The following is a 43,148-nucleotide window of genomic DNA, read 5'->3' as shown; positions in this document are numbered from 1 at the left end:
GAGATTAAGGAAGGGTCGTGCAAGTCGAAGGCGGTCGCCGTCTCCTGAAGAGAAGCACCTGTCTGGTTCCTAAAGTGTAATACATGCAGTTTGAATTGGACAGAATAAACTGGTTTGGAACGTGGTTTCTGTACTCCTTTTACTCCGTAATGTTGATAGGCACGAACCCACCGTTTGATGGGAGTGACACTAGGGATCAAGTATTTCTTCGCCAATAACCGGTATCCCAGCTCTCCTTGCATATACTCCTTCACAATCATTAATTTAAATTCCTCACTATACATTGTCATACAAAAACACCCCAGAAGTTAGATTTTTAACTCTAACTTCTGGGGTGCACTACCTTGCCGTGGGGCTGGCCTTCAGCTATTTCTCCTGCCCGCAGGGGCAGAAGAAAGGAGGCAGGTTAGCTGAGAGAGTCCCCTCCGGAAAGCGACCCTTCGGAGACAAAAGCATAATATCGTATACTTATACAAAAAAAGTACTTTCTCAACAGCCTGAAGCAATTGATTCATGCAGTTTACAGTGTAAATTTTTTTAGCCGCTTCCTTTACATGTTGTTTAAAGCTGAGGATTGTACAAACAGCGGACTAAATTATAAGAGTGAAGAGCCTCCGTCAATAAACAGTTCTGTGCCTGTAATATGTTTTGAGGCGTCTGATGCCAGAAAAGATACAAGGTCTGCTACTTCTTCAGGATCTCCTCCCTCTCCTTTCAGCGGCTGATCTCCTTCCGGGTGTTCAACTGGAATCTCTATTTTTTCGAGTTTCTCATCTTTAGGGAAAGTATTTTCTCCAATATCTGTTTCAATAAAGCCTGGGCAGATCACGTTAACTCGGATTTTATAGTTAGAGAGCTCCAGTGCCGCCATTTTACCGAAAGCAAGCTGTCCTGCTTTTGAACTGCTGTAGGCAGACATACCGAAGTTTGAAAATACCCTTGTCCCATTTACAGAACTGGTAAGTATAATACTGCCGCCATTATCTTTCATATGTGGTATAGCAAATTTCACAGAATGGAAAGTCCCTTTTAAGTTCGTCTGAATCGTTTGATCCCATTCTTCTGAATCTAAATCTTCTATCGGTGCCACCGTGCCGTTAATACCTGCATTGGCAAATACAATATCCAGCTTTCCAAATTCATCGACAGTCTTTTGAAATGCTTCTTTCATCTGGTCTGCGTCTGCTGTATCTGCAGCAGCTACGATGGCTGTTCCGCCATTATTTTCAATTTCGTCTTTAGTATCCTTACACTCTTCTTCATCTATATCAACAAGACATACTTTTACTCCCTGTGCGGCCAGCTGCAGCGCTGCAGCTTTCCCCATACCGGATCCTCCTCCGGTAACAAATGCTGTTTTTCCTTCTAATGAAGAATATTTATCCATAAAATCCACCCTTTTCGTCAGTATATTTCTTCCATTACAGTTCCCAATCTTTTTTCTTTGTAAACCTTGCCGGGTCAATATTCATTCATTTACGATATGCTTGATTTTATGGATGTGCAGTTAATTAAAGGCTGCTTTGAAAATAAAAGCTCCGTTTAAAAATTAGCTCTGTTAATGTTCAGTGTTGATAATAATACAAGACTTCGCTGCAACTCGGCAGGCTTGCCGTGGAGGAGATCTCCGGGTAGACTAACGTCTTCCGGGATCTTCCGACCTCCTTCTTCCACAGGCGGTATGAACGTTCACCGCCGGAAGCATTTGCTGATTTACTCTCACTGAGGACACTTTACTCTCGCAGCAAGGTGAGTTACTCATTTTGAACAGACTTCACTCCCGTGTGACCTCTTTACTCCCGCACTGGCATGCTTTTCTCATTTTTAAAGTGCCGAATTACCATTAATTCATTTTTTCAGCACTGGTATTCATTTTTATCGGACGCATTTGCCTCCATTTCCCTTCTATCTCTCTGCTGGAAATTAATGTAGTTAATATTTTCCTGCATAAAAAAGAACCATACAAAAGCTTCAATCAGCTTCTATATGGTTCTATCATCATTTACTTGCATAATTCTTCATCATTCTCTTCCGATATTCCGCGGCGGCAGTGGTATCTTTCTTCCAGTTCTGCTATACCCCATGCTTCATTTTCCTTTTTCATATGGAAAAGATAATCATTTCCAGCTGTCGCATCATCCCGCAGTCCCCACTCTAAAACGAGAATCTCTGCTTCACTGTCAGAAATAAATTTTGTCCGGATAGCCAGTTCATCAAATGAATCTTTGCGTTCCAGCAGTCCTTCCGCACTCAGCCAATCGAATATAAGCCGTTCGGGTGCAGAATATTGGCTTGTTCCAGCAGTGAATGAGTTTTCTATTTCCCAATTCGAGGGCTGCCATTCGGTAGTACCCGGTTCCCATCCTTCCATTTCCTCCGGAGGATGGTTATTCATCCAGACCTGTGTATAAAATCCATCTCCACGTAAAGAGTAGTTTCTGTCAGAAAGACTTTCAAGCTCTCTCAGTTCCTCTGCAGCAGCAGAAGCAGTTTCTCTGGATTCCTCCAGCTGATCTTTTAAAGTGTCACTTCTTTCCTGAGAAACTTCCAGCTGGTTCTCCAGCGTATTCACTTTCTCTTCCTGCCTTTCCAGAAGAGTTTCCAGTTCTGACATCTCAGCTTCCAGTTCTTCTATTTCCTCTTCCAATGCAGCTTCTTCTTCGCTTGCTTGTGTCTCTTCTTCGGCAGCTTCAATGTCAGTATTTTGATTTGTTTCTCCTTCATCAGACGCTGCATTTCCGTTGCAGGCTGTAAGAAGAGAAAGCAGCAGAATGAATAAAACGGAAGAAGTTATCTTTTGTTCCATCTACTTTCCCTCCCGGAGTTAATAATAGTGTTTCTGTAAATAATTTATACTGACCTCAGCGCTTTTCATTGCTCCTATTTTTGAAACATCCTGTTCTACTACGAGCCATTCTACCCCAATCGTTTCACATATCTGTATTACTTCTTTTACGTCAATTCCTCCCGTGCCAAGCTCAGCAAAAAACTGTTCTCCATCTGTCGTCATATCTTTCAGATGCACAAGATTTGTTTTATTTTTATACTTCTTCAACCACTCCGTTGGCTGCTCTCCTGCTTTTTTCAGCCAGTAAACATCAAGCTCTGCATTTACGTTTTCTACATCCAATAAGAGTTCTAAAGGCTTAATTCCTTCCTTTTCCTCTAATTCAAAATCGTGATTATGATAACTGAATGTAAGTCCAGCCTCGGAAACACGTGCGGCAATATGTTTTAACTTCTCTGCTATCTCTTCGTACTTTGCTTTGCTGACGCGGTCTTCCTCCTGCAGAAATGGACAGATAATATGCTGGTTGCCAATTTCTTTTTGATACGCAATTACAGTATCAAGGTCCGTTTCCAGCACTTCCAGCGGTACATGTGCCCCTGCCGGTTTTAAGCCGGTCTCTTCAAGGAGCTTTTTTAATTCCGATGCCTGGAGCCCCCCGTAGCCTGCAAATTCCACGCCCTGGTACCCCAGTGCAGCAACTTTTTTTAAGGTTCCTGCAAAATCTTTTTCTGTTTCCTCCCGTAAGCTGTAAAGCTGAATTGCTGCTGGAATCTTTGTCATATATATCTCTCCTCATATGTAATGAAATCAGTTACATTTACTCTAGCATGAAAGTTCAAATACATAAACTTCCTTTTCAAAACAATTCAAAAACTTTTTTGAACTTTTCCTTATCATCCTGAAATTATTAATGTCTAAAATTCCTCCCAGCAGCAATCTATTCCTCATAAAACAATTTTTGTTAAAACACCGACTGCGTGGTTGTCATAAACCTTTCGCAAATGCGACGGAAAGAGAGATTCTTTTTATTGAGGATCTGACATATGATGAAATTTGTTACTGCTTGTTGAAAATACCTGCAGCCCCAGGAGGTTTAAGAGTAGTGTTTAATAATGACTTAGGACGTTTCCGTATTATGGGTCTTTTAGAAGGCGCTTCTTTAATCATTCTTCTGTTTGTAGCTATGCCGTTTAAATACATGCTGGGAATTTCAGAAGCAGTTTCTATCGCCGGTGCCCTGCACGGCTTCTTATTTATCATTTATATGATGCTTACTGTTTATACTACGTATAAAATACGCTGGTCCCTCAAGTGGTTTTTTGGCGCTGTAGCAGCTGCATTTGTTCCCTTTGGAAATTTTCTGCTGGATCGCCGCATTCACACATCTTTTAAGTGAGTGTTTCCTGATTCCACACATAAAAAACTAAAAGACCTTCTCCGCATTGGGAGAAGGTCTTTTAGTTAATATTCAAAAGTTCTTTTGCCCGGTTCACTTCTTCCTCAGAAGGGGTGTTCACACCTTCGAGTGGATAGTCGAGGCCCAGTTCCTCCCACTTATACACACCCATTTTATGATAAGGAAGAATCTCTACTTTTTCTACATTCGTGAGTGTTTCAATAAATGCTGCAAGATCTGTTAAATCTTTTTCTTCATAGCGTCCCGGCACCAGTACATGACGGATCCACACTGGCACATTTTCCTCAGAGAGCTGTTTTGCAAACTGAAAAATGTGCTTATTCGAAACGCCTGTAAGGACCCGGTGTTTCGCATCGTCCATCTGTTTCAAATCAACGAGCACTAAATCCGTGTATTTCAGCAGTTCTTTAAAAGTCTTTTGAAACCCTGTTCCCTGGGAGTAACAGCCGCCGGAACTGTCTATCGTTGTATGAATACCAAGCTTCTTACACTCTTTAAACAGTTCCAGAAGAAATTCTGTCTGCAGCAGCGGCTCTCCGCCGCTTACGGTAACTCCGCCCCCGGAACGTTTCATATAAGGAATATATTTTTTAATATCCTCTATTAATGAAGCAACACTTCTCATTTCCCCCGTTTTTCTGTCCCACGTATCCGGATTATGACAGAATTGGCAGCGGAGCAGACAGCCCTGTGTGAAAATCACATAGCGAATGCCTGGTCCGTCCACCATCCCTGCTGTTTCTATTGAATGAATTCTTCCGTCCATACCTTTTCCCTCCTATACCTCCTGTAAGGGAGGTGCAGAAGGGAAATCCCCTCTTGCACCCGCCTTACTTACATTGATTCATGGAACGTGCGGTTAATTACATCAATCTGCTGGTCGCGGGTGAGCTTAATGAAGTTCACCGCGTAACCGGAAACACGGATGGTGAGCTGTGGATATTCCTCCGGCTTCTCCATCGCATCAAGAAGCGTTGCCCGGTCCAGTACGTTAATGTTCAAGTGGTGGCCCTGCTGGTCTGCATATCCATCGAGTATGGCAGCCAGATTTGCTTTTTGGCTTTCTTCTTCTTTACCAAGTGCTTTTGCTACGATCGTAAATGTGTTGGAAATTCCGTCCAGTGCATATTCATAAGGCATTTTTGCAACAGAGTTTAAGGATGCGAGGGCTCCCTTTTTATCCCTGCCGTGCAGCGGATTTGCTCCTGGAGCAAATGGCTCGCCGTCTTTTCTGCCATCTGGAGTATTTCCTGTTTTCTTGCCGTAGACTACGTTTGAAGTAATTGTCAGAATAGACATGGTCGTTACAGAATTTCTGTAAGTTTCATGCTGCTTAAGCATTTTAGAAAACTTTATCACAAGATCCTTAGCAATTTGATCAACACGGTCATCATCGTTGCCGTACTGCGGATATTCTCCTTCTACTTCGTAATCAACAGCCAGACCGTTTTCGTCTCTGATCACTCTTACTTTCGCATGCTTGATCGCGCTGAGAGAATCAGCTGCAACAGAAAGTCCTGCAATACCTGTTGCCATCGTGCGAAGAATGTCTTTGTCGTGCAGTGCCATTTCAATTCTTTCGTAGGAGTACTTATCGTGCATATAGTGGATAATGTTCAGCGTATTAATATAAAGCTCTGCCAGCCATTCCATTACCGCGTCATAATTCTTCATTACTTCGTTATAATCAAGATACTCAGAAGTGATCGGTTCAATCCCCGGCGTTACTTTAATATTTGTTTTTTCATCTACACCGCCGTTAATTGCGTACAGCAGTGCTTTCGCCAGATTGGCTCTCGCACCGAAGAACTGCATCTGTTTCCCGATGGACATCGCGGATACGCAGCAGGCAATACCGTAATCATCGCCGTATTCAGGACGCATCAGCTCGTCGTTTTCGTATTGAATAGAACTTGATTCGATAGATGTTTTCGCACAGTAATTTTTAAATGCCTGCGGCAGTTCCGGTGACCAGAGCACCGTTAAGTTCGGTTCCGGTGCCGGTCCGAGATTGGTGAGAGTGTGAAGGAACCGGAAAGAATTTTTTGTTACCAGCGGCCGGCCGTCAAGTCCCATACCGCCGATTGATTCTGTCACCCATGTTGGGTCACCGCTGAAAAGATCGTTGTATTCCGGCGTACGCGCAAATTTTACGAGACGCAGCTTCATCACGAAGTGGTCGACGAGTTCCTGTGCCTCTTCCTCAGTAAGTGTACCTTTTTCAAGATCTCGCTCAATGTAAATATCAAGGAAAGTAGAAACGCGCCCCAGACTCATCGCCGCCCCGTTCTGCTCTTTTACTGCCGCAAGGTAACCTAGATACAGCCATTGTATTGCTTCCACTGCATTTTCCGCCGGTGCTGAAATATCAAAACCGTATATGTTTCCAAGCTCTTTCAGTTCCTGCAAGGCGCGGATCTGCTCTGTAGTTTCTTCCCGCAGCCGGATTTTATCTTCTGTCATTGCACCAGACATTCCAGCCATCTCTTCCTGTTTACTTTTAATCAGGAAATCAACGCCGTAAAGTGCTACTCTGCGGTAGTCCCCAATAATTCTTCCTCTGCCGTATGCATCAGGGAGACCTGTAATGATCCCCACTTTTCGAGCCAGCCGCATTTCAGGGGTATAGGCATCGAATACTCCCTGATTGTGTGTTTTCCGGTAGTCGGTAAATATCTGCTCTATTTCGTTGTCGAGCTCGTACCCATATGATTCGAGCGCTGCTTTAGACATTTTAATTCCGCCGAGCGGCTGCATGGAACGTTTTAACGGCACCTCTGTCTGCACGCCGACAATTTTTTCCTTTTCCTGATTCAGATAACCTGCATCATGAGAAGTAATTGTAGAAACTACTTTCGTATCGAGATCATATACTCCTCCGCGCTCCCGCTCTTCTTTCGTAAGCTTCATTACCTGATCCCATAACTCCAGTGTTGCTTCCGTGGCACCAGCTAAAAAACTTTCGTCCCCTTCGTATAAATGATAATTATTTTGGATGAAATCCCGGACATCTACTTTTTGCTGCCAGTTCCCTTGCTTAAACCCTTCCCATCCTTGCTTTTGATACTCCTGGTACATCATAGCCATAAAGCATCACTCCTCCAATCGTAATATAGGTTAAGCGCTTCCCCAAATATGTGACAACGTTGATCTAAGTTTATTATAACCGGGTATAACTAAGAATAATACCATTTGTGAATTATTTCACAAATTAGACAACAGTTAAGCTGTTTTTTTGGAAATTGTGATTTTTGTCACTGTAAATGAGGTAATCTCATGTTTAAAAGAGAGTAGGATGCCAGCTCTCTGCCGTTTACTTTAAAATTGCGAAACAGCCTGCTTTATGTAAGCTTTTACAGCTGGAAGTGTTTGTACAGGCATTTCCCAAAACAGGAATGCTGCATCGAAGCTTTTATAATTGCAGTTTTCTGCAACTTAAATAGACACAGGGACATGATAGTCTCTGTGCCTTTTTATTATATATTCAGCCTCTCTTATCCTGCTCCAGAGAAAGCCGGAAAGCTTTAACTGTAACACCGTCTCCCGCCGGTTCAAAATCGTGTTCCGGCTGCCGTTCAAAACCGTGCTTTTGATATAGAGCAATTGCTTCGTGCATAAACTCTCCTGTGTGAAGACCAATATAATTGTATCCTTTTTCTTTCGCCCGCTGAATACAAGCAGCTATGAGTGCGGAGGCAGCTCCCTTTCCTCTCGCTTCCGGTGCAACCGCTAGTACACGAATTTCAGGATAATCCAGTTCTGCCGTCATTCCTTCATATGCATCTGTTAAGGCTGGGAATAAAGCAATGCTGCCAATAATTTTATCATTTTTTTCAGCAACGAAAAGCTCTACTCCCGGCTGGCTGTCCGCTTCAGAAGTAATTGCTTTTTTTAAAGCCTGCCAGTGTTCTTCCGGAACTGCATTCCGGTGATCTTCATAAGCCTGAAGACGTTGCTCCCTTATAAATGAAACTTCTTCTGCGGCTGCTTCTCTAATTAATACACTCATTGAAAACTATCCTCTTTTCTCCTGCAGGAACTTTGCATCCTGCCTGCTGAGTTTTTCTCTGTGATGTGGAGTTTCCCAGACAGAGAGATCCGGTCCTTTCGGCAGAATTTTTGCTGCGGTACTGTCCGGATGAATCGTAATGGACAGATGATAATGCCTTTTAATTGCTTCAAAGTCTGTGGTGTCACCAAATCCGGGTGTTTGATATAAATCTCTTGCATACCCCCATAAGTTTGGCATTTCCCTAAGTAAATTGCGATTCGTATTAAATCCATTATAATAGGCTGCATCAAAACGGGCCAGCGTCGTATAAAGCCTTACATCTGAATCCGTTATAAAGTCTCCATGCAGAAAACGCTGCGCAGAGAGTTTTACTTCCAGTTCATCAAGTTTTTCAAAGAGCTCTTTATACGCTTTTTCATATGCTTCCTGTGAATTTGCAAACCCGCATTTATAAACACCATTATTAACATGATGAAATATATCCTCGTTTAACTCGTCGATCTTCCTGCGCAGAGACTCCGGATACAGATCAGGAGCTCCTTCTTTATGGAAGGGGGCCCAGGCTGTTTCCAGATAATTTGTCAGATGGAAATAATCATTATTCACAGCTTTTTTCTGTGGGATATCCACCATCACCGGCACTGTAGGACGACCTGAATAAGCAGCGTCAGCATTCTGGTAAACCTCGCTGATATACTGCACTCCAAGAACAGGATCACGATCATTTTTATCGAGAGAAAATTCCCAGTCCACCCTTCCTGCCTGCGGGCGCATTGGACTTGCTGTGCCAAGGCTAATTGCATTTTCAAGACCTAGAACCTTTCTTACAATTACTGCGCGGTGTGCCCAGGGACAGGCGGCTGACCAAAGCAGGCGGTATCGTCCTGGTTCGACAGGAAGATTTTTGGAGCCATCTCCAAACGGTGTAACGAACCTGTTCAGCTGGCGTTTAAATGACCCATCTTTGCTGATTTCTGCGGAAACTTTCGTTTGCTGCTGATCACTGATGATAATCCCTCTTTTCTCCCAAAATTTTTCTCGTAATTTTGTTATCGCACGAAATAGAAAAGGGGTCAAGAAATTAAACTTACAAAAAGTAATTAATTTACTTTCATATAAAAAAAGCCCGCTCTATAAAGAGAACGGGCTTCATTTTATCATGAATTTTCAATTAATCAATAATGGACCAGAAAGCTGGTTTCACTCTGTAATTTTCGTCGAAAACAAATGGTGCATCCACCCCGGAACCGCTGTACTGCACGGCACGGTCATCAAGCCACGTATGATTGTCTGCAATACCCCAGAACGTTACGCTGCTCAAATCGTCTCCAAGCTCTTCATACAATTCGAAAATATCGTTGTAACGGTCTGCCTGATTCAGCAGGTCCTGCGTAGGAATATCAGCATACGTTTCATATGCATTATCCGGCGGCCAGCCGTAAAGGCTTACATCCAGCTCCGTCACCTGATTGTCTAATCCTAATTCTGTAAACATATCAAAAGAATTTCTCATTTGATCCAATGATGGCCAGCCAATCTGGATATGTGCCTGATGCCCTACTCCGTCAATCGGCACTCCGTCATTTACAAGCTCTTCTACCAGATTATATAAATTATCTCGTTTGTTTTCCACTTCTGTATTGTAATCATTAATGTAAAGCTTTGCGTTTTCCCCGCCATATTCTCGAGCAGTTTCAAATGCTGTGCGGATATATTCATCTCCCGTAATCTGGTACCAAGGTGTTTCACGAAGCCCTCTTTCATTCGGACTGCCGTCATCAATTGCTTCATTGACTACATCCCACGATGTTACATCACCCTTGTACCGTTCTACTACTGTTTTTACATGCGTTTCAAGACGCTCGAGCAGCAGTGCTTTATTCTCTTCCCGCTTCACTGGATCCTGTTCGTCAACCATCTGGTTTCCTTCTTCATCAATAAAGAACCAGTCAGGCACCTGGTTGTGCCATACAAGCGTGTGGAAGCGGAGTTCCATATCGTGCTTCCTTGCGAATTCTACAATCTGGTCCGCACCTTCCCAGTTCCACTCGCCCTCCTGCGGCTGCAGTGAAATCGGCTTCATCGCGTTTTCAGCAACGAGGCTGTTGTAGTGATGCTTAAGTATTTTTGCCTGCTTTCCTTTCAGCTGATACGGTTCCACAGCTGCACCTATATCGAAGGAGTCATCATATCGTTCTGCAAGAGAAGCTACCTGCCAGGCATGAGGAGTGGAATTCCCATTTCCCTTTTCTCCTTCACCAAAAATTCCACCCTTTGGAGGACCGCCATTGCCATTCCCCTGTGCTGCCACGGTGCCAGCTCCAGCAGAAATTAATAATGAAACTGTTAAACCTGCCACAATCGGTTTTCTTAATACTCTCAGCATACAAACTCTCCTTTTATGTTGGAATTAAATTTTTAAAAACCTGCATTAATGATCATCAGCTAAAGTCATTACAGCCAGCTGGACGAAAAGAGCACTGGAAAATTTCCGTCATGCTGTAAATTTTTCTTTCAGCAGCAACCATGTAAGGGTTTTCATAAATTTATTATATAACCATTTTTGGTATTAGTACACTGAATAAACGAAGTTTTCTGAAAACAGGAAATACGGCTTGCATTAATTGTTAAATTAGAATTTTAAACCCATTCCAAAGCCCTTAAAACCTAAATATAGTGGAAGCCATAAGAACTACAGAGTGTAATTCCCAAATTAATGGATTTTAATTTTGTTTATTCAATAAATAATGTTAGATGAAAAACTCCTTAATCAGCATATTTTTTTATTGGATGTTAAAAAACAGCCCCAGTAATTAACTCAAGCTGTTTCGACAGTGTTAAAGAAATAAGACGAGCACCTGGGACACAAGCGCTACGGATATTAATGCAAACGGGTATGCTGCTGCATAGGCGATAGAAGGATCCTCAGAATCCACGATTTGATTGAGTGCTCCTAAGCCCGGTGTACTTGTCATTCCGCCACAGAGAGCGCCCAGCGAGTGAAGCATACTTAAATGAAATAATTTTACGGCCACTAAAAATCCGAGCAGTAAAGGTACAATCGTAATTACTGCCCCGGCTGCAAGCAGTTTTAAGCCTTCTTCTGCTATTACGTCAGCAAGTCCCGCTCCAGCAGTTGTTCCAGCGCCAGCTAAAAACAGCACCAGGCCAATATCCCGTATGATTTGATTGGAAGGCTGAAAAAAGCGGGCGCGGATCGGGCCGAGCCGGCCGAAATGTCCGATAATTAAAGCTGCAAACAGTGGGCCTCCTGCAACACCCAAAGTTATAGTACCGAGTCCAGGAATACTGATCGGTATCATTCCCAGAAGAATTCCCAGCAGAAGAATCAAACTGAGTGAGAAAATATGGACATTGGTTGTTTCCAGTTTTCTTTTGCTGAACAGCTTTTCTACTTCATCTATCCGTTCCTCACTGCTTACTACAGTCAGAATGTCCCCCTGCTCCAGTCTCCATCCGGGATGCTGATTGAATTCAAAGCCGCCGCGTTCAATTCTCGTCACTGTCACCCCGTAAGTTCTTCGCAGAGCGAGCTCCCTTAAACTTTTACCCACCATATCAGTAGCGGCTACAGTAACTTTTCGGAGTTTTACATGATCATGATTTTCAAATGCAAGATTTACTTCTCTGCCAAGCTGCTCTCTGATACTTTTCAAGTCTGCAGGAAGACCTACTGTTACCAATTTATCTCCTTTTAAAATAACTGTATCGCTTAAGCTGATTATATTTCGGTCCCCTCTTATTACACGGCTGATAACTGCAGAAGTTCCTTTCCCCACTTCCAGTTCCTTCAGCGTACGTTTATGTGCTTTATCACTGGTAACCTCGATCGTCATTACTTCCGGAGATTTCTGATGTCTGAGAGGACCTGTTTTCCGCTGCAGATCTCTCATTAAATCCACTTTTAATACTTTCGGCAGCAGCTGTACAAACAATACTACTGCCAGGACGCCGAATGGATAGGCAATTCCATAGCCGACAGATGCCAGTGGATCTCCGGTCGCTTCCAGTGCTGCTGCAAGCCCGGGGGTGCTGGTCAGCGCACCACTCATGATGCCAATGCTTAATGCTGGTGAAAGATCAAACAGTCGGGCCATGACAAGCGTGGTAGCTGCCGCAGTAAGGATAGTCAGCAAGCCGATAATCCCGTAAATTACACCTGAAGTACGCATCATCCGAAAAAATCGTGGGCCTGCCTGCAGACCTACAGCTACGATAAATAAGCTAAGTCCAAGGTTCTGCACGACACCGGAAACCTCGTAGCCAAAATGGCCGAATATCATGGCTGTAAAAAGGACGGCACTCATTCCCAGACTGATTCCTTTTATTTTTGCCTCTCCTGCAAGAGAGCCTATAAATAAAATAATAAAAAGTAACACTAAAGGTTCCTGAAGTATTGCCTGTATGTTCATTACGGTTCCCTTCCTCTACAGCTATCTTTCTATATTAATACTGCTAAAATATAATCATTATTATTGTGAAATATTTCACAATAATTATATCATGAATATCTTCTTTATCCATACAAATATAAAAGACCTCTTTAAAAAATAAGAGGCCTTTAATTATATATACAAGCAATTCAACCGGTGGAAGCCATGAAGCTCATACTAAAAGGAGCCCGTCCAAATCAATCACTTCTATTTTTTTCTGCTTTTTCTGTTTGATATATCCCTGCTTTTCTAATTCTGCCAGTTTTCGGCTGATCGTTTCGGGAGTCGTACCTAAATAGGAAGCTGTGTCTTTTTTACTCATCGGCAGAATGAATTCCTGAGTCCCTGCTTTATCCATTGTTTCCGCCAGAAACATCGCAAGCCTCGTTTCTACATTTTCCATAGCTGTGCGGCTCGCCTGCTTTTCGGTAGTGTCCAGCCTTGAAGAAAACTCCTGCAGTATTTTCAAAGAAATAGAAGGGAATTTCAGCAGAAACTGCTGGAGTTCTGTTCTGGTAATCATGCAGATACTTGCTTTTTCCATTGCTTCTGCATACACTTCATGCGTTCCTTCATGAAAAAGTGCCAGTTCACCCGTAAAATCCCCGGGCAGAAGCAGCCGTATCAGCTGCTCTTTTCCACCCGCAGACAGTCTGTATATTTTCACCTTTCCCTGATTCACTATATAAAGTGAATCTGATACTTCGCCTGCCCGGTAGAGAAGTTCTCCTTTTTTAAATGAAACAGGCCGGACTGTCTGCATAATTTCATCCATCTGTTCATTTTCCAGGTGATTAAAAATAGGCACCTTCGATATACAGGCGCTGTGGGATTTACTTTGGTGGTTACATTCAGAAGAAACCGTCAAATTTTTCTCTGCCATTTTTATTACCCCCTGCCGCTTTCCATAAAAATTTAAATTCATTTCAAACACTGTCCAGCTCTGTTGTGAAGCCGAAAAAGCGAGGAACGTCTTCAGCCGTTTTCTACTTCTATTATTACACTGTCTTTACTAAAAAACTATAGTCGAAGAGGCACTATTTCCCAGAATTTTCCGGAAAACAGTACCTCCTGAGCTTCCTGGGCTAAGCTGGTTCAGGTAATAACTGCGGATGCTTTTTTTGTTTCTTTTCTGCAAATTTAATCAGCCGCATCGCGTTTAAAATTACCAGCAGTACGCTTGCTTCATGAATAAACATCCCGGAAGCAAGGTGAATTCCTCCCATTAAAACACCTGTCAGCAGAATAACCACGGTGCCTACCGCAAAATACGTATTCTGCTTCATATTTCTGCTGGTCGCTTTTGCAAGAGAGTAAGCGTGGGAAAGCTGCATCAGCTTATCTGCCATTAATACGACATCCGCCGTTTCCATAGAAATTTCTGTTCCACCTTCTCCCATAGCAAGGCCGATATCCGCCGCTGCAATGGCCGGGGCGTCATTAATACCGTCTCCTGCCATGGCAACCTTATGTCCCTGGGCCTGCAGTTCATGAATAAACTTTACCTTGTCCTGTGGAAGCAGTTCCGCATGTACCTCTTCTATCTTCAGCTGTTCCGCGACCAGTACCGCACTGTGCCGATTGTCTCCCGTCAGCATAATAATTCTTCTTATCCCATTTTCTCTTAAGGCAGCCAGCGCTTCCGGTGCTTCCTTCCGGATTTGATCAGCAATGGAGATGATTCCCGCAATTTCACTGTTGATCACTGCAAAAATCGCTGTATTCCCTGCTCTTTCCTGTTTCTCTGCATGTGCTTCTGCAGCATCGGTAACAGGAATTCCGGCTGTTTGAAGCAAGCTTCTGTTGCCGAGAATTATTTCTTTTCCATTGACCTGTGCTTTAATTCCCTTTCCTTTGATTATTTCACCCTGCACTTTTTCTGCCCGGGGAAGCCCTGTATTCTCTGCTTCCCTAACGATGGCTTTTCCCAGGTGATGTTCAGAAATTGTTTCAGCCTGCGCTGAAAGAGTAAGCAGCTCTTCTCCGCTGTACTGCAGAAATGTCTTGATTTCTGTCACTTCCGGCTTTCCTTTCGTTAAGGTACCGGTTTTATCGAAAACGAGCGTATCGATCCCTGCTAAGGATTCCACAGCCTCTCCACCTTTTATCAATACACCTTTGCGTGCCCCGTTCCCTATTCCGGCAACGTTGGAAACAGGCGCTCCGATGACTAAAGCACCCGGACAGGCTACCACAAGAAAGGTAATCGCCAGATGAAGATTTACGGTGATCACATATACCAGCAAAGCTAATACTACTACGCCGGGTGTATAGAACTGGGCAAAGCGGTCCAGGAATTTCTCGGTTTTTGATTTGCTTTCCTGCGCTTCTTCCACTAATTCTATAATCTTCGCAAACGTTGTATCGTCTCCCACTTTTTCCGCAATTACTTCCACATAACCGCTGTCGAGTATGGTACCGCTGAACACGGAAGATTGCTCCCCTTTAAAAGAAGGTTTGCTTTCTCCGGTAATTGCCGCTTCTATAAATGAAGCTTCTCCAGCTGCTATTTTCCCATCTACAGGAACTTTACCACCGGAACGAATAATCACTCTGTCCCCTGCCTCTACTTCTTCCACCGGCACTGCAGCTTGTCTGCCGTCCCTAATAACAGTAGCTTCCTGTGGAGCAAGTTCCATTAATTTCTTTAAGGAGGAACGGGTTTTTGCAAGCGTCCGCGCTTCCAGGTAGCCGCCGAACAAAAAGAGAAAGGTTACTACCGCTGATTCTACGTATTCACCTATGATCAGCGCACCAATAACAGCAATGGTTACGAGTAATTCAATACTGAAGCTTTTCATTCTTAAAGCCTGAAACGCTTTAATAAAAATTGGTATGCCGGCAATTACTGTCGCAGCAATAAGAAATGCATCTTTCCAAACAGCCTGGCCCAGGAAAAAGGATAGTACAATCAGTGCTCCTGTGACCACGGTGAGATAATTCTTATATTGATTTATTTTATTCAGCATTTGTTTTCTCTCCTCCCTGGGCAGTTTTTAAGAAACTTTCGTGGAAAGTACAGGATATCCAAGTCTGCTGATGTTACTTTCTATTTCCTCCGCTTCAATTGCTTCTTCTTCAAACTGGACGCGAACCTTGCTCGAATGAAACAGTACTTTCACTGTATCCACTCCTTTGGTTTTACGGAGTGACTTTTCGATTTTTTGAATACATGAGGGACAGGTAAGTGCTTCTAATTGATATACTGCTTTTTTCATATGTTTCTCCTCCCTTATCTGTTGTTACCTTTATTTTAAGTCCGGACTGATATTAATAAATTGACCTCCATCAAGAAGTATTTATTCTAAGTATTATTAAATGATTTATTTCTTAATGAAGAGCTGCCAGTTTGAGTCAGCTGTTTTTCTTCCTCCCTGCCTGGGAATAGGATGGCAGAGTCATTTATTTATGAAAGGAGAAAATTCAATGCGCTGGTTCGCTTTTTTTCTTGGGGTATTTTATGTTGATTTTCTATTCCACAGTTCAGGAGCCAAAGCTTTCGGATTTGAAGCAGAAACATTGCCGGAAAGGTTATGGGCCCTGTTTTTCGTGCTGGTGATGACGCTGGCATTTTATTATATAACGCTCCGGTTTTTCCCTCCTTCTTTCTTTCATGGGGTGATTTTCGCTTCCGGCTTTTTCGCAAGTTTTGATGTTGTTGTCATTCACTGGGTATTCCAGCTACACCGTCTAACCGATGGGCCTGAAGCGAATATTATTGAGCCTGTTCTTGTAGTAATCGGAATCATTATGATGTTTTATGCATTAAAGAAAGAAAATAAGCTGAATGCAGATAAATAAAGACAATTATTGTTTTTTTCTTTACACTTAACGGGAATAGATGCAGGAGGTGATGTGCAAATGAAAAAAGCAGAACTTGTATATGATGCAAAAGCCCGGTTAGCAGAAGGTCCGTTTTGGGATAAGGAACAGCAGCAGCTGATCTGGGTGGACATTGAAGGAAAAACCGTAAACTTCCTTGACCCCCTTGGAGAAAACGAAGCGCATCCTGTGGAACAGCGTGTCGGCGTTGCTGTACTCAGTGAAAAAGGTTATTTGTATCTCGGAATGGATCACGGGTTCTACCGCTATGACCGGGAATCAAGAAAGCTCACACAGATCAGTGACCCCGAGGAGGAGCTGCCGGGAAATCGTTTTAATGACGGAAAATGTGACCCTCTCGGCAATTTCTGGGCGGGTACAATGGTGCTCGAAGGAGAAGAAGGAAACGCAAGTTTGTATAAAATGGATACACAAGAAACTGTCACCACTGAAATTACAGACTTAACGATTTCCAACGGACTTGTGTGGGATGAGAAAAAAGAATTGATGTACTTTATTGATACTCCCACCCATCAAATCCGTGCCTATCCATTTGATTTTAACCGCGGTGTTATTAATGGGGAAGCTAAAATTGTCTTCGAGGTACCTGATGATTTCGGGCACCCTGACGGAATGACGATGGATCGTGAAGGAATGCTCTGGGTTGCTTTCTTTGACGGAGGCTGTGTCCGCAGAATCGATCCTGAGGAAGGGAAAGTGCTGGAGAAAATAGATGTTCCTGCCTCCAACGTAACTTCCTGCTGCTTCGGCGGGAGCGAGATGGATGAGTTGTTTATTACTACTGCACGGGAAGGCAAATCGGAAGAGGAGCTCGCAGAAGAACCTCATGCAGGGGGCATATTCAGGGTGAAACCTGGTGTGAAAGGCGTGAATTCCTACCGTTTTCAGGACTATACGTAATATACTCAATTTCTTCTTAACAGCCTCTTTCCATAAGAGAGGCTGTTTCTTTTTCTTGAGTCACTGAATTCATCGTTGTCATATTTAATAAAGAAAGGAAGATCTAAAGATGAAAATACTGTTTGAAGAAATTGAAGGCAGGCTCGACCCCAAATGGCTGCTCGCAGAAGTCAGATCAGAAGAAACCGTATCCTATTATTCGGTGGAAGGCCCATTTGAGAGGCTGCTGCCGGAGGATTTACATGATGCAAAGATGATGACAGTCTCCATGGGAGATCTGCTTGTCCCTCCTGAAACGAAAAATATTTTTGGCATCCCAGCTGCCAGGATTGCAGCGGATTCCCCGGAAATGGACCTCCATGAACTGGATTATTTTATTCTGCTTGTAGATGATATCCAGGAGCTGCTTCATCTTCAGCCAAACTACTTTCGTACTTCTTAAAATCTCTGGGCATACGTCCCCGGCATTAATGCTATAATTTGGGAAGTAATTAATTGGAGTGATCCGAATGATCAAATACTCTCAGCTCAAACACGCTGGTCGTTTCCAGCAGATTATCCGTGCCCTGATTCGAAATGGATTTGGCTTTTTCGTGCAGAAAATCGGTTTATTCAATGAAATTCCCGGCTTGCAGCGCATGCGGGTGAAAGAAAAGCAGCCGCACAAATCTACAGAGGAGCGTATCCGGATATTACTGGAAGAACTCGGCCCCTCTTTTGTAAAACTAGGACAGATTGCAAGTACGCGAAATGATATTTTCCCACCGGCATTGATTCAAGAATTGGAAAAACTTCAGGATCACGTAACAGAATTTCCGCTCGACGAAGCACAGAAAGTTTTTGAAACAGAGATGGGCGAGCCTTTATCTACATATTTTGCTTCCTTTAGGGAGCAGCCCCTTGCTTCTGCTTCCATCGGCCAGGTATATAGAGCAGAAACGCACGATGGGAATGCCGTAGCAGTGAAAATCCAGCGTCCCGGCATCCAGCGGAAAATTGAAATTGATCTGGACATTCTTCATGAGCTTGCCGGCCTGGCAGAAAGACATATTCACGGGCTGCAGAGATATCATCTTCCGACACTTGTGAAAGAATTTTCGAAAATGATACGCCGGGAACTGGATTATACAATCGAAGGTCGAAATACTGAAAAAATTTATCAGCAGACTGCCGAGGATCCGAATGTCTACATACCTGCGATCGATTGGCGCAGCACGACACAGCGGGTATTGACAATGGAGCTGATTGCCGGAAAGAACATCAACCAGCTGGATCTTTCTTCAATAAGCAGTGAAAGACGGCGGCATATTTCTGAAATTATTGCCAACACTCTCTGCCGCCAGATTTTTATCGATGGCTTTTACCATGCCGATCCTCATCCCGGGAATATTTTTATAATGAAAGACGATGCAGTAGCGTTTCTTGATTTTGGCATGGTCGGAAGACTGAATTCAGATCTTCGTGCGAGCCTTGCAAAACTGGTGATGGGCATACTCCGCAAAAATACTGATGAGATCATGTACGCTGTAGGGAAAATCGGCAACATGCCCCCAGGAATTAATCGTCCTGCGCTAAAAAAAGAAATCGAAGAATTCCAGGACTTATATTTCAGCACAGCACTGCAGGAAATTCAATTTGGCAAGGTAATTAATGACCTGCTCAGCTTAATCGGGGACTTTGATATTGAGATACCGCATGATATCACGCTGGTTGCGAAATCTCTCGTAACAGCAGAGTCGCTGATCAGTACACTTGATCCTGATATCAGCATTATTGAAGTGGTGGAACCCCTCGGGCCTGAGATCCTGCGTCAGCATTACAGTGTAAAAAGAATGAAAAGAAATTTGCATTCCTATGCGCTGGAATATATGGATATCATCGGCGACCTGCCCGATACGATCAAGAAAATGACTGCCACGATGGAAAAAGGAAAGCTTCATCACGATGTAGAGATACCTGAAATGCAGCTCCTCGGCATAAGGGTAAGCCAGGCTGCCAACCAGCTGTCTCTCAGCATCCTGCTGCTGGCTGTCAGCTTCATTCTTGGCGCATTGATATTAGGGATTACGCTTGGAGCTCCGGACCCGTCCGGCCTGCTGCAGCTGCCTGTACTTGAAATTGGATTTATTCTGTTTTTCCTGCTTTTTGCCTGGGCGATGATTTCCATCCTCTGGAAGCGGAAAAAACAGTAGCAAAGCAAAAGGCCGCTTTCCTGAGGAAGCGGCCTTTTCATTTTATCCTTTTTCGGTTTATTCATTTACAAGCACGATGCGCCCGTTGATTTTTCCTGCTTCCAGATCGGCAAATACCCGGTTAATTTCGCTTAACTTCGCTGTTTCAATGTGAGTCTGCACTTTTCCTTCAGCTGCAAACTGCAGTGCTTCCTGCAGGTCTTTACGCGTGCCGACGATAGATCCTGCCACACTGACTGCATTTAATACGGTATCAAAGATAGGGATTTCCATCATTTCCGGCGGGAGTCCCACTGCGACACAAGTGCCTCCACGCTTTACAGCACGGTAGGCTTCCCCAAAGGCTGGCTTGGTTACAGCTGTACAGATGGAAGCCTGTACGCCGCCAACTTCTCTTTGAATAAATTCGCCGGAATCTTCCTTTTTCGGATTGATTACTTTGTCAGCTCCCAAGCTTTCTGCAAGCTCCAGCTTCTCATCGAATGTATCGACAGCCACCACGTTATATCCCATCGCTTTAGCATATTGAACTGCCACGTGGCCAAGACCTCCGATACCGTAAATTGCTACCCAGTCCCCGGGCTTTGCTCCACCTACTTTTAACGCTTTATAAGTAGTAACACCAGCGCAGAAAATAGGTGCTGCATCGACATAGCTGAGGCTGTCCGGAATTTTCACTACATAATCTGCTTCTGCCAGGCAGTAATCTGCATAGCTCCCATCCACAGAATACCCAGCGTTCTGCTGATCTTTGCAGAGCGTCTCTTTTCCATCCAGACAGTATTCACAGTACCCACATGCAGAATACAGCCAGGGAATGCCCACACGGTCGCCAACCTGCAGATGTGTTACGTTCGTACCTGTTGCAGTGACTTCTCCCACGCCTTCATGTCCCGGAATCAGGGGAAGTTTCGGCTTGACAGGCCAGTCTCCATGCGCCGCATGTAAATCCGTGTGACACACACCGCAGGCCTTAATCTTAACCAATACCTGGCCTGCCCCCACTTGTGGTACAGGAACTTCTTCAATGCGCAAATCCTCATGAAACTGATTTACTACTGCTGCCTTCATTGTTTCCTGCACTCCACTTACTTTTTCTTCTTCTGACGGATTATTCATTACTTGACCTGTCATGCTAACATCCCCTTTATCCTATGGATTTTAAAATGCTAACTACACTTAAATTATACCTCTGGGAACATAGGAATCAAGACTTTGTGAAATATTTCACAATTTAGACAATATTTATTCTTTGGCACGAATATCATGTTTATTTACCTTGCTCTTTGAACTTTGCAAATGATTAACATTGTATGGCGGGTTTGTCCTCGTCTTATCTACAGCTGTTTTCAATGCCGGCTGGCGTTAAAAATTCATTCGACTGCCTTCCTATCCCCTGGCAGCTTCGATTGTTTATATTCTTTTAATGAGGGAAAAAGTTCATGATAAACTATAAAAGTGAATACAGACTAAGCTATTTTAGAAACTGGAGGAATAGACATGAAAAAATGGGCATTTGTTTCGGATTTTGACGGCACTATCTCGAAGAAGGATTTTTACTGGATCGTAATTGAAAAGTACTTTCCTGAAGGCGCAGATATGGTAAAGCAGTGGAAGGGCGGAGAAATAAAAGATATCGATTTCCTCAGCACTGTATTTTCTTCCATTCATCAAAATGAATCACAGATCATTGAAGACGTCCTGGAAATTCCTATCGATGAACACGTTCCTGAATTTATTAAAAAAGTGCAGGATCACGGCGGAGATTTTTATGTATTGAGCGCCGGCACAGATTATTACATTAATTATATTTTAGATCATTACAACATAAAAAATGTCACTGTGCTTTCCAATAAAGGTTACTATGAAGACCGGAATATTCATCTGCACATCGATCCGGAACACCGGTATCACTCCGATCGCTACGGCATAGATAAAGCCACTGTCCTGGAAGAATTAAAGCAGCAATACGAAACTATTCATTTTGCAGGAGACAGCGAGCCTGATTCCCACCCTGCTGTGCATGCTGATGTCACTTTCGCGAAAGCTGCACTGCCTGAAATTCTATCGAGTAAAGGAGTCCCTCATATTACGGTAGAAAACTTTAAAGAAATCGAGAAGGAATTGCAGCGTACAGGATTTTTAACAAATGACTAATCCGATTACTAATATTCCTATACCTGCAGTACTGGATATTAAGAAAGGAAGCCTGTACCAGCTCGAAACTACATTTCAGCGTCACGGGTTTGAAAATGCAATGATTCTCTTTGATCACTTTACTTTTCAGACATTTTCCGAAGATGTGAAAAATTCATTTTCAAAAATCGTTCCTGACACTCTAAAACTGGCAGAAGATTTGAACATAAACGATCTGATTCAGCAGGCATTTTCTATAAAGGCATACGATGTTATCGTTGCGGTCGGAGGCGGGGCTGTCATTGATCATGGGAAATATATTGCTTTTTCCAGGAATATCCCCTTTCTCAGTGTCCCTACTTCCGCTTCCAACGACGGCTTTGCCAGCAGCAACTGTTCCTTGATTATTAATGGCCGTAAAACCACTGTTCCTGCAAAAGTGCCGTATGGCATCATTGCAGATCTGGATGTGATTAAGCAGGCCCCCGACAAATTTGTTCTCGCTGGAATAGGAGACTTGATGTCGAATATCACTGCGCTCTACGATTGGGAATTTGAAGATTTCCACGGTGTGGGACAGGTAAATGCTTTCGCAGCCATGCTGAGTAAAAAAGCGGTCAACAGCTTTATCCGTACTCCCATGGATGATATCAAACATCCAACATTTCTTAAGGAACTCGTTAGCTCTCTCACAATGGGGGGAGTAGCTACCGTCATCAGCGGAAACAGCGCGCCGATCAGCGGTTCAGAACACCTTATTTCTCATGCACTTGATAAATATGCGGCAGCGCCGCAAATGCATGGACTGCAGATTGGAATTGCCTCTTACATTATGGCGCATGTGCAGGACCATCGGGCAGAGCGAATGGAAAAAGTATTTTCCAGAACCGGATTTTTCACCTATGTAAAAACGCTCCAAATGAAAAAAACTGATTTTCATCATGCCATTGAGAAAAGTCCTGAGATGAAGCCGCAGAGATACACCTTTCTGCACGAACAAAAATACCGCAGCCGCGCGCTGGAATTTCTGCATAAAGATAAAATATTAGCTGATATTCTGGTGTAGCTGCAAGCTAAAAACTATTATTGTCTATGGGAAGCTTATTTTCCTCACATAGCGAAAGCTTTATAACAAAGCGATTTCTTACCAAGAAACTGATTTTATAACCACTTAAAAAGGTGTCCCCTTAATTTTTAAGGGGACACCTTTCAGATTAGAAATTATGCTTTTTCAGTTTTACGTCCGGCAAGAAGCAGTCCGCCTGCTGCGAAAAGGAAGAGAAAACCTACTGCGGTCCAAAGCGGCTGGTTCGTTGCTGTGTCAGCCATCTCGTCTCCTTCTTCAAACTCTTCTTCAATTTCAGCTTCTACTATATCTTCAAGAGATTCAGCTTCTTCCAGTACACCTTCCGGAAGATCAAAGTCCTCTACATTGTCAAAGTTATGAAACTCCATATCTATCGTCTGATCAATAGCAGTTTCCGCGCCTTCAACATCCAGCGTCATAGTAAGCTCCAGATAAGAATTTGTTAAATAATGAGTTTCCTGATCAATATGAAGCTCGTAATAAACATCGCTGAGTTCAATATCATCAAGCATTTCTTCCACCATTTCTACTTCTTCTTCACTCGCTTCTTCATTTAATTCATCCATATCATTAAATAGATCTTCAAATTCTTCTCCGTCTCCCTGATAAGTCAGAACGTAGTAGCCATCTTCCTCACCGAGTTCGATTTCTTCATCCAGACTCATAAATTCCGCAACTGGATCATGCGGATAATAAGCCATTTCCTCCATGTATTCCGTGTCATTGTCTACAAGGATCCAGCCGCCTTCCCCATCTTCCTGAAAGTAGCCTTCCTCCGTTAAGTATGATTGCAGTGTTTCTTCCTCTCCATCAGGATTCATAATCGTTGTTTCCTGGCGCATTTTAAAAGGATCAATAATAACATCCTGCGCTAAAGTAGTGGAAGCATCCATTTCTCCTTCTGTTCCTGCAGTACTTTCTTCGGTTTCGATAATGTTCGAGAAGCTTTCCAGGTTTTCCATCGCTTCATTTGACTGCTGCAGCACCTCTTCTGCTGACTGCTCTTCTGCCGAGGCTAAAGTAGCACCTGCTAAAACGGTACCTACTGAAACTACCGTGATTACACTGGCTTTCTTCACATTATCCCATCCTTTTTAAATATTAGTTTCGGGAATTTAATTCCCCAATATGAATAAAGCTTCCCCAAATAGGTAAAATAAAACATTAAACAAAGAGAAATTCATTATAAAATACTAGGAAAATATGAGCCTGGCAGTAGTCGGAGCTTCGTTGAAATTCTTAAAATATTTTCTTGGTTGCTGGACTGAAATTTATGAAGAAAACCATATTTTGTTGAATTTTTTCATCTTTCTATGTAAAAAAAGAGTTTCATATTGCTGTTTCACTTTCGGCGAATGCTTGCTCGAGGGCTTGTCCTCGGCTAATTTCTCTGCCGCTCCGCTTCTTCGGAATGGATTCTCTGACTGCGCTTCATCCTCCGAGCGTCCTCGCCTGCGTTTCACAGCAGCGGTGGTTTTTAATGGGGGCAGGCCAGCTGATTATTCTGCATAAGGGGAGTATATTCGAACACATCTTCCAGCTTAACCGATTGCACCATTTGCATGAAAAGTTAAAAGCAGCCGCAAGAATCGTACTTCTCTTAACACAACAGGAACAAAAGTTGTATATTTGCATTTTCCTTCGATAGACTGGTTATGCAAAAATTCAATATGATTTTTAAGCATGGACAAGGTTCTCGTATTCTGTCTTTAGCAGCAGTTATCTGTACACGATGACGAATTATCTGCTTTTAGCAGCGGGTATTCTGTTATTATTGTGCGTATCTGTTACTAAAAGGGAGGGATCTGATTTTAACAACGCAGCTTCCCTATGTATCTGTTATTAGCAGCTTCGAATCTGTTATTAGCAAATAAGTATCTGCCCTCTTCTCTTTTATCAATTAGCAGGTTACCTGCAAAAGTAGTAACTTATAATTTCCCAGCCAATAAAAAAACACTACTTCTGCGCGGAAGTAGTGTTAATTGCATACGATATAAGTTCTTTTATTCTGCCGTCATGATTCAGTTTGTAGACTTCACAAAATTCAAAAATCTGCTTATTTCCTGAAGCGTTTGTAACCTCCCGCCTGCCATTGCACATGGAAATATTCCCGTGAGTGACTACATGCTCGATAGTAAGGCTGAAAATGCCTTCCCCGCCTTCTTCATTTAATAAATTCAGCACTTCCTGTTTACCGGCAATTGTTCTTTCACCAACTTTGCACCAGGAGACATTCTCGGTTAAATTATCCGCCATAAAAGAAATATCATTTGCAGCAAATGCTTCATTAAAAGCACGGACCATTTCTTCCGTTTTAGTTGTCATAGGCTGCTCCTTTCCAGAACCAGTAAATGTAATCTCTTTTTACATATATACCTCTTTTCAGGAAAAAACTAACCATTCTAAAAAAATAGGTATTGTTAAGGAATCTATCGAGGAATAGGTGTTCTGTCATGCTTCGTGGAAGCTTTATAGTAATAATTCCCTGGAAATTTCAAAAACTGCTTCTATCAAAAGTATTTAATTTTAATACTTTACAATATTTTCTTTTGTATCTCTCACTGCCGCATTATAATTAAATCCAACAAATACATAATTTTCATGGGAGTGGTGTGGTGACTGCATATTAAACAGTTTTTATCATCTCTTTCAATGTGGTGTAACAGTGGCGTTTAAGTATTAACCTTATTTCGAAAACGAAGGATCCAGCTGTGAAATTTATTATCAGAGGAGATGTCATGAATGTTCAAAAAACAAATTTCCGTTATGTTAATTACTCTATTAACGCTAATGTCTGTTTTCAGCACCTCTGTTTTTGCTGCTCCTGTAGAATATCACCCTTCCAAAGCGCATAAAACCGGTGAAATGGCTTATGCTCATATGGAGTATTTATCAAAAGAAATTGGTCCCCGCATTGCCGGGACGGAAGCAGAGCAGGAAGCAGCTGCTTATATTCAGGGACAGTTCGAGCGGATTGGACTGGAAACTGAACTGCAGAACTTCACTTATGGATCAAATAGCTCTGCGAACGTGATTGCATATAAAAAAGGTAAATCAGATAAGCAGATTATTGTAGGTGCCCATTACGATTCTGTCCGCCGCGGAGCCGGTGCAGATGACAATGGTTCCGGGGTAGGTGTGATGCTTGAAACAGCTGAGGTGCTGAGCAAGATAAAGACTCCTTATTCCATTGTGTATATTGCTTTTGGAGCAGAAGAGGTGGGTCTCCGGGGCTCCAGGCATTATGCCGGACAGATGAGCACAGAGGAAATCGAAAATACCTTGGCAATGATAAATCTGGACAGCCTTGCAGCCGGAGATAAAATGTATGTACATGGAAGTGAAGGAGCAGATGGTTTCCTTCGTGACCAGGCATTAAATATTGCAGCGAAAAAGAATTTGAATGTCGGCATTAATCCCGGCCTGAACCCAAATTATCCTGCAGGAACTACTGGAGATTGGAGTGATCACGTCCCTTTCAAAAACCTTGGAATTCCATATACCTATCTCGAAGCAACGAACTGGGAAATTGGAGATATGGACGGATATGAACAAACGGAGAAATTTGGAGGGATCTGGCATACCAATATGGATACGATAGATTTTATTGAGCGGGAGTTTCCAGGAAGAATTGAAGAACGGCTTTCTACTTTCAGTACCTTATTAACCGATATGCTTAAGTTTACCAATAAAACAAGCACGTCCAAGAAGTAACTGTAAAGAGCGCAAATCAGGAGACCCCTGTTTGCGCTCTTTTTCTGGTTCCCCTAAGACAGCCGTATATCTCGGGACAGCATGTTTTCTGCATCCAAAGTCAGACAGGTTCTTCTTCATAATTCAGCTGCCATTCAATCCCGAATTTATCAGTAAGACTTGCATAGCAACTGCTCCAGGAAGTTTCCTGAAGCTCCATCTGTACCTTTCCTTCTTCTGCTAAGCGTCCGTAGAGACGACGGAGTTCAGATTCATCATTTAACACAACTGCAAGACTGATGTTGTTTCCCTCGGTATGTTTCATGTGGGGAAGCACATCAGAAAACATGATTCTTGTTCCCTGAAGCAGCATCTGTGTATGCATCACCAGTTCTTTTGCTTTCTCCGGCAATGGATAATCATTGTCCGGGGGCATATCTCCGAATGTCATAATATGGGGAGCTTCCGTATCAAAGACATCAGCATAAAATTCTACAGCCTGCCTGCAGTTTCCATTGAAGTTTAAGTACACGTTGATCGCCATCACATTTCCTCCTTTTTTAAATATCGGAGCTTTTCTGCCAGTTTTCCCGCTCCTTTAATGAAGTAATTTGTGCAATGTGGTGCCTTCCATGCCAGGAGTATAAACCAATAGCTATGCCTAAAGAAACTTCTCCATCTGCTGGATGACGAAAGGTTTTTTCTAAATCTGCTTCTCTTAAGGACCAGAGTAAAGCAGTCCACCTGCTGTGGAGCGATTCCAAAAGTGCAAGAGACACATCCACTGGAAGTTCACTATCAGATAACTCTGCCCATTTTGCCTCTTCATAAGGTTTGATTCGCGGAGCATCTTCTGTAAGGGCCAGTTTAAATCTGATATAGCTGTTCATATGGCTGTCGGCGATATGATGCACCGTCTGCCTTACCGTCCAGCCACCCGGCCGGTAAGGAGTATCCAGCTGTTCATCTGACAGCTCTCCTACTGCTTCTTTTAACTGCCCGGGGATTTCTTCAATTTCCATAATCCATGCATTAATTTCGTCATCCGTATAGCCGGCCTGTGTAAAACGCCCAATTGGATATTGCAGCTTTTCCATTTTCTCTACCTCCCAAATTTAAAACAAATATCCTTGTTTCATTATATATTTCCTCCCATTAAAATTATATATCTCTTTTTCGTGAACCCGCATTCTTTAGGCGTTTGAAAAATTTTGGAAAATCTGCTACTGTTAGTGTAGATCCAAATAGTTTCCACTAGGGGTGCCGTTAGCGGCTGAGACAAGCACAGCTTGATCCCTTTGAACCTGATCTAGTTCATACTAGCGTAGGGAAGTGGCGTCAGCGCACCATTGGGCATATTCTGTCCCTGTGTGCGTCATGCAGCCTTTCCGTATCAGGAAAAGGCTTTTTTGATGCTCTTCCTCCAGTGGTGGACTCTTAAAAACCAAACCTGGAAGGATGAGAAAACATGAGTTTTACGCAGGACCTGAGAAAAGAAGCTGAACCTTTATTTGAAAAGATTTATTATCACCCTTTTATTCAGGAACTAAAAGATGAAACCCTGAGTAAAGAAGCATTAATTCATTACGTAAAACAGGATTATGAATACTTAAACGCAATGATTCAGACACGTGCGCTGACAATGGCGAAATGCTCCAGCCGAAAAGAAATGGCACTGCTGAACGAAGGGATCTCCTTTATTTTAAATGATGAATCTCATCCTCATCACAATTTCTGTGATGTCGCAGGCGTCGGCTATGAAGAACTTCACGGGGAGTCCCTTGCTCCTGCAGCCCACCATTACAGCCAGCTGATGCTCCAGACGGCCGCTTCCGGTACGCTTGGCGAAGCATTGGCAGTAGCACTTCCCTGTCCCTGGGTCTATTTGGATATAGGAAAGCGCCTTTATGAAGAAATTCAGGGAAACAAGCGGCATATTTTTTATCCATGGATTTCTTTTTATGGGGCACAGGAAGAACCCCGTATAAATAAAACGCTGGAATGGCTGGATAAAATTGCGGAACAATCTACAGCAAAAGAGTGTGAGAGCATGCGGAAGCTTTTTATGACTGGCTGCCGCATGGAATATATGTTTTTTGATATGGCTTATACGCAGCAGAAATGGCCTGTTTAGTATTTCCCCGAATACTGAGTAAATCCGTATGTTCTGAAATAAAAATCAGTTCCAGTTACAGAAAGAAGCCGCACGAATGCGGCTTCTTTCTGTTTGGCTCTGTTAATGGCTGATGTTGATATAAGAAAGGTACGCCTGCGGCCCCTTTTTCTTCGCTTCCCACGGAGAAATCCTTCAGCTGTCTCTTCGGATTAAACAGGATTCCGCGCAGCCGCGGCTGGTCAGTTGCAGCGAAGACTTCTATTATTATCCACCTTGAACATTAAAAGAGACACTCATGCAAAATTTTTGCACCATGAAGTATGAAAATTTATACTGCTGTGGAACGAAGGAGAGAACGCCCAAAGGATGAGCGCAGTTGGAGAATTCAAGTGGCCTTCTGGAAGTACACGAAGCACGAGCGGAATCGATCCTGCTTCTTCAGACAGCATGGCGGTATCTGCCCTGCTGTCTGTGGATCGATGGAAGCCGTGCCCTGTGTGAGAAATTAGTCGAGAACAAGCTCTGGGGCAAGCCTCTCCGAAAGTGAAGCAGTATGATTACTTCTTTTTAGCAAAACTTTTATTTTCAAGGTAGCTTTCTGTTTTATAAGCTTTTCAATGCAGCTCGCAGGTTACTGTAGCTCGGATAGTTTTTCATTTCCCGAATAAATGGCTGCAGTCCTTTTGCCAGATTTGGGTGCACCCCGGAAAATACTACTCGTATTCCCAGCAGCGTTAATGCCTGGAACGAATTTGAAATGATGGATACAAACCTGTCATCGACTTTTGAAATAGAAGATAAATCGATAATTAATACTTCCAGTTTCAGCTGCAGAGATTGTTGGGTTGTTTCATGTATCAGCTGTTCATACTGTGATTCATATGAAATCGGCTGCAGCGGCAGGACACCGGTAGTATCATTTAAACGGATAATATTTACGGTTAAATTATTGATCACCTCTACCATTTCCTTACGTTCCATTACCTGCTCAGTGATGTCACGAAGCCGCGTCACAATATGTTCCACTTCCCCCTCTGCATCGTGCTCCAGCCGGGTATCAATATCAAGGATATAATCCTTTCCTTTCCACGAAAGGGGGACATTTTTAAATTTGCTGTTGCCTCCTATTTCTAAGGTTCTGGAGAGGACTTTCTGGTTATCTTTTAAATGAGAAAATACATCATGTAAATGCTTCCCTACAACTTCTTCTCTCTCCAGCTTGAAAGTATTTTCATAGCAGGTGTTAATGTATTGAATGATTAACTTACTGTCTGTAATTAAGATACTTTCATCAATTAATTCCAATGCCGCTTTATACAATTGTTAAATACCCCTTTCGTCATATGTATTGATTTATCCACGGTCACTATATGTCTCTAAAAATTCTTCTATTTGTTTTTGATGATGGCTGTCATGCGATGAAAATATATTAATAATTTTATGCACAGTTAATGTTTCTTCTGCTCCCTGCAGCTTTACCTCTGCAGCATGACCGGCAGCTTCCAGCTGCTCTATCAGCCTTATTCTTCCCTCTATAAAACTGTCAATTATCCTCCCTGCACTCCGCCCTTCAAGTGCGGCAACTGCAGCTCTATTAAATACATTGTGATTTGGGAAAGGAGGAAGGGTCCTGCCCTGATTTAAAAAAGGCACTATAGATTCACTGATATAGCTGTCCCAGTAATATAAATGACCAATAATTTCACGCGTCGACCATTTCCCGGGTTTTACCGGGATATTCAGCACATTATTATTTTCCATTTTTAACTTTTCGGTAAAGCTTTTCATATTCTCCAGTGGAGCTGTTACTTTCGACATCAAACTCCTCCTTCGATCTTTTCATATTTCTTTTCATATTTCTCAATTCAGTCCTATTTAATAATAGTATAGAACCTTCCAATTGATCCACGCCTGCAGAGGCACTTTACGATTTCTCAATAAATTATAACTCTTTTCCCTGTCCTTGTATAATTTTACTCTCCTTCAGGCATTACAGCGAATTTTCCGTTGTGACATGTTAAGATTAATTAAAGCACGTATACAGGAAGGAGCGCTGATTATGAATGCACCTAGAGAAAAGCTGGACAGTTTTCTTCTGCAGAAAAATATTTCTCCTGTGGAGGCATTTCATTTTTTTGACTCTTTGGAAAGTGTGGAAATTCCCTTTTTGAAAGGACTCTGGCAGGGAAAAGAATTTCCTGCCGCACATCCTTTTGGCGGACTGCTTCCAAAAGTAAACTGGTACGGCAAAGAATTTATTACGCCTCAAATAGTTCATCCGCTGGTAATGGAAAAGAAAAATAAAGAGCGTTATTTTTTAAATCCTGTATTTATCCCATTTCATCTTCCCATAGAAAAGATTCCTCACTTTCTCCTGGTCCCCGTTTTTAAATTCGTTTCTCCATTAATGAAGACAAACGCACCCAAAGCCCGCTTAGGAACGCTTGAATACCGTGGAAAACTAAGTGCTGCCATGATATATGACCATCATGGTATCAATGACATATTCCGCAAAGTAGATGAAAATACCGTTCTCGGCGTGATGGAAACCAGAAATCCCAAAAAATCAGGATACTTTTTTGTGCTTGAGAGAAACCCATTCAGCTGAAATGGTTTTGCAGTTTACCTGGAATTCACTAACCTTAATAAAACTGGAGCCTTTATTTCCGCTGTCTAAATTATTATATTGAAAAAGTACCTCGAATTTCCCTTCTCTTTCATTGTATTCACGGTCTATATGCGATAGTTTAGCAGTACGCCAGGTAAAACGAGAAGAAGGGGGAATCAGCATGAGAGAAAAATTAAACGCCGCTCTTGGCTATATTTTTGTGATCAGCGGTGCCGCCTGCTGGGGGGTTACCGGCCTGTTCGTACAGCAGCTGTACAGCTACGATTTTTCCCCTTGGCAGGTTGTGGCAGCCCGCCTGACTCTCTCTACGTTGCTTTTGCTTATCGTGATGCTTATATTCGCCAGAGAATATTTAAAAGTAAGATGGAAAGATTTCCCCTACTTATTTGCCTTAGGCGCGTTAAGTATCGCCTTATTTAACTGGTTTTACTTTGCGGTGATGGACCAGGCTTCCATTGCGATTGCCGTCGTTTTTGTTTATACTTCTCCGGTTTTTGCGGCGCTCATCGCGAAATTTTTATATAACGAAAAGCTGACACTCCAGAAAAATATTGCTATCGTACTGACGATCCTGGGCTGCTCTCTCGCTATAGGGCTGATCCCTGCAGGAGCTACTCCCATTGCATTTACCACTGTGCTGCTAGGCCTGGCAGCAGGTTTGTTTGCGGCCTCCTACAGCCTGCTTGGCAAATTTGTCAGCGGACTATATCACCCTTTGACGATTACCTTTTATGCCCTGCTCAGCGGAAGTATTTTTTCTCTTCCAGCAAGTGGAATCTGGGAACACCGCGCGCTGCTCCTTGGCGGCAGCATCTGGGTCCCCTTGCTTGGAATTTCCATTATCTCCACTATTTTTGCATACGTATTATTTACTCTCGGCCTGAAATATGTAGAATCAAGCAAGGCTGCGATACTTTCTTCTGTAGAGCTTGTTATCTCTGTAATTATCAGTGTTTATGTATTAAATGAAATACTCACCCTGTATCAGGCTGCAGGCTTCGTACTTGTTATTATATCCATAGTACTCACGGTTATTTCTTTCCGCCGGCGTATTAAGAAAAAATATCCCGGAAAGGAATATTCCTGGAGCAGGGAATATTAACCGGATTCCACCGTTTGGCCCCAGTCCGCTGCAGGTACTTTTAAAAATGCAAAACGCTGTGTGAAAAATATCTCACACAGCGTTTTAACAAATCCGAAAATTATTCTTCTCTTAAATCCTCAATGGAATCAATATCCATATAGGCAGGGACCACCAGGCCAATTCTGGTACCTTCCGTGTTTGGACCCAGGTCTTCAAAGTCTTCTTCATAGTCATCATAATACTGCTGCTGCGCAGGCATCCAGGAAGCAAACATTGCATCCGCTCCGTCTGTTGCAAGACCGGCGTACATTGCGTCGATCATTACTTCTACCAAATTGGTTTCATAGCCCAGATCCTTCAGCACTTCACTTACTACATTGGTTGCAGCAACAGCGTCCGCCCAGTTTACCAGCGTAAATTCAACTTCCTGGCCATCCCCTTCTTCTGCACCTTCTGTCCATTCCGCTACAAGCTCTTCATTTTCTTCAATCCACTGTCTTGCAGCTTCTTCCACTTCTGTATCTTCTTCCTCTGCCATTACCATTACTTCTTCCATATCACTCATGTCCCAGTGAAACTGGTCAATTACCTGATATGCTCCCGGCAGATCTTCCTGCAGTCCGTTGCGTACTAAAGTATGAATATCATTTCCTTCCCCGAAGACCAGCTCCGGATCTTCCAGAAATTTCAGGTCATATTCCATGAACTTCCAGTGTGGCTGCCAGCCAGTAACAATAATCGGCTCTTCGTCTTCGATCGCATTTCCTAATTCCGAAGTCATCACAGGACCTGAGCTGCTGAGCACGGACCAGTTTTCATCAAGGCCGTATTCTTCAATCGCAATCTCGGCATTATCCATAATTCCTGTTCCTGGATCAATTCCCACGATTTCATAATTCACCTGTTCGCCGATAGATTCCCCTGACGATTCTTCTGTCTCATTATTTCCTGTATTGTCTTCTGCAGCATTGTTATTTTCATTTCCGCATGCTGCCAGCAGCAGAACACTCGTCATGCCAATTGTTCCTGTAAGATACTTTCTTTTTAAAATCATAGATCTCTCCTTCAGATTAGTTTAATTTCACTGCCTTCCACTTCCGGAAGCTGATGACACACATTATTTAACCTTACTATAAGATAAAAAAAATTTCCACCTGGATTAAAACATAGCTGTACTGTGCTTTGGCTGGAGTTTTGCAGCAGGATCTATGTACGATTTGGCATGATTAACTGCAATTGGTGCTTCCCCGAACCCGATTGCAATTAACTTCACTTTTCCTTCGTAGGAGGCAATATCACCGGAAGCGTAAATCCCTTTTATGTTTGTTTCCATTTTGGAATTCACCGGAATTGTATTTTTTTCTATATGCAGGCCCCAGTCTTTGATCGGGCCAAGAGATGATACAAATCCGTGATTAACAATTACAGCATCGACCTCCAAAGCTTCTTCCATACCTTCTTTTTCTTTTAGTACAACTTGCTCTATCGTATCATTTCCCACCAGCCGCTCCATAGTGCATGGAGTTTTGATTTTTACTCGTGAGCTTCGCAGCAGTTCTGCACTGTGTTCATGACAGCGGAATTTTTCTCTGCGGTGCACAAGCGTTACTTCTGCTGCAACTGGTTCCAGCATCAGTGCCCAGTCGACCGCCGAATCTCCACCGCCTGAAATAAGCACTTTCTTTCCTGCAAAAGACTGTAAATCATTAACAAAATAGTGCAGATTTTTCCCTTCATACTTCGAAGCATCCGATAACGCCAGTCTTCTCGGCTCAAAAGCACCAGCTCCCGCAGTAATAATAACCGCTTTTGAATAATGATCTGCTTTATTAGTAGTAAGCGAAAAAATCCCTTTTTCACCTTTACTGATATTCTCGACAACCTCTTCCAGAACAATATGAGTATCAAACTGGGCTACCTGGGCTGCAAGATTGTCTACCAGATCTTTCGCCATTACTTTCGGATAACCTGCGATATCATAAATATATTTTTCTGGATAAAGCGTGGCAAGCTGTCCGCCGATTTCAGGAAGACTGTCAATGATTTTCACTTTCATCTGCCTCATTCCACCGTAAAAAGCAGCGAACAATCCTGCAGGCCCACCGCCGACAATCGTAAGGTCATACACTTCTTCATCTTTCATTTTTTTCACCTGCTCTTTGATTATTTAAACCAGTGGAGTGCCGCCGGTTTTATATTTTGAAAAATATGTTTTTGTTCCGTGTATTCTTCCAGCCCTGTTTCTCCTAATTCTCTTCCGATTCCGGACTGCTTGTAACCGCCCCAGGGAGCGTGCGGAATATACGGATGAAAATCATTGATCCATACTGTACCCATACGGAGTTTTGCGGCTGCCCTTTCCGCTTTCACTATATCTGTCGTCCAGACTGCTCCTGCCAGGCCGTATATGGAGTCGTTTGCCAGACGCAGCGCTTCTTCTTCCGTATGGAACCGCTCTACGGTTAACACCGGACCGAAGACTTCTTCCTGGACGATTCTCATTTCTGAAGAGCAGTCGGTGAAAATGGTCGGCAAAAAGAAAAAGCCATGCTGCAGCTCGGGGTCTTCCGGATATTTACCTCCTGCAATCAATGCTGCCCCTTCCGCTTTTCCAACTTCAACAAAACTTCTGACTTTTTCTCTATGCTCCGCCGAAATCATCGGACCGGACGCTGTATCTTTCTTCATTCCATCTCCGAGTTTAATATTTTTCACCCGCTTTACAAGGGCAGCTGTAAACTGATCGTGAAGAGAATCTTCAATGATAAGCCTTGTCCCGGCTGAACACACCTGGCCTGCATGAAAAAATACTGCATTCAGCGCCTGATCGACTGCTGTTTCAAAGTCACAGTCTGCAAATACAATATTCGGATTTTTCCCGCCAAGCTCAAGTGCAAGTTTTTTAACATTCGTACTCGCTGCCTGCATAATTTTCTTTCCTGTTTCTATGCCTCCGGTAAAGGAAACCATGTCTATCAAGTGATTTTCTGCAAGCTCGTTTCCCACAGTATGACCTGGGCCCAGTACAAGATTTATGACACCTTTTGGGAAGCCTGCTTCTTCCATCAGCTCAAATACTTTAATAGTAGTCAGGGGAGTAATTTCACTTGGCTTCATAACTAACGTATTCCCTGCAGCAAGTGCCGGTGCGAGCTTCCAGGCCGCCTGCAGCAGCGGATAGTTCCAGGGAGTGATCTGTCCACATACACCTACTGGCTCTCTGACTACTTTGCTAGTGGAATTTGGTATCGGAGAATCGATTATCTTTCCGCCATGTTTATCTGCAAGTCCAGCATAATAGCGGAAGACTCCTGCAATATCCTGCATATCTGCTTCACTTTCTGTCAGCGTTTTACCTGTATCGAGAGTTTCCAGTTTCATCAGTTCCTGTATATCTCTCTCAATAAGTCCGGCTGTTCTGTACAGAAGTTCCCCTCTCTTTGCAGCAGTGACAGCGGTCCATTCTCCCTTGTCGAATGCATGTCTCGCAGCAGCCACTGCCTGCTTTACATCCTGCTCATCGCCTTCTGTTACAGTGTCTATGATTTCCTGATTAAACGGATTGATAATTTCCCGCGCGGCTCCAGCCTGTCCTTCGGTCCACTCACCGTTGATAAACATTTTTTTCATCTGTCTGCCTCCCGTTCACAACTGCTTCGGCCAGTTTCTGGCTCAGCCATCAGCGCTGCTTTATTTGTAAACAATCACCTCGTCATTTTTCTCCATCACTTTAAAGTTCTTTATTTTGAATTTTTCATTCGCCAGCATACAGCCTTTATTTCTGATATCAAATTCTCTGCCGTGCCATGGACAGCGGAGAATGTCGCCATCTCTTTCAAATTTATATTCTCCCAGATTGTCTGTGGGCTCCGGCGCTCCACAGAGTTTCCCTTTGGATAATGGAGCTCCCTGATGAATACAGCGGTTTAAAAATGCATAGTAATGTCCGTCAGAAGCACGGCATACGACGATTTCATGTTTTCCAAATCTGCTTTCCATCATTTCTCCCGGCTGCAGGTCTTCGGTGCGGCATACTACTTCTTCCATTTATTCTTCCTCCTTCAGCTGCGGCAGTTTCGGATAAAAATTCCTGGCGTTTTCTGAAAACAGTTTTCTCTGCAGGCCTTCATCCAGTCCTTTCGGCAGTGCTTCATAGGGAGAGTCATAATCCCAATGCGGATAATCTGTGGAGAAAGACACTATTTCATCTGTCCCCATATGTTCAAATGTCTGCAGGAATTCTTTTTTCGTCATTTCTTCCAGCGGCTGCGTAGTAAAGCAGATGTGTTTACGGATAATATCACTCGGCATTCGCTTGATCCAGGGTACCTCATGACGGAGATCGCGGTACTGCTGATCCATCTTTCTCATCAGGAAAGGAACATAGGTGAACCCTCCTTCAATCATCATCATTTTTAATTTGGGAAACTTCTCAAATACGCCATTAAAGACCATATTTGTCACCATAGTCATATGGGCCACAGGAATGAGCGTATGCCATTCGATAAAATAGCGCGGCCACTTTCCATAGTGGACCGGCGGCTCATTGTGATGCATGCCGATCATTAGGTCATGCTTTTCCGCCGCTTCAAAAATCGGATGGTAATATGGATCGCCCCAAAGCTTATCGTCAATCGGAAGCAGTATCTGCACCATCTTTTTATGGCTTCCTACGCGCTCGATTTCCTTCACAGCGCCCTGTGGATCCTGCGCTGCAATATGCACAGAGCCATACAGCCGCTCGTCTTTTTCCAGCCAGTGTTCAATCTGCCAGTCATTGTAGGCACTCGCTAAAGCGGTCGCCATTTCATACCAGCCGTGCATCGATGATGGGGACGGATCAAGTGCTCCGGTTAAAATGCCAAACTCATGGCCGATTTCATCCAGCAGCTGTGACTGCATAAAGGGAAGATCAGATCCTGCCGGACGTCCATCGGGAACGACTGCATCGGCACGGTCCACCCCGGCTACCGCCGGCTGTGTAAACGGCATATGTTTTTCCTGTATCCAGCTGCAGTCTTCAATGTATCTTCTATATGGCTGAGGCAGATAAGGAAGCAATTGGCTGTACTGCACTCTTTCATGAATATCTGTGTCGATAAGATGTAATTTGGGATTTGTCATGTGCTTGTTCCTCCTTGGTTGTATAAGCTGTTCGTCTGCCAAGAAGCATAGCACAGGAAAAATCCCCCTCCAAACCGCCTCACTCCCGGTCAGAAGCGACTACCTCGCTCAGTGAAGGTCAGTGAAAGTCAGTGCATGTCAGTGAGCTTTTTTCACATTTTTGTGGTTTTTCAGTATTTAATAAAGAATCCATAGTAAAAAGCTTCCCCCGGGAGGGAAGCTTTTGTATATGAAACATTAAAATCCTGCAGTCCATCCGGCATCAGCAGTTACAACTGTACCATTTACAAAGCTGGCATCATCGGAAGCAAGAAAGAGTGCTACTTTTGCCACCTCTTCTGCTTCTCCAGCTCTCGGCACAAGCCCGTGAGTTTTTCCAGCACGCCCCATGCCGAATTCACTGATATCTTTCATTGATGCACTGATGTTGGTATTCACAGCACCTGGTGCAATCGCGTTACAGCGGATGCCTTTTTCAGCGTACATAAATCCAGTGTTCTTAGTAAAGCCGACAACTGCATGCTTCGAAGCTACGTAGGCAGCTCCCGCATGTGCCCCATTCATTCCGCCGGTGGAAGCAATATTGATAATGACACCTTTTTCTTTTTCCAGAAATACTTTCAATGCTTTTCTAGTCGACATCATTACACTTTTCGTATTCACGTCAAATACCATATCCCACTTTTCATCAGTTATATCCCCTGCCGCTTCAAAGCCATCCATGATGCCAGCATTGTTTACCAGGATATCAAGTGTGCCGTATTGACTTACCGCTAAATCAATCATCGCTTCTACTTCGGAAACATCCGCGACATTCGTTTTGCAGCCAACTGCTTTCCCTCCATTGGAAGAAATAATTTCTGCAGTTTCTTTTGCACCTTCCTCATTAAGATCTGCTACTATTACATTTGCTCCTTCTGCTGCAAACATTTCGGCAATAGCCTTTCCCATTCCTGACGCTGCCCCTGTCACCACTGCTGTTTTTCCTGCTAATTTCATGACATCCACTCCCCTGGTCCATTATTTGAAATCGCTTACATAACTTAAGTTTATTTCACCCTTATATAAGTATCAATCACCAATAATCTCCTTCATGTTGGAAAATCCACACTCTGATGTACAATTGTTGTTTAGTTCAAAAGATTGTAACCCCTCTGCGGAGGAGATTTCCTTTTTTAATCCATTTATTATTTACAGGAAAGTACTTTATCAAATCAATTTCGTAAGTTTTCCCATAGAAGTCCTGTTTGCTGTTATACTTCCTGCAAATGCTTTTTTGGAGGCTTGCTTTCCACTGATAAATACAGTTCGCAGCTTCCTTTATCCTTCTCGCCTCGGATTCACATGAGGCACTCTGCGGGAAATATTTTTATTGCAATGAAAAGATTTGTTTTATTAATCTTAATCAGTGGAAAATAACTTATAACGTCTCTTACAGATCGGAAAGGAGTAAAGTTTATGGCACTTACGGAGGAAGAACACAAAGCACAGCAGAAAACAATGGCAAACTGTGTCGGGCGCATGCTGAGGGATTCTTTTGGTAAAGGGCCGGAATCTGCATTTACGAAGCTTGGGGACAGCTACGTCATCATCTTATTAAAAGGATTTTTATCCCCTATGGAGAAAATTATTCTCGAAGAGCAAGGTCCCGATGCCCTCCACGCTCTCCGGGAAAGTATGATGTCACAGATCACCCAAAAAATTCAGTTCGAAGCAGAAAAAATTACTGGCAATACATTTAATGAATTCTTTTTTGACTGGAACATCAATAATCGTTCCGGTGTGCTGGTCGGCTTAAAACCCCAGGCATACAAAAATGCAAAAAAAGAAGAAGAAGATATGGAACACGATTTCCCTTATAAAAAAGAGCTGGAAGAAAAATTTTCACAGTTGAGTGCGATTGCAGAACGAACCCCGGACCGCATCACTTCTATAAAAGTTGACAGAAGAACGATTCTGATGGTCCGGGAAGGAATTCTTGTCGATATTGAGAAAAAGCTGATTGAAATGGGAGAAGGCCGCTCACTGAAAGTAGCGAAGCGGGATGTAGAAAAGAAATTATTTAATAAGAAAGATTTAATAAGGAATATTTTAAAAGTGAACATCCAGGAGATTTTCGTTGACTGGAATTTCAGAGATGACAAAAGTACGATTGTGATTGTCAGCGACCCTGCTGAACCGCTGAAATAATCAAATGGGATTGTTTACTCAGAAACAGCTTCATATAGGAGAGATTGCATTTTTATCCAACGTTCATTAAAAAACTGCCTTCATGTTTCCCACATCTCAGAATATTTCCCAGCAGTTAGCCGTAAAAGTGTATCTAATTGTATTTTTCTGCTGCCTTTCGCTTATAATTAATATAGAATTGTACTTTATTAAAGAGAGAACAGTGGGGATTGTATGGGAGGCGAGTTATTATGAGTGAAGACCGACGTATACTCAAATCAAAAAAAGCTTTAAAAGAAAGCTTAATTGCACTGATGAAGCAGCGATCGATAAAACAAATCACCATCACCTCTCTTGCAGCTCATGCAGACGTGAACCGCAGTACTTTTTATCAGCATTATTCTTCCATTGACGATTTATTCCAGAAGCTGACGGAAGACGTAATGGAAGATTTGATCCGTGCTTACAGAGAGCCTTACATTGGGTCGGACCGAATTATTTTTAGTGAACTGAGTGCCACTTCCATTAAAATATTTGAACATATTTACTCCTATGCAGATTTTTATTCAGTGATCCTCGATACTGCTATTTTTACAGGCTTTCAGGAGAGGATCTGTTCGCTGATCAAGCAGCTGACGCTTCATGAACTTATGGAAGATTCTCCACAAGATATTAATGCAGAGCTCTACGCAAGCTACCATGCTCATGCGATTACGGGACTGATTGTTTCCTGGGTTTCCGAAGGCTTTAAGTTTACCCCTGAATATATGAATGAGCAATTGATTAAAATTTTAAATTTTCATCCCGGCAGTTCCAAAGTCAGGCTGGAAGAGTCCTGATATAAAGATACTGTAAAAGAAGCCTCAAAAATTGCAGGCTTCTTTTTTGTTTGTGAAATCAGCAAAAAGTTAATATAAAGTCCAGCCTAGACGGTTAGTGCGTTAATATAAAAGGTTTTCATGATAGTATAGCCGGTTCGGAGTAAAATATAGCCGGGTTTCATTAAAGTATAGCGGGTTTTTATGTTAGTATAGCCGGTTCGGATGTCAGTATAAGCGATTCGGAGTAAAATAGCCGGCGCGACAGTAAAATAAGCGGGCACGAACCTTAGTTACCTGCTCTATTTTGCACTTCCTATGGGAATGGGTTTAGTTGAAGCAGGTAATATGCTCTTCGGGTTGGTGTTGCAGTACATCCGGGGGAAAGTTCAACAGCGGGACCTTTCATTTCAGCATAGCCGGTTCGGAGTAAAATATGGGCGGGTTTCATTAAAGTATAGCGGGTTCGGATGTCAGTATAAGCGTTTTGGAGTAAAATAGGCCTCGTGACAGTAAAATAAGCAGGCACGAACCTTAGTTACCTGTTCTACTTTGCATTTTCTATAGGGAGCGGTTTTAAATGAAGCAGGTAACATGCTTTTCGGGTTGGTGTTGCAGTACATCCGAGAGGAGAGTTCAGCAGCGGAGAATTTCATTTCAACATAGCCGGTTCGGAGTTAAATATAGGCGGGTTTCATTAAAGTATAGCGAGTTTTTATGTCAGTATAGCGGGTTTGGATGTTAATATAAGCGATTCGGAGTAAAATAGCGGGCGCGACAGTAAAATAGCGCGCCCTCCCCCACTCCACTTATTCCGCACAAAAAAAGACATTCCGGCGGTTCCGGAATGTCTTTCTATTTCGTATATGAACTTACAGACGCTTTGCACCCATGTAAGTTTTGCTCCAGTAAGGGTTGCTCAGGCTGGAGATTGTTACGCCTGTAGAAGAACCGGAGTGAATGAACTGGTTGCCGCCGATGTAGATTCCCGCGTGGGATGGGCCGGAACGAGTTTCAAAGAACACCAGGTCGCCTGTAGACGGGCTGGATACGCTGGATCCTGCACTCCACATTTGAGAAACTGTACGTGGGATACTCTTGCCGTTTTGTGCAAATGCATACTGAATGAAGCCGCTGCAGTCAAATCCGCGTGGAGAAGTTCCTCCCCATACATATGGGCTGCCAACAAGGCTTCTTGCAGTGGAAATAACACCGCTGTTGCTGCTTGTTGTGCTTGTCCCTGCTACTGCAGTTGAGTTCGAGCTGCTCGTGCTTGTGCTGGAAGAAGCCGTGCTTGTAGAACCAGAAGAAGATAGTCCCAGAGAGCTTAATGTTGCCGGTCCTGCGACACCGAAGAAGTTACCAGCCGGGCTGGAAATACCAGTGGAACGCTGGTACGACTGAACCGAACGAAGTGTCATTGGTCCGAATACGCCGTCGACGTTGGAAGCGCTGTTGTGTCCTTTAGAAGCTAATGTCTGCTGCAGCTCTGTTACGCTTGCGCCGCGGTCTCCCATTTTTACTGTTGCTTCCGAAACTGTTGGTGCGACTAATAATGCCCCTGCAAGTGCGATACTCATGACTAGCTTTTTCATTATGTAATCTCTCCCTTTTCTTTGTATGTTTTTATTTAAAGTTTTATATTTTTTGTTTTTTCTCTTGCTTGCATGTTTAATACTAATGGAGAGCGGGTATAAAAAGATACCCTTTTTCGAAACTGTAATATAACTCTAACGCACTGTAAAACTCCCGTAATATACAGACAATTAAGGTAATGTGCCAAAAAACGACAAAAACTACTCTATCGATAGTCTCAAAAACCCTTAAAAACCTTTAGTCTTTCTACCTGCATCTCTTTTTTGTCCAAATAAAAAACAGGCACTTCAATTCGCTCGAAGTGCCTGTTTATATTACTGAAATATTACAGACGCTTTGCACCCATGTAAGTTTTGCTCCAGTAAGGGTTGCTCAGGCTGGAGATTGTTACCCCTGTAGAAGAACCGGAGTGAATGAACTGGTTGCCGCCGATGTAGATTCCCGCGTGGGATGGGCCGGAACGAGTTTCAAAGAACACCAGGTCGCCTGTAGACGGGCTGGATACGCTGGATCCTGCACTCCACATTTGAGAAACTGTACGTGGGATACTCTTGCCGTTTTGTGCAAATGCATACTGAATGAAGCCGCTGCAGTCAAATCCGCGTGGAGAAGTTCCTCCCCATACATATGGGCTGCCTGTCAGGCTTTTTGCTGTAGAAATAACACCACTGTTGCTGCTTGTTGTGCTTGTTCCTGCTACTGCAGTAGAAGTACTTGTGCTGCTTGTTGAACCAGAAGAAGACAGTCCAAGAGAACCTAATGTTGCCGGTCCTGCAACTCCGAAGAAGTTACCAGCCGGGCTGGAAATACCAGTAGAGCGCTGGTAAGACTGTACTGCGTTTAAAGTCATTGGACCGAATACGCCGTCTACATTGGAAGAACTGTTATGTCCTTTTGAAGCTAATGTCTGCTGAAGTTCTGTTACGTCGCTTCCGCGGTCTCCCATTTTTACTGTTGCTTCCGAAACTGTTGGTGCGACTAATAATGCCCCTGCAAGTGCGATACTCATCATAAATTTTTTCATGTATATTCTCTCCCCATCATTTTTGTTTTTGTTTGTTAAAAATATAATTTCTATATAATCAAT

General features: G+C 43.1%; 42 protein-coding genes and 1 riboswitch. Of the genes, 14 read left to right on the top strand and 28 right to left on the bottom strand.

Annotated elements, in window-relative coordinates; genetic code table 11:
* The 4 genes from BLP92_RS12860 to BLP92_RS12845 all read right to left on the bottom strand — a co-directional run.
* A partial coding sequence (locus BLP92_RS12860) for a helix-turn-helix domain-containing protein (RefSeq protein ID WP_139148954.1) occupies nt 1-290 on the bottom strand: 290 nt, incomplete at its 3' end.
* Nucleotides 291-595: 305 nt separating this feature from the next.
* On the bottom strand, nt 596-1,387 hold the full coding sequence (locus tag BLP92_RS12855) for an SDR family oxidoreductase (RefSeq protein WP_090843360.1): 792 nt from the start codon (nt 1,385-1,387) through the stop codon (nt 596-598).
* A gap of 615 nt (nt 1,388-2,002) precedes the next feature.
* Nucleotides 2,003-2,806, bottom strand: a complete 804-nt coding sequence (locus tag BLP92_RS12850) for a hypothetical protein (RefSeq protein WP_090843359.1) — start codon at nt 2,804-2,806, stop codon at nt 2,003-2,005.
* An 18-nt stretch (nt 2,807-2,824) separates the two neighbouring features.
* Complete coding sequence (locus BLP92_RS12845) at nt 2,825-3,571, bottom strand: sugar phosphate isomerase/epimerase family protein (protein ID WP_090843358.1); 747 nt, start codon at nt 3,569-3,571, stop codon at nt 2,825-2,827.
* Between the two features lie 322 nt (nt 3,572-3,893).
* Between BLP92_RS12845 and BLP92_RS18220 the strand changes: the two genes are divergently transcribed.
* A complete protein-coding gene (locus tag BLP92_RS18220; protein ID WP_280138093.1) occupies nt 3,894-4,187 on the top strand; it encodes a DUF3817 domain-containing protein in 294 nt (97 codons plus the stop codon).
* A 61-nt stretch (nt 4,188-4,248) separates the two neighbouring features.
* On the opposite strand, the gene pflA is transcribed toward BLP92_RS18220, so the two are convergent.
* The 9 genes from pflA to BLP92_RS12795 form a co-directional block, all read right to left on the bottom strand.
* Entirely contained in the window at nt 4,249-4,974 is a 726-nt protein-coding gene (pflA, locus tag BLP92_RS12835) for a pyruvate formate-lyase-activating protein (RefSeq protein WP_090843356.1), read from the bottom strand.
* A 68-nt stretch (nt 4,975-5,042) separates the two neighbouring features.
* Nucleotides 5,043-7,295 carry a formate C-acetyltransferase gene (gene pflB / locus BLP92_RS12830; protein ID WP_090843355.1) on the bottom strand — a complete coding sequence of 751 codons (2,253 nt, stop codon included), beginning with the start codon at nt 7,293-7,295 and terminating at the stop codon, nt 5,043-5,045.
* Between the two features lie 397 nt (nt 7,296-7,692).
* Nucleotides 7,693-8,217, bottom strand: coding sequence for a GNAT family N-acetyltransferase (locus BLP92_RS12825; RefSeq protein WP_090843354.1), 525 nt, complete (start codon nt 8,215-8,217; stop codon nt 7,693-7,695).
* Nucleotides 8,218-8,223: 6 nt separating this feature from the next.
* Nucleotides 8,224-9,234, bottom strand: coding sequence for a glutathione S-transferase family protein (locus BLP92_RS12820; RefSeq protein WP_210184570.1), 1,011 nt, complete (start codon nt 9,232-9,234; stop codon nt 8,224-8,226).
* A gap of 157 nt (nt 9,235-9,391) precedes the next feature.
* Nucleotides 9,392-10,606, bottom strand: coding sequence for an endo-1,4-beta-xylanase (locus tag BLP92_RS12815; protein ID WP_090843353.1), 1,215 nt, complete (start codon nt 10,604-10,606; stop codon nt 9,392-9,394).
* Between the two features lie 451 nt (nt 10,607-11,057).
* Nucleotides 11,058-12,653, bottom strand: a complete 1,596-nt coding sequence (locus BLP92_RS12810; RefSeq protein ID WP_090843352.1) for an aspartate:alanine exchanger family transporter — start codon at nt 12,651-12,653, stop codon at nt 11,058-11,060.
* A 193-nt stretch (nt 12,654-12,846) separates the two neighbouring features.
* A complete protein-coding gene (locus tag BLP92_RS12805) occupies nt 12,847-13,557 on the bottom strand; it encodes a Crp/Fnr family transcriptional regulator (protein WP_090843351.1) in 711 nt (236 codons plus the stop codon).
* 202 nt (nt 13,558-13,759) lie between these two features.
* Nucleotides 13,760-15,643, bottom strand: a complete 1,884-nt coding sequence (locus BLP92_RS12800) for a heavy metal translocating P-type ATPase (protein ID WP_090843350.1) — start codon at nt 15,641-15,643, stop codon at nt 13,760-13,762.
* A 27-nt stretch (nt 15,644-15,670) separates the two neighbouring features.
* Nucleotides 15,671-15,892: a heavy-metal-associated domain-containing protein gene (locus BLP92_RS12795; protein WP_090843349.1), complete on the bottom strand. Its 222-nt coding sequence runs from the start codon at nt 15,890-15,892 to the stop codon at nt 15,671-15,673.
* Between the two features lie 208 nt (nt 15,893-16,100).
* On the opposite strand from BLP92_RS12795, the gene BLP92_RS12790 reads away from it, so the two are divergent.
* The 4 genes from BLP92_RS12790 to BLP92_RS12775 all read left to right on the top strand — a co-directional run bounded on the left by BLP92_RS12790 (nt 16,101) and on the right by BLP92_RS12775 (nt 19,609).
* Complete coding sequence (locus BLP92_RS12790; protein ID WP_090843348.1) at nt 16,101-16,475, top strand: hypothetical protein; 375 nt, start codon at nt 16,101-16,103, stop codon at nt 16,473-16,475.
* 60 nt (nt 16,476-16,535) lie between these two features.
* The gene (locus BLP92_RS12785; protein ID WP_090843347.1) at nt 16,536-17,417 is read left to right on the top strand and encodes an SMP-30/gluconolactonase/LRE family protein; all 882 of its coding nucleotides are present in this window, start codon (nt 16,536-16,538) and stop codon (nt 17,415-17,417) included.
* 109 nt (nt 17,418-17,526) lie between these two features.
* A complete protein-coding gene (locus BLP92_RS12780) occupies nt 17,527-17,859 on the top strand; it encodes a hypothetical protein (RefSeq protein ID WP_090843346.1) in 333 nt (110 codons plus the stop codon).
* Nucleotides 17,860-17,926: 67 nt separating this feature from the next.
* The gene (locus BLP92_RS12775; RefSeq protein WP_090843345.1) at nt 17,927-19,609 is read left to right on the top strand and encodes an ABC1 kinase family protein; all 1,683 of its coding nucleotides are present in this window, start codon (nt 17,927-17,929) and stop codon (nt 19,607-19,609) included.
* A gap of 57 nt (nt 19,610-19,666) precedes the next feature.
* Here the strand turns inward: BLP92_RS12775 and adhP are convergent, their stop codons facing one another.
* Nucleotides 19,667-20,680, bottom strand: a complete 1,014-nt coding sequence (gene adhP / locus BLP92_RS12770) for an alcohol dehydrogenase AdhP (protein WP_090843369.1) — start codon at nt 20,678-20,680, stop codon at nt 19,667-19,669.
* A gap of 429 nt (nt 20,681-21,109) precedes the next feature.
* Here adhP and BLP92_RS12765 point away from each other — a divergent pair, with 429 nt between their 5' ends.
* Both BLP92_RS12765 and BLP92_RS12760 read left to right on the top strand, forming a co-directional pair.
* Entirely contained in the window at nt 21,110-21,766 is a 657-nt protein-coding gene (locus BLP92_RS12765) for an MtnX-like HAD-IB family phosphatase (RefSeq protein WP_090843344.1), read from the top strand.
* Nucleotides 21,759-22,811 carry an iron-containing alcohol dehydrogenase family protein gene (locus BLP92_RS12760; protein WP_090843343.1) on the top strand — a complete coding sequence of 351 codons (1,053 nt, stop codon included), beginning with the start codon at nt 21,759-21,761 and terminating at the stop codon, nt 22,809-22,811. The genes BLP92_RS12765 and BLP92_RS12760 overlap by 8 nt, the downstream gene beginning before the upstream one ends.
* A gap of 155 nt (nt 22,812-22,966) precedes the next feature.
* Here the strand turns inward: BLP92_RS12760 and BLP92_RS12755 are convergent, their stop codons facing one another.
* Together BLP92_RS12755 and BLP92_RS12750 are read right to left on the bottom strand one after the other, a co-directional pair.
* Nucleotides 22,967-23,911, bottom strand: coding sequence for a DUF6612 family protein (locus BLP92_RS12755; protein WP_090843342.1), 945 nt, complete (start codon nt 23,909-23,911; stop codon nt 22,967-22,969).
* Nucleotides 23,912-24,788: 877 nt separating this feature from the next.
* Nucleotides 24,789-25,157 (bottom strand): nuclear transport factor 2 family protein, encoded by a 369-nt coding sequence (locus BLP92_RS12750; protein WP_090843341.1) that lies wholly within the window; start codon nt 25,155-25,157, stop codon nt 24,789-24,791.
* A 417-nt stretch (nt 25,158-25,574) separates the two neighbouring features.
* On the opposite strand from BLP92_RS12750, the gene BLP92_RS12745 reads away from it, so the two are divergent.
* Nucleotides 25,575-26,546, top strand: coding sequence for a M28 family peptidase (locus BLP92_RS12745; RefSeq protein WP_244516840.1), 972 nt, complete (start codon nt 25,575-25,577; stop codon nt 26,544-26,546).
* A 100-nt stretch (nt 26,547-26,646) separates the two neighbouring features.
* On the opposite strand, the gene BLP92_RS12740 is transcribed toward BLP92_RS12745, so the two are convergent.
* Together BLP92_RS12740 and BLP92_RS12735 are read right to left on the bottom strand one after the other, a co-directional pair.
* Nucleotides 26,647-27,069 carry a VOC family protein gene (locus BLP92_RS12740; RefSeq protein WP_090843340.1) on the bottom strand — a complete coding sequence of 141 codons (423 nt, stop codon included), beginning with the start codon at nt 27,067-27,069 and terminating at the stop codon, nt 26,647-26,649.
* 16 nt (nt 27,070-27,085) lie between these two features.
* Nucleotides 27,086-27,622 carry a YfiT family bacillithiol transferase gene (locus BLP92_RS12735; protein ID WP_090843339.1) on the bottom strand — a complete coding sequence of 179 codons (537 nt, stop codon included), beginning with the start codon at nt 27,620-27,622 and terminating at the stop codon, nt 27,086-27,088.
* 149 nt (nt 27,623-27,771) lie between these two features.
* A riboswitch (TPP riboswitch) is annotated at nt 27,772-27,873 on the top strand.
* A gap of 120 nt (nt 27,874-27,993) precedes the next feature.
* Between BLP92_RS12735 and tenA the strand changes: the two genes are divergently transcribed.
* On the top strand, nt 27,994-28,659 hold the full coding sequence (gene tenA, locus BLP92_RS12730) for a thiaminase II (RefSeq protein ID WP_090843338.1): 666 nt from the start codon (nt 27,994-27,996) through the stop codon (nt 28,657-28,659).
* A gap of 348 nt (nt 28,660-29,007) precedes the next feature.
* Entirely contained in the window at nt 29,008-29,142 is a 135-nt protein-coding gene (locus BLP92_RS18280; protein WP_280138092.1) for a hypothetical protein, read from the top strand.
* A 102-nt stretch (nt 29,143-29,244) separates the two neighbouring features.
* Here the strand turns inward: BLP92_RS18280 and BLP92_RS12725 are convergent, their stop codons facing one another.
* Together BLP92_RS12725 and BLP92_RS12720 are read right to left on the bottom strand one after the other, a co-directional pair.
* A complete protein-coding gene (locus BLP92_RS12725; RefSeq protein ID WP_090843337.1) occupies nt 29,245-29,961 on the bottom strand; it encodes a PAS domain-containing protein in 717 nt (238 codons plus the stop codon).
* A 33-nt stretch (nt 29,962-29,994) separates the two neighbouring features.
* Nucleotides 29,995-30,459, bottom strand: a complete 465-nt coding sequence (locus BLP92_RS12720) for a DinB family protein (RefSeq protein WP_090843336.1) — start codon at nt 30,457-30,459, stop codon at nt 29,995-29,997.
* Nucleotides 30,460-30,700: 241 nt separating this feature from the next.
* Here BLP92_RS12720 and BLP92_RS12715 point away from each other — a divergent pair, with 241 nt between their 5' ends.
* Nucleotides 30,701-31,249: a DUF4334 domain-containing protein gene (locus BLP92_RS12715; protein ID WP_175444285.1), complete on the top strand. Its 549-nt coding sequence runs from the start codon at nt 30,701-30,703 to the stop codon at nt 31,247-31,249.
* A 181-nt stretch (nt 31,250-31,430) separates the two neighbouring features.
* Nucleotides 31,431-32,372, top strand: coding sequence for a DMT family transporter (locus BLP92_RS12710; RefSeq protein ID WP_090843334.1), 942 nt, complete (start codon nt 31,431-31,433; stop codon nt 32,370-32,372).
* Nucleotides 32,373-32,472: 100 nt separating this feature from the next.
* Here the strand turns inward: BLP92_RS12710 and BLP92_RS12705 are convergent, their stop codons facing one another.
* The 6 genes from BLP92_RS12705 to BLP92_RS12680 all read right to left on the bottom strand — a co-directional run bounded on the left by BLP92_RS12705 (nt 32,473) and on the right by BLP92_RS12680 (nt 38,477).
* Nucleotides 32,473-33,408 carry a glycine betaine ABC transporter substrate-binding protein gene (locus tag BLP92_RS12705; protein ID WP_090843333.1) on the bottom strand — a complete coding sequence of 312 codons (936 nt, stop codon included), beginning with the start codon at nt 33,406-33,408 and terminating at the stop codon, nt 32,473-32,475.
* 105 nt (nt 33,409-33,513) lie between these two features.
* A complete protein-coding gene (locus BLP92_RS12700) occupies nt 33,514-34,497 on the bottom strand; it encodes an NAD(P)/FAD-dependent oxidoreductase (protein ID WP_090843332.1) in 984 nt (327 codons plus the stop codon).
* 20 nt (nt 34,498-34,517) lie between these two features.
* Nucleotides 34,518-35,984: a betaine-aldehyde dehydrogenase gene (betB, locus tag BLP92_RS12695; RefSeq protein WP_090843331.1), complete on the bottom strand. Its 1,467-nt coding sequence runs from the start codon at nt 35,982-35,984 to the stop codon at nt 34,518-34,520.
* A gap of 60 nt (nt 35,985-36,044) precedes the next feature.
* Nucleotides 36,045-36,401, bottom strand: a complete 357-nt coding sequence (locus BLP92_RS12690; RefSeq protein WP_090843330.1) for a Rieske (2Fe-2S) protein — start codon at nt 36,399-36,401, stop codon at nt 36,045-36,047.
* On the bottom strand, nt 36,402-37,478 hold the full coding sequence (locus BLP92_RS12685; protein ID WP_090843329.1) for an amidohydrolase family protein: 1,077 nt from the start codon (nt 37,476-37,478) through the stop codon (nt 36,402-36,404).
* Nucleotides 37,479-37,715: 237 nt separating this feature from the next.
* Nucleotides 37,716-38,477 carry an SDR family oxidoreductase gene (locus BLP92_RS12680; RefSeq protein ID WP_090843328.1) on the bottom strand — a complete coding sequence of 254 codons (762 nt, stop codon included), beginning with the start codon at nt 38,475-38,477 and terminating at the stop codon, nt 37,716-37,718.
* 459 nt (nt 38,478-38,936) lie between these two features.
* Between BLP92_RS12680 and BLP92_RS12675 the strand changes: the two genes are divergently transcribed.
* Both BLP92_RS12675 and BLP92_RS12670 read left to right on the top strand, forming a co-directional pair.
* On the top strand, nt 38,937-39,668 hold the full coding sequence (locus BLP92_RS12675; RefSeq protein ID WP_090843327.1) for a Na-translocating system protein MpsC family protein: 732 nt from the start codon (nt 38,937-38,939) through the stop codon (nt 39,666-39,668).
* A gap of 230 nt (nt 39,669-39,898) precedes the next feature.
* The gene (locus BLP92_RS12670; protein ID WP_090843326.1) at nt 39,899-40,486 is read left to right on the top strand and encodes a TetR/AcrR family transcriptional regulator; all 588 of its coding nucleotides are present in this window, start codon (nt 39,899-39,901) and stop codon (nt 40,484-40,486) included.
* A gap of 851 nt (nt 40,487-41,337) precedes the next feature.
* On the opposite strand, the gene BLP92_RS12665 is transcribed toward BLP92_RS12670, so the two are convergent.
* Nucleotides 41,338-42,060 (bottom strand): C40 family peptidase, encoded by a 723-nt coding sequence (locus BLP92_RS12665; protein ID WP_090843325.1) that lies wholly within the window; start codon nt 42,058-42,060, stop codon nt 41,338-41,340.
* A gap of 326 nt (nt 42,061-42,386) precedes the next feature.
* Nucleotides 42,387-43,085, bottom strand: coding sequence for a C40 family peptidase (locus BLP92_RS12660; RefSeq protein WP_090843324.1), 699 nt, complete (start codon nt 43,083-43,085; stop codon nt 42,387-42,389).
* Nucleotides 43,086-43,148 lie beyond the last annotated feature (63 nt).

The sequence above is a fragment of the Alkalicoccus daliensis genome (genome assembly GCF_900103955.1).
Taxonomy (GTDB): Bacteria; Bacillota; Bacilli; order Bacillales; family Salisediminibacteriaceae; genus Alkalicoccus; species Alkalicoccus daliensis.
This window is presented reverse-complemented; position numbering and strand designations above follow the sequence as displayed.

What these genes read in the sequence shown, in the direction of transcription:
- BLP92_RS12855 (WP_090843360.1), bottom strand. Translation starts at nt 1,387, where the DNA reads ATGGATAAATATTCTTCATTAGAAGGAAAAACAGCATTTGTTACCGGA.
- BLP92_RS12720 (WP_090843336.1), bottom strand. Translation starts at nt 30,459, where the DNA reads ATGTCGAAAGTAACAGCTCCACTGGAGAATATGAAAAGCTTTACCGAA.
- BLP92_RS12745 (WP_244516840.1), top strand. Translation starts at nt 25,575, where the DNA reads ATGTTCAAAAAACAAATTTCCGTTATGTTAATTACTCTATTAACGCTA.
- BLP92_RS12715 (WP_175444285.1), top strand. Translation starts at nt 30,701, where the DNA reads ATGAATGCACCTAGAGAAAAGCTGGACAGTTTTCTTCTGCAGAAAAAT.
- BLP92_RS12700 (WP_090843332.1), bottom strand. Translation starts at nt 34,497, where the DNA reads ATGAAAGATGAAGAAGTGTATGACCTTACGATTGTCGGCGGTGGGCCT.
- adhP (WP_090843369.1), bottom strand. Translation starts at nt 20,680, where the DNA reads ATGAAGGCAGCAGTAGTAAATCAGTTTCATGAGGATTTGCGCATTGAA.
- BLP92_RS12670 (WP_090843326.1), top strand. Translation starts at nt 39,899, where the DNA reads ATGAGTGAAGACCGACGTATACTCAAATCAAAAAAAGCTTTAAAAGAA.
- BLP92_RS12780 (WP_090843346.1), top strand. Translation starts at nt 17,527, where the DNA reads ATGAAAATACTGTTTGAAGAAATTGAAGGCAGGCTCGACCCCAAATGG.
- BLP92_RS12705 (WP_090843333.1), bottom strand. Translation starts at nt 33,408, where the DNA reads ATGATTTTAAAAAGAAAGTATCTTACAGGAACAATTGGCATGACGAGT.
- BLP92_RS12795 (WP_090843349.1), bottom strand. Translation starts at nt 15,892, where the DNA reads ATGAAAAAAGCAGTATATCAATTAGAAGCACTTACCTGTCCCTCATGT.
- BLP92_RS12665 (WP_090843325.1), bottom strand. Translation starts at nt 42,060, where the DNA reads ATGAAAAAGCTAGTCATGAGTATCGCACTTGCAGGGGCATTATTAGTC.
- betB (WP_090843331.1), bottom strand. Translation starts at nt 35,984, where the DNA reads ATGAAAAAAATGTTTATCAACGGTGAGTGGACCGAAGGACAGGCTGGA.
- BLP92_RS12790 (WP_090843348.1), top strand. Translation starts at nt 16,101, where the DNA reads ATGCGCTGGTTCGCTTTTTTTCTTGGGGTATTTTATGTTGATTTTCTA.
- BLP92_RS12810 (WP_090843352.1), bottom strand. Translation starts at nt 12,653, where the DNA reads ATGAACATACAGGCAATACTTCAGGAACCTTTAGTGTTACTTTTTATT.
- pflB (WP_090843355.1), bottom strand. Translation starts at nt 7,295, where the DNA reads ATGGCTATGATGTACCAGGAGTATCAAAAGCAAGGATGGGAAGGGTTT.
- BLP92_RS12690 (WP_090843330.1), bottom strand. Translation starts at nt 36,401, where the DNA reads ATGGAAGAAGTAGTATGCCGCACCGAAGACCTGCAGCCGGGAGAAATG.
- BLP92_RS12760 (WP_090843343.1), top strand. Translation starts at nt 21,759, where the DNA reads ATGACTAATCCGATTACTAATATTCCTATACCTGCAGTACTGGATATT.
- BLP92_RS12825 (WP_090843354.1), bottom strand. Translation starts at nt 8,217, where the DNA reads ATGAGTGTATTAATTAGAGAAGCAGCCGCAGAAGAAGTTTCATTTATA.
- BLP92_RS12785 (WP_090843347.1), top strand. Translation starts at nt 16,536, where the DNA reads ATGAAAAAAGCAGAACTTGTATATGATGCAAAAGCCCGGTTAGCAGAA.
- BLP92_RS12845 (WP_090843358.1), bottom strand. Translation starts at nt 3,571, where the DNA reads ATGACAAAGATTCCAGCAGCAATTCAGCTTTACAGCTTACGGGAGGAA.
- BLP92_RS12765 (WP_090843344.1), top strand. Translation starts at nt 21,110, where the DNA reads ATGAAAAAATGGGCATTTGTTTCGGATTTTGACGGCACTATCTCGAAG.
- BLP92_RS12815 (WP_090843353.1), bottom strand. Translation starts at nt 10,606, where the DNA reads ATGCTGAGAGTATTAAGAAAACCGATTGTGGCAGGTTTAACAGTTTCA.
- BLP92_RS12850 (WP_090843359.1), bottom strand. Translation starts at nt 2,806, where the DNA reads ATGGAACAAAAGATAACTTCTTCCGTTTTATTCATTCTGCTGCTTTCT.
- BLP92_RS12750 (WP_090843341.1), bottom strand. Translation starts at nt 25,157, where the DNA reads ATGACAACTAAAACGGAAGAAATGGTCCGTGCTTTTAATGAAGCATTT.
- BLP92_RS12685 (WP_090843329.1), bottom strand. Translation starts at nt 37,478, where the DNA reads ATGACAAATCCCAAATTACATCTTATCGACACAGATATTCATGAAAGA.
- BLP92_RS12800 (WP_090843350.1), bottom strand. Translation starts at nt 15,643, where the DNA reads ATGCTGAATAAAATAAATCAATATAAGAATTATCTCACCGTGGTCACA.
- BLP92_RS12675 (WP_090843327.1), top strand. Translation starts at nt 38,937, where the DNA reads ATGGCACTTACGGAGGAAGAACACAAAGCACAGCAGAAAACAATGGCA.
- tenA (WP_090843338.1), top strand. Translation starts at nt 27,994, where the DNA reads ATGAGTTTTACGCAGGACCTGAGAAAAGAAGCTGAACCTTTATTTGAA.
- pflA (WP_090843356.1), bottom strand. Translation starts at nt 4,974, where the DNA reads ATGGACGGAAGAATTCATTCAATAGAAACAGCAGGGATGGTGGACGGA.
- BLP92_RS12680 (WP_090843328.1), bottom strand. Translation starts at nt 38,477, where the DNA reads ATGAAATTAGCAGGAAAAACAGCAGTGGTGACAGGGGCAGCGTCAGGA.
- BLP92_RS12775 (WP_090843345.1), top strand. Translation starts at nt 17,927, where the DNA reads ATGATCAAATACTCTCAGCTCAAACACGCTGGTCGTTTCCAGCAGATT.
- BLP92_RS12740 (WP_090843340.1), bottom strand. Translation starts at nt 27,069, where the DNA reads ATGGCGATCAACGTGTACTTAAACTTCAATGGAAACTGCAGGCAGGCT.
- BLP92_RS12710 (WP_090843334.1), top strand. Translation starts at nt 31,431, where the DNA reads ATGAGAGAAAAATTAAACGCCGCTCTTGGCTATATTTTTGTGATCAGC.
- BLP92_RS12805 (WP_090843351.1), bottom strand. Translation starts at nt 13,557, where the DNA reads ATGGCAGAGAAAAATTTGACGGTTTCTTCTGAATGTAACCACCAAAGT.
- BLP92_RS12660 (WP_090843324.1), bottom strand. Translation starts at nt 43,085, where the DNA reads ATGAAAAAATTTATGATGAGTATCGCACTTGCAGGGGCATTATTAGTC.
- BLP92_RS12735 (WP_090843339.1), bottom strand. Translation starts at nt 27,622, where the DNA reads ATGGAAAAGCTGCAATATCCAATTGGGCGTTTTACACAGGCCGGCTAT.
- BLP92_RS18280 (WP_280138092.1), top strand. Translation starts at nt 29,008, where the DNA reads ATGAGCGCAGTTGGAGAATTCAAGTGGCCTTCTGGAAGTACACGAAGC.